Here is a 56,354-nt window from a genome sequence, read left to right as displayed (position 1 = left end):
GGAGAGCGTCACTGCGAGGTGACGGGAAAGTACCGCGAATGTGTGGCCGAGGGGCGACTTGCACACTAACCACACGCCTGCTGGAGTCGTGAGCGGCGCGGTTCGTGTGAGTACGTCCCCGTCGCGCTCACTGTCCGCTCGGAAGGTAGATATCGACCTGGTAGCCGTAGTCGCCGTGGGTCAACTCCGCTTCGCATATTGGTTGACTGTCCATCGCCTCGGCATTGACAACCAGACTCTGGTAACGGGAGCTCATCTTTGCGGTCAGTTCGCCGACTCGCTTGCCGTTGAGTCGAACCTCGATCGCATACGCTCCTTTGTGTTTGCCGCGCGAGACAGTGGACGACACGAGTTCCGCGACCAGGAGGGTTCGTGACGAATCGATCCGCTGATAGTGCGAAAGTGTGTCCTGATGGTCCTCTTCGCGCGTCACTGTGAGCCGTCGCGCCGGTTCTACAAGGTCGATATCGCCCACGAGATTTTCGAGCAGTAGCGATTCCGGTTCGGCAAGGTGGAGGTAGATCCCATAGTATCGGCCAATTCCGCCTCCGGTGATTCTCCCCGGGCAGGTTCCGATGCTGCCCTGGGTTCGAAGAGCGAGTAGTGGACGCTGGTACGCACGCGCGATGCCGCGCGGTAGGTGTCCGACAGTTTCCCCGTGCCCGCCGGTGACGACGACCACCCTCACAGCGTTGGGGTCGTGCGGGTTGTCGGGTTCCGGAACAAGCGCAGCCACGACGCGCAGGTGTTGCGCGAGGTCCGTTCCCGCGGGAGTGCCCCGTGCCGCGCGGCACAAGGCCGCCTGGTAATGCGACTCGCCCACAACGGCGACACGGCCCTGCGCCGACAGACGCCGACAGGTGAGGGATGTCCCGGCCGGGCCCACCTCCACGGGGTTCACCAGGCCGATGGAACGCGCAGCGAGGTCGGGTGGTCGGTCGAGATCGATGGAACGTGCCGGTGGAGCGTCTGTCCACGGGTGCACTTGCGGGGGAACTAACGATGTGGGACCAGCGGGGGTCGTCATCGTTGCCAGAGCTGTTTCCAACACTGAACTCGCCCGCGGGTTGGAGACGTCGAAGATCGCGCTGTACCCGCCACTACCGGTCAACATCAGGCGGCCGTACTGCACGATAGGTAGCTGTCGGTTGTTCTTGAATCGACGGTCCGGTCCACCTCGGACATTGACGTACTGCCAGGTGTGGTCGACGACTTCGGAATCAGATGGTACCGCCGAGTCTTCGATGAACCGCTGGACACCTGCCTGCACTCGAACGTTTTCGTAGTCGATATCCGCGTAGTGCCTTCCGTCGCGGATCAAGACTCGGTCTGGCAGCAGGTAGACCGATCGGTGTGGCGTGTCGAGAGAGGGCACGGCGATGTTCGACGCCAGATGCTTGGGACCGCTTAGGCTCCGGTTAACCGGTAGCCGCCTGACGAGGGCCGACGCTCCGGCGTTGACCTTGTGCTGGTGGGTGGTTGCCACTGCCCCGGCTGCGACGATATGCCATGCGCGCTGTGCCGCGCGCACGTGGTCGAACGAATCGACCAACTGTTGGAACCGCGTGGCCTCGGTTCCCTGCACGTCATAGAAGGCCACGACAGTTCGCCTAATCCGGTCTTTCCAGAAGATCCACATAGTGAGGGGCGCACCGGCGAAAAGCAACCAGGGAGACAGAGTCATCAGCGCGATGGTGGCTGCCAGGCACCACGGCCAGAACTTTGGTGACCGAGCGGCGTCATTAAGTTGGGAAACGAGTTCGCTTGAGCCGACTTCCGACATCTCGATCGTGGTTGCTCCAGAAACATTCGATAGGACGACATCATCCGGGGACGAGCGTCCGGAAATCGATCGAGCCCGGGGTGCGCCCCGGGAGGACTGTTGAACGGGTCCAGAGCGCGGGCGTGCAGTGGCGCGGTACGACGCGGCACCGCCGCCGAGCGATACGTAACTGCCGCAGGGACGGGCACCGAAGCGGAAGCCAGGAATGCCCACCGAAGCTCCGAGCCCGGACGTCGACATGTTCAAGCGAACGGGACCGACCTTGATACTCGTGCGCAGGTAGAACGACATGACCGGCCTCCGACGTTCGATCTGTCGTCCATAGTCGCCCACGAGCGATGACGCGTTACAGCGTTCGCGGCGAGCCCGATCTGCGCGGGTCGCCCCGCCCTGCCCCGCGGGTACGCACGACCGCGGCCGGCACGCTGGCGCGCAGGCTGCGCGGCGGTAGACACCGGCCCAGACCTCGGCCCCGGAGTCGATCAATAGTCGCGCGATGTGAGTGCGCAGGCCAGGATCACCGCGCCGGTACTGATGACGCCGCCGGCGCCTCTGTGCACGCTGTGCACGGCCAGCCGCCCTTGCATGCGACAGGGATGCCGGGCTGATCCTGATGGTGGTCGACGATGGCTACTCGCGCACGTGACATGTTCAGCGTGCTGCTGCCACGAGTCTGTCCACTTCGAACACAAGGCCTGTCGCGCCTGGTGTCTCGGTTCTGGAGGACAGCACCCCAGCAAGGTTCACCCGGTTGGCCGAACTGCCGGGACTCTCAGGTCTCGACATCGAACTATAGGGTCTCGCCGCGCGACCTGTCGATCCTCGCTGAGCTGCGGTTCCTCGCTGTCTCACGGCGACGTCACCCGAGATCAGTCTCCGACGCGCGTTGCATCCTCGGGCAGGCAGGCTCGCCGCAACGTCGGAGTGTGCCTCTGACCTGCGTTGGGTTAACCCGCGCACACTTCGCCGGTGAGGAAGTGCCGTCAGCCGCGAGGCCCCACCAACGGTGTAGGGTCTCACGGCTCGCGACATGTTGATGTTGCGCTATCTGACGTGACGACGCTGTCTCAGCAAGATGTCACCATGATCAGTCTCAGAACTTGTGACGCTTCCTCAACTGGTTGAACCTGGCTGGCCACGGTCCGGCGCGCATGCCGCACGCCGTCGCTGGCCACTCGGAAGCGTTTCTGCTGACGCGGCGGCGACGTACGGGCGTCATATGCCGCTGGCTATCCGCCTGCGTGGGAGGCAAGAGGCTGCGTAAGGACCTTTGTGTTGAAGGTCCTTACGCAGCTGTCCGCGATGGGGTCCTTGGTGGGCCCTGCCGGCCGACTTCGCGTCGCGCCGGACCGTCTGTGCTTTGTTTACCAGTGCACCCTGGGGTGGTACCGGATCTGCGCCGCGTTGCGTGAACGTGTGTCTTGCCTTCTCATGCGGAGCTGGGCATCGTCTTGATCACCGCTGAGCGGTCTCAGCGCGGGTTGGGAAGCTTGTCCGGATGCAGGCAGTTCCATGTGTTCAGGCCGATGGCGCCGTCCCTGGTAATCCTGCATCGTCCCTGCACGTCCTTGACGGCATAGTTGGTTTCGCTCCCGAACCTGCCGTCCACGCTGATGCCGTAGCCGTACAGGTTGATCAGGCACTGTGCGTGCTTGACTGCCGCGCCGGAGCTGCCGATCCGGAGGATCGGGTGGGACCCGCTGTAGGGGCAGGGGCTTTCCGCGGCAGGCGCGAGAACGGGAGAGGCTGTTGCCGGGGCGGTGGCGGTTGCGGAGGCAGCTGTCACGGTGAGCCCCGTAAAAGCCGCTGCCGCTGCGACGGCACATACGGCTGTCTTTCCGCGCAATCTCATGATCTTCTCCATCCGATTATTGGACGCCGGGTCCGTGTGGTGGGTCCGACGCTGGCACTCTGCTTTGACGACATTGGGGAACCTGTGTGAAACGTTAAATTGCCTACTTAAGTGGTGCTGCCTGCCGTACGGGAGCGTCGTTCCGACTGGTCTTCGGATGTGGACGCAAGGGTGGTTTTCGTTCCGGATTGCAGCAACCCCGGTGACGCAATGCCAGCTTGGCAAGACGGTGGACATGCGCCAAGCGATTCGACGCGTCCCGGACGGCTGCGTCATCTCTTGCCTGGTCAGATGGCATCTGTCCGGCCAGTCGGACAAAGGTCACCTGACTGGCTGACGTCCAGGGTCGGAGCATCCGCCACGATGGGATGGTGACTCGTAACCGCATCCAGCCGGAATCAGCGAAGGGTGTCGCGGAGTTCTGCGCCCTCCTGCGGTCACTCAAAAAGAACTCGGGGCGGACACTGCGCCAATTGGAGGAAGAGGCCGCTGAGTGCGGCTCCATCCTGCCCCGCAGCACCGTCGCCGACATGTTGCGCCGTGACGCGCTTCCCCGGCCGGAGCTGCTGGCGGTGTTCGTGCGCGCATGCGGCGACGGGCAGCATCTGGCCGAGTGGTTGAGCACGCGGGAACGCCTGGCCGTCGGCCCGCACCTCGACGTGGAGCCGACGGATCCGGCTGTGCGATCGGCGGTGGCGTCATCGGGTGTCGAAGCGTCCGCACCACCACCATCTTCCGCACCACCACTGTCGGAACGACCGAAGCGGTGGCTCGCAGCCGCGACGGCGGTGACCGTGGTGACGATCGCAGCGATCGTCACCACGGTCCTGCTCAACCGGCCCTCCGGTCCGTCGGCTCCGTCGGCATTGCCCTCCGATGGCTGGTATCTGCTCCGCCCAGGCCATACCGCCGACCGCGACCTGTGCGTGGGGGAGGGGCGCGAGCGCAACAAGCGCACAGATCGTCCGCTGGCCGTTCAGCGACCGTGCAAGGAACTGGTGCCGGACACGTATCTCGAAGCCCTCGGCCCCGGTGTGTACCTGATCAAATGGCGCCATCCGGAGCAGGGTTGGGGCTGTCTGTCCGTGGACGAGGCGTCTCTCGACGACAGCATGCTGCTGGCTCCCCGGGACTGCACCTCGGCGGCCGACCAACGGTTCTTGTTTGAGCCGGTGTCCGCGCCCGTGCCGAACGGTTTCGTACTGCGGCCAGTGCACAGCGGCAAGTGCGTGGGCCTGCTCGGTGGTCTGGCCGAGATCGATGCCGGAGCCGAGCTGGCACAGGCCACCTGTTCCGGTCGGGCCGACCAGGTATTCCTCCTGGAACCGGTCGAACGCGCATCACTCGAACCAGCCGGCTGAGGCGGCGAACCTGCCTGGGCTTCGAGGGTTCGCAATTTCGAACCCCAGTGGGTGGCATTGTCTGGTCGGATCGGTCGGTGTCACCTGACCGGCCAGCATATCCGGGAGTCTCACCGCCAAGCACTCAATATGTGACAACATGATTCCCGCCTAAAGGATCTGATCAGCATGACCCCAGCGCACGACGACACTCATGCCCATGTGTGCGACCCGCTTGACCACGATTGCAGGTCCGGGCCGGACCACCCGCGCGAGCAGGAACTCTTCGAGTTCCTCGCTTCTCTGCGCGCCCGCACCGCCTCGAACTCCGCTGCTCATCGAGTTCTGCGTGACTACCTGGCGCTGCGCTCGACGAGTGGCTACCCGCTGCGCTACCCGCTGCACTCCCCCACGAGCTGCCCGAGTGCGTGGCAGCGCACCTTCCGCGCCATCATCGACGACCACCTGAGCCAGAAAGCGGGAGCAACAACGACATAACATCCACTTGGAGCCGGAACCAATCTCGCCACCACGTCGTGTGCGACATCCGTACGACGTTGCTCGTGAGATTACGACATCGGCCGCGAGACTCTACAAACGGCCGTGCGGTGAGCCGGACGAGGTGGAACCGCGGCCGGTCGATCGTTTGCTCGGCCAGGACGTCGGCCAAGGATCCGTTCACGAATGTCGGCCAGCAACTTCGAGGTCGGCCTTCGCGACCTCGCGTGCCTTGCACCCAGCGGAGCGTTGCGGGTCCGCACGACGCCGAGGTCACGTAACTTCTGCAGAATCGCGGCGTACTGAGCTTCCCCTGTTGTCCGGACACCTTGATGTTGACCCTGTTTGCCGGACACGGAAGTGAGGAGACGTAGGGTCCGACGATCTTGTGAAGGAGATCGTCTGAGATGCCGAAGCCTTATCCGCCGGAGTTCCGGCGTCGTGCCCTTGATTTGCTGGAGGCGGGACGCTCTGTGCGCGATGTCGCCGCGTCGCTGGGCATTGCCGAGTCGTGTCTGCACCGGTGGAAGTCCCGGGATCTGCTCGACCGGGGTGTCAAGTCGCCGACTCCGGAACAGGTCGAGTCGGCAGCGCTTGCTGAGGCGCGGCGCGGATCGTGGAGTTGGAGACCGGGGTGAAGATCCTGCGGAAGGCGGCTGCCGCAGTGGAGAAGGTGGTGCCCCCAAAAGCTCGGTTCGTCCTCGTCGCTGAGCTTGCCGCTGAGGGCGTGCCGGTCAAGCAGGCTTGCCTGTCCCTGGGCGTCTCCCGGGCGGGCTTCTACGAGGCTCGGAGCCACCCGCCCTCTGCGCGGGCGACTCGGCAGGCGTGGCTGACCGATCAGATCACCGCCATCCATGAGGCGTCCCGTCAGACGTACGGGGCTCCAAGAGTCCGAGCCGAACTTGTCCTTGGGCACGGTGTGAGCGTGTCCCGCAAGACCGTCGCCGCGTTGACGCGGCGTGCGGGTTTGGCCGGGCTTCCGTTGCGGCGCAAGGCGAAACGTGTTCCGTCGGCCAAGACCATCACGGACCTGGTCAAGCGCGACTTCCACCGTGACGGACGGAATCAGCTCTGGGCGACCGACATCACCGAGCACCTCACCCGGGAAGGCAAGCTCTACTGCTGCGTCGTCCTCGACGCCTACTCCCGCCGGGGCGTCGGCTGGGCCATCGACTCCCGCCAACGAGCCGACCTGGCCACCTCCGCTCTCGGCATGGCCATTGACTCACGCGGCATCGCCGGCCAGATCCCGGGCGGGATCATCCACGGCGACCACGGCACCCAGTTCACCTCATGGACTTTCACCGAATGTGCCCGCACAGCAGGCCTACTGCCGTTCGTGCGCAACGCCGGAAGCTCGGGTGCCGGGAACATCGACGGCTGCTGCCGACGGACGGTGCGATCGACCAGGTCGGCCCGGCCCGGAAGCGTCACAGCCACGATAGGTCGGCTCATGCCACACCTCCCCGTCCACGATCACGGGGGAGGGCGTCGCGCAACCCAGCGTAGCGGATGTGACCGGTCACGCCATGACGCAACCGTACGTCACGGGCCTGTGACTGTGTGGTGTGGGAGATCTCCCATGAATGTGTGTCCGAGGGGGGACTTGAACCCCCACGCCCTTTACGGGCACTAGCACCTCAAGCTAGCGCGTCTGCCATTCCGCCACTCGGACCTGCTGGAGAACAGGTTAACGCACGGTGCCGCCCGCTCCCACGGGGGGTCCACTGTCCGGAGCGGCGCGGCGGTGGCAGGATCTCCCGGCTGGGCAGTGGTAGGAATGGCACGTGACCGAACCGAGCCTAATCGATTCAGCAGCCGACGAGGCTGTCGTCCTGACCAGCGAGCTTCTCCGCATCGACAGCACCAACACCGGTGACCCGGACACGCTGGTCGGCGAGCGCGCCGCGGCCGAGTACGTCGCCGAGAAGCTCACCGAGGTCGGCTACGAGATCACCTACGTCGAATCCGGCGGGCGGGATCGGCACAACGTGATCGCGCGGTTACCCGGCGCCGACCCGGGCCGGGGCGCGCTGCTGGTGCACGGGCACCTCGACGTGGTGCCCGCCGACCCGTCCGAATGGTCCGTTCATCCCTTCTCCGGGGCGGTGCAGGACGGCTACGTGTGGGGCCGCGGCGCCGTCGACATGAAGGACATGGTCGGCATGACGCTGGCGCTCGCGCGCCACTACAAACGGCACGGCATCGTGCCGCCACGGGACATCATCTTCGCCTTCCTGGCCGACGAGGAGGCCGGCGGCCAGTACGGCGCGCAGTGGCTGGTCGACAACCGGCCCGAGCTGTTCGAGGGCGCCACCGAGGCCATCAGCGAGGTCGGCGGGTTCAGCATCACGCTGAAGGACGACGTGCGTGCCTACCTGATCGAGACGGCCGAGAAGGGCATCCGCTGGATGAAGCTGCGCGTGCGCGGCACCGCGGGCCACGGGTCGATGATCCACCGGGACAACGCCGTCACGAAGCTGTCCGAGGCGGTCGCCCGGCTGGGCAACCACCGCTTCCCGCTCGTCCTGACCGACTCGGTGCGCGAGTTCCTCGCCGGGGTCACCGAGATCACCGGCTGGGACTTCCCGGAGGACGACATCGAGGGCGCCGTGGCCAAGCTCGGCAACATCTCCCGGATGATCGGCGCGACGCTGCGGGACACGGCGAACCCGACCATGCTCACCGCCGGCTACAAGTCCAACGTCATCCCGTCGACGGCCGAGGCCACCGTCGACTGCCGCATCCTGCCGGGACGGCTGGAGGCCTTCAACCGCGAGCTCGACGAGATCCTCGGGCCGGACATCGAGAAGGAGTGGCTGGAACTCCCGCCGGTCGAGACCACCTTCGACGGCGCCCTCGTCGACGCGATGACCGCCGCGGTGCTGGCCGAGGATCCGGGCGCCCGCACGCTGCCGTACATGCTCTCCGGCGGCACGGACGCGAAGGCGTTCCAGAAGCTCGGCATCCGCAACTTCGGCTTCGCTCCCCTGCAACTGCCCGCCGACCTGGACTTCTCCGCACTGTTCCACGGCGTGGACGAACGGGTCCCCGTCGAGGCCCTGAAGTTCGGGACCCGGGTACTGGACCGGTTCCTGCGGAACAGCTGAGAGCCACGCCGTATAGGGCGTTATACATCTCGCTTGACGTTGACACTGTGACAAGGTCTTCACTGGGCGCCGGAGGTGATCCCCGTGGACACGACACAGTTGACCGCGACGAACTCGTCGGTACGGCTTCAGGCCGCGCTGACCGCAGGCACCCGGGCCGACCCCGGACTGACCGGCGTGCTGGTGGCCCGGTGCGCTGTCGAGCCGGACTTCTTCGTGCGCGACATGCTCACCTGGGCCCTGACCCGGCTCCCGGCCGAGACGACGGTGCCCGCGCTGCTCGCCGAACTGCGCTCCGAGCGGGCCCAGGCCCGCAGCCAGGCACTGCACACCCTGTCCAAGATCGGTGACCGCAGCGTGTGGCCGGCGATCACCCGGGCACTGCTGCACGACCCCGACGACGAGGTGGCCCGCAGCGCCTGGCGGGCGGCCGTCGTCCTCGTCCCCGACGAGGAGCGGGCGACGCTGGCCGCGGACCTGGCCGCACAGCTCGGCCGCGGCGACCGGTCCGTGCGGCTGAGCCTCAGCCGGGCGCTGGTGGCACTCGGTGACGTGATCGAGCCCGCGCTGGACGCGGCCGGTCAGGACCCCGCGGTACGTGCGCACGCCGACGCGACCCGACGGCTGCTGCGCGACCCGGACGCCGGGTTCGACGAGGGCAAACGGATCGTCGCGCTGGGCGAGGACGCCGCGTGCTGATCAGCGAGGTGGCCCGCCGCTCTGGGGTCAGCACCCGGATGCTGCGGCACTACGACGCCCTCGGGCTGGTGCGGCCGACCGGCCGCACCAGCGGGGGCTACCGCGAGTACTCCCCCGAGGACATCCGCCGGATCTTCCACGTGGAGAGCCTGCGGTCCCTCGGGTTGTCGCTGCGGCAGATCGGCCGGGCGCTGGCGGACCCCGCCTTCACCCCGGCCGCCCTGGTCGGCGACCTCATCCGGCAGACCGAGGACCGGCTGAACCGGGAGCGGGAACTGCTCGACCGGCTCCGCGCGGTGGACGCCTCGGCGCCGTTCGACTGGCAGGGCGTCCTGCGCATCGTCGAGCTCCTGCGTGGCCTGCACTCCCCCAGTCCCGCCCGCCGCCAGCAGGCCGCCCTCACCCAGGACGCCCCGGTGCCCACCGAGGTCCTGGCCGAGGCCGTCCTCGCCGAATCCGATCCCAACGTCGCGGGCGCGCTGCGGTGGGCCCTCGCGCGGGCGGGCGCGGACGGGGTGGCCGGCCTGACGCCGGGCATGCGCTCGGAGCGGGCCGACGTCCGGCGGCGCGCGGTCATGGCGATCGCCGAGCTGCCCGGCGACGAGGCGACCGCCGTGCTCGCCGGCGCACTCGACGATCCCGACCCCGCCGTCCGCGGACATGCCGCGCTGGGCCTGGGCAGGCGTGGCGACGACACCGCCGTGCCCGCCCTCGTCGGCATGGTCGTCGACGGCACCAACGACGTTGAGGCGGCCGAGGTGCTGGGCACCCTGGCGCTCGACCCCGCATGCGCCGACCGGATCATGACCGCGCTGGACGGCAAGCTGGCCACCGCGGACTCCGCGGCGCGGATCCGGCTGGCTCAGGCGCTGGCCGAGCTACCCGCCGGCCTCGCCGGGGACGCCCTGCGGCGGCTGGCCCAGGACTCCGACCAGGCCGTCGCCCTCATCGCCTCCGCGCTCGCGGCTCAGTCCGCCGACGCGGCGAGCAGCTCGGCTGCGGCCCGCAGGCTGACGTAGGAGCCGCCGTGGGTGTCGATCGTGGCGACGGCACCCAGCTCCGGACCGGGCACACCGGTCTCCACGTGCACCACCTCGCGGTCCGCGGCGAGCCGGGTGACCAGCGCGGCGACGTCGGCGTGCCGGTGGGCGTCCCTGGTCACCAGGACCACCTGGCGGCCCGGTTCGACGGCGGGCTCGTCGCCGCCGGCCACCCGTACCACGGCGGTGCCCGGCACCAGCTCGGCCAGGTGGGAGCCCAGGCCCCATGGAACCGGGCCGGCGGCCATGGTCGGCGGCACCTCGACGTCGACCACCACCGGCGCGGCGGCCAGCCTGGCCTCGCCCCGGACCCGCACCGCCCGCCGTGCCGCCGCCAGGCCCAGTGCCGGGTCCACCTCGGACACCGGCGCCGGAGCGGCACCGAGTGCCGCGACCCGGGCCGACGCCTCGGCCAGGCGTTCCTCCGGCAGTGTCCCGGCCTTCACTGCCTCGCCGATGGCGTCCACCAGGCGGGCCACGACGGCCGCGTCCGCCGTCTCGCCGCCGACGCACAGCGCGTCCGCACCGGCGACCAGGGCCGCGACGGCGGCCTGGGCCAGGCCGTCCACGTCACCCAGCGACCCGGCCACCGCGGCCATCTCCAGCGCGTCGGTGATCACGGTGCCGGTGAAGCCCAGCTCGCCACGCAGCACCCCGGTGATCGCCCGCGGGTTCAGGGTGGCGGGCAGCTCGCCCCAGGACGGCACCACCAGGTGCCCCGGCATCACCGCGCGGACCCCGGCCTCGACGGCCGCGGCGAACGGCACCAGTTCGGCGGCACGCAACTCGGCGTCCTCACGCGGCAGCGCGGGCAGCGCGAAGTGGGAGTCCGTTGTGGACGCACCGTGCCCCGGGAAGTGCTTGGCACAGGCGGCTACGCCCTCCCCCTGGGTGCCGCGCACGAACGCGGCCACCTGGCCGGCGACGGCCCGCGGGTCGGAGCCGAACGACCGCACGCCGATGATCGGGTCGTCGGCGTGCAGCGTCAGGTCGGCGCTGGGCGCCAGGTTGACGGTGACCCCGCAGGCGGCGAGCCGCGCGGCGAGCTGACCGGCGACCCTCCTGGTCAGCGCCGGATCACCGACCGCGCCAAGCGCGAGCGGGCCCGGCACCCGTGAGCCGGTGGCCGCATCGAGCCGGGTGACGTCGCCGCCCTCCTCGTCGATGCCGACGACGACGCCGTCGCGCTCGCCACGCAGCCGCGCCGTCAGTGCCGCCACCTGCTCGTCGTCGGTCACGTTGCGGCCGAACAACACCACGCCGCCGAGCCCGTCGGCCACCTCACGCAGCAGCCAGTCGGGCGCCGTGGTCCCGGCGAATCCGGGCAGCAGAACGGAACGGGCCAGCCTGTCCACCATGGACTATCCCTTCACGGCGCCGGCCGTGCCGCCGGCGACCAGCTTGCGCTGCACGAGCAGGAAGAACACCAGCGCGGGAACGGAGTAGACCACCGCGCCGGCCATCGCGGCGCTCCAGTCGGTCCCGAACGCGGTCTGGAACGACTCCAGCCACACCGGCAGGGTGTACTTCGACGAGTCGCGCATGAACACGAACGCGTAGAGGAACTCGTTCCACGCGGTGATGAACGCGAACACCGAGGTGGCGACCAGGCCCGGCCCCAGCAGCGGCAGGGTCACCCTGCGGAAGGCGCCCCAGCGGCCGCAGCCGTCGACCATCGCGGCCTCCTCCAGCTCGACCGGGATGCCGTTGACGAACCCCCGCAGCGTCCACACGGTGAACGGCAGCGTCGTCGCGAAGTACACCAGCAGCAGCGACGGCAGCGTGTTCAGCAGCCCGACGTCCTTCATCAGCAGGTACATCGGGATGAACAGCGCCTCCAGCGGCGCCAGCTGCGCGATCAGCACCAGCAGCACGAACCCCTTGCGGCCGCGGAACTTCAGCCGCGCCAGCGGCACCGCGGCCAGCAGGCCGGCGACCAGCGAGCACGCCACCGCCCCCAGCGTGACGATCAGGCTGTTGGTCAGGTACGTGCCGAACCCGGGCTTGCTGAACGCCGTGACGAAGTTGTCCAGCGTCAGCGCCAGCGGGATCAGGTCGTAGGCCGGGGACAGCACGTCGGCTCTCGGCTTGAGCGCGCTGGTGATCATCCAGTAGGTCGGGAACAGGAAGAACGCCGCCACCACCAGCGCGAGGGCGCTGAGCAGGACCTTCCGTGGGGCGATGCGCATCAGTCCTGCCCTTCCCTCGTGCGCAGCAGCAGCTGCAGGTACCGCGCGGTGATCAGCACCAGCAGCAGGATCATCAGGGTCGCCACCGCCGAGGCCACGCCGAAGTGGCTGCTCGCGATGCCCTTGAGGTACAACAGGACCGGCAGCGTGGTGCTCTCCCCGTCGGGCCCGCCCTCGCGGACGGCCCACACCTGCGTGAACACCTTGAAGTCCCACAGCACCGACAGGAAGATCGTCAGCGTGAACACCGGGCGCAGCGCGGGCCAGCTCACCGAGCGGAACGACTGCAGCGCCGAAGCGCCGTCGATGCTGGCGGCCTCGTAGAGGTCCTTGGACACGCCGAGCAGGCCCGCGTAGAGCGTGAACGCCACGAACGGCACCGCCTGCCACACGATGAGCAGGCCGATCACGGTCAGCGTGCTGGCACCACTGGAGAACCAGGAGTGCCCGGCGAACGAGTCGAAGCCGATCGCCACCAGCGTCTTGTTCAGGATCCCGTACTGCTGGTCGAAGATCCACTGGAACACCGTGGTGGACGCGATGAACGGCATCGCCCAGGCCAGGACCAGGCTGACCTGCAGGGTGATCCGCACCCACGTCGGGACGTGGCGCATCAGCAGCGCGAGCAGCAGCCCGGCCGCGACGGTCGCGGCCACCAGCGACGCGGTGAACACCAGCGTCCGCAGGGTGATCGCCCAGAACTCGGGGTCGGCGAAGATCTCGGCGTAGTTGGCAAGGCCGACCCACACCACGTCACCCCGGACGACCTCGCCGAGGTCGAGCTTGCGGAAGCTGATGCCGATGACCTGCAGCGCGGGCCAGCCGAGCAGGCCCAGCAGCGCGACCACGGCGGGTGCGAGCAGCAGATACGGGAGCAGGCGCTCGCGGGTGGGGCGGCGCCTGCCCGGCGTGCGGCGCGACGATGCGCCGGACGGTGCCGGCGGGGAGTCCGCCGGCACCGTCGTGGGAATGCTTGTCGTCATCTGTGGCGCGGCGTCCCGGTCAGCCGGACAGCGCCGTGGTCAGCGCCTTGCTGGCGTCGGCCGTCGCGGCGTCGATGCTCTTCGCGCCGGTCAGCACCGCGGTCAGCATGTCCTTGAGCGGGTTCTGACCGGTCTCGATGGCCGCCCACTTCGGGCTCGCCGGCACCGCCCTGCCGTTCTTGGACGCCTCGGCCATCGCCTTGCTGATCGGGTCCTTCTCCAGCGCGGCGGTGTCCTTCGACGTGCCCGGCACCATGCCGGCCTCGGCGAGCTTGCCCTGGTACTTGGCGCTGCTGATCAGCTTCAGGTACTCCAGCGACAGGTTCTGGTTCTTGCCGGTGGCGGGGATGGCCAGGTTCGAGCCACCGAGGAACACCGGGGCGTTCTGCCCCGCGTTCTTCGACGGGATCGGGAACGCGCCGGTCTTGCCCTTGATCTCGGCGTTGCTCTTGGCCGCCGTGGCGACCTCCCACGGCAGGCCGACGAACATGGCCACCTTGTTCTGGGCGTAGACGCCCGCCTGCTCGGGCTTCTGCTCGTCGGCGTCCTTCGGCGCGGTCGTGCCGGAGGTCTCGACCAGCTTCTTGTAGAACTCGATGGCGGCCTTGCTCTGCGGCGAGTCGACGGCACCCTGGAAGCCGTTGCCCGCGGGGGTGGCGATGTCACCGCCCTCGTCCCAGAGGAACGACAGGTAGGTGTACCAGTTCTGGCCGGGCAGGTAGAGCGACTGGAACTCCGGGTCGCTGCCGAACTTGGCCTCCAGCTTGGTGATCGCGTCCAGCCACTCCTGACGCGACTTCGGCACGGCGGTGATCCCGGCCTGCTCGAACATGTCCTTGCGGTAGATCACCTCGCGGTTGGCCGCGTAGAAGGGCAGCGCGTACTGCTTGCCCTCGTAGGCACCGGACTCCTTGAGCCCGCCGAGCCACTCGGCCGAACGCAGGTCGTTCGCCGAGCCGGACAGGTCGGCCAGCACACCCTGCGACGCGAACTGCGGCGTCTGCGTGTTGCCCAGCTCGATCACGTCCGGCGGGCTGTCACCGGCCAGCGCGGTGGTCAGCTTCTCCTGGATACCGGTCCACTGCTGGACCTCGTAGTTGATCTTGACCCCGTGGGCCTTCTCGAACTCGGTGTGCAGCTCGGTCGCCAGCGCGTCGGGCAGCGACCCGTTCATCAGCCACACGGTCAGCGTCTTGCTGCCGCCCTCGGGCTGACTGCTCGCGTCGCCTCCGGAACCGGCACAGCCCGCGACGAGCGTCGCCGCGGCGGCGACCCCCACCGCCGCCCTCATCCAGCCTTTCACTGTCCACCCTCCTCGCCCGGACCACTGCCGGCGACTTGTCTAACTGGTGTAGACCAATGACTAATTGGTCACAGGGTGGTCTGGACCCTTTCCAATGTCAAGAGATCCGGAAGCTCGGCAAACCACTTTCGCGGTAGCGGGCAACCTGGAAAGCTCCCGGCCGAAGATCGATCGACGTCACTGGGGTTGTCACATCGTGCCGCGTCCACCCGCAGCCGTCCGGCGCGCGAGGCTGGCAGTGCTGGGCTTGTTCTGGCTCTGCGGGCTGATCTGCGCGTTCTGGAGCGCGTCGCTGCCCGGTATCAACGCACGCCTGCGGCTCGGCGAGACCAGGATCGGCTTCGTGCTGCTCGCCGTCGCCCTCGGCGCGATGGCGTTCATGCCGCTGGCCGGCCGCTGGTGTGACCGCTGGTCGAGCCGCCGCGTGGTCCGCATCGTCGCCCCGGCCGCCGCGCTCGCCCTGTTCGGACCGGCGCTGGCCCCGAGCTTTCCCGTCCTGCTGGCCGCCGCCGTGCTGCTCGGCGCGGGACTGGGCGGCCTCGACGTCGCGATGAACGCACACGCGGTGGAAGTGGAGGCCCGCTACGGCAGGCCGATCATGTCCACCTTCCACGGGTTCTGGAGCCTCGGCTCGGTCGGCGGCGGGCTGACCGTCACGGCCGGGCTGCACCTGGAGATACCGGGGTCCGCGCTGATGATCGGCGGGAGCCTGACCGCTGCCCTGCTCTTCCTCCTGCCCGGACCGGCCCTGCTCCCCCACATCCCGGCGGAACCGGCGGCCGGGCAGGCCGTCCGGACCGGCACCGGGCCGCCTGCCCCGGTGATCCTGCTGCTGGGCGCGGTCGGCATGTGCGGGATGATCAGCGAGGGGGCGGGCTTCAACTGGGCCGCGCTGTACACCGGCGAGGCACTCGGTGCCGGTCCCGCGACGGCGTCGCTCGCCTACACCGTCTTCAGCGTCGCGCTGACCGTCACCCGGCTCACCGCCGACCGGGTGCGTGCGCGGACCGGCCCGGTGACCGCCATGCGGCTGGCCGGGTGGATCGCGGTCGCCGGATTCGCGCTCGTCGTGGCCGCGCCGTGGCTGCCCGCCGGGAACCTGCTCTGCGGCTTCGCCGGCTGGACGGTGGTGGCGACCGGTCTCGCGACAGTCGTCCCGGCGATCTTCAGCGCGGTCGGCTCCGGCGGCGCCGTCGTCGGCCGCGCCCTGTCCTGGGTGACCACCATGGCCTACGCGGGCCAGCTCGGCGGCCCGGCGGTGATCGGCCCGCTGGCGGACCTGACGTCGCTGGGCACGGCGATGTTCGTGCCCGCGGTGCTCGCGCTGGCCGTCGCCGTCGCTGGCCCGTACGCGGTCCGGCGGGCAGGTGAGGCGTCCGGCGGTAGGATCCCTGCTGGTGGGAGAGCCTGCTGAGTCCTGGATCCTGCACGTCGACCTCGACCAGTTCGTCGCCGCGGTGGAGATCCTGCGCCGCCCCGAGCTGCGGGGCCGCCCCGTCGTGGTTGGCGGCTCGGCCGATCCGACGCGGCGGCGGGTCGTGGTGGCCACCGCCTCCTACGAGGCACGCGCGCACGGGGTCCGCTCCGGCATGCCGCTGCGCACGGCGGCGCGGCTCTGCCCGGACGCGGTGTTCCTGGAAACCGACCACGCCGCCTGCGAGGCGGCGTCGGCACGGGTGATGGACACGCTGCGGACGTTCGGCCCGGTGGAGGTCATCGGCTGGGACGAGGCGTTCCTCGGCGTCGGCGCGGACCCCGCGCGCAGGGCCGCCGAGGTCCGCGCGGCGGTGCCCGCCCGCACCGGGCTGACCTGCGCCGTCGGGATCGGCGACAACAAGCACCGCGCCAAGCTGGCGACCGGTTTCGCCAAGCAGGGCGACGGCGTCTTCCTGCTCACCGAGACCAACTGGTGGCAGGTCATGGGCGGGCGGCCGGTCACCGCGCTGTGGGGCATCGGCCCCCGGATGGCCGACAACCTCGCCGCGCTCGGCATCGAGACCGTCGACGACCTCGCCGCGGCCGACCCCGCCGTGCTGACCACCCGGTTCGGCCCCAACATGGGACCGCACTACCTCGGTCTCGGCCACGGCCACGGCGGCACGGCCCTCGTCACCGAGCCCCGCGTCGCCAAGTCCCGCGGCAGCGAGCGGACCTTTCCCGCCGACCTGACCGACCCCGCCGAGGTCGCCGCGCAGGTCCGCGCGCTGGCCCGCGAACGTGCCACGGAGGCCGCGGCCGCCGGGCGGACGGTGGCGCGGGTGGAGGTGACGCTGCGGTTCGCGCCGTATTTCACCAAGACCCGCAGCCGCACGCTGCCCGGGCCGACCACCGACGCGGGCACCGTCGAACGGGCGGCGCTGGACGTCCTCGGCCGCTTCGCCGTCGACCGGCCGGTCCGGCTGATCGGCGTCCGGGTCGTGTTCACCGATCCGTGAGCGGCCTGGTGTAGCGGACCACGTGCAGCACGATCTCGCCCATCGGCTCCGCTCGCTGCCCGCCGTCGGGTGTCCAGCCCAGCCGGGCGTAGAACTGCCTGCCCCGGATGTTGGTGTCCAGAACCCACAGCGTTGCCACGTCGAAACCCTTGCCGCGCATGGCGTCCAGCGCGGCGTCGTGCAGTGCGCGGCCGAGGCCGGTGCGCCAGCGGTCCGGCTCTACGTAGAGGGCGCGCAACTCGCCGCGGGTGCCATCGGTGCCGGTGTGGGCGAAACCCGCCACCGCACCAGCCAAGTCGGCCACCAGCGTCGCCGACCGCGGGTCCGGCGCGCGTAGCGCCTCGGTCCAGGCATCGGCGCGGTCGGCGACCGACATCGAGCCGAGGAACGCGTCCGGCAGCAAGCCCGCGTAGCCCGCTTGCCAGCCACGCACGGTCACCCCGGCGATCCCGGCCGCGTCGCCGACCGTCGCCCGCCGGATCAGCGCGTCCATCCGGCAAGGATGCCATCTGAGCGGGACGGTCAGCCGCCCGCCTGTTCCAGCAGCCGTCGCGTCTGCTCGGTGAAGCGCGGGCTGTAGTTGTGCAGGATCATGTCACCGCCGTACTGGAAACCCCCGACGACGCCGACGATCTCGCCCCGGTCGGTCAGCCACGGGCCGCCGCTGGTGCCCTCGAGGTAGCCTCGGCAGTCGAAACCCCGTTGCGTGGGGCTGAAGTCGACCGTCCAGTTGCGGCAGGTGACCGGACGCGGGGTCCACATCGGATAGCCGGGAACGTCGACGACCTGCTCCCGCCGGTCGCCGAACGCCACCCGGTTGGCACCGACGACGTCGGCGATCTGGCGGCCGTCCTTCGGTTCCACCACCAGGAACGCGACGTCGTGGTCGGGGTCGGCAGGCCAGCGCGGGCTCACCACGACCCGCTGCACCCGCCAGGTTCCGTGTGGCCGCAGGCCGTCGCGGTAGTGCGGCACGAACGCGACGTCCCGGCGCGGCGCGCCGACCTCGTTCTCGTACATGCAGTGCGCCGCGGTCAGCAGGACGTTGCGCTGCCGGCTCTCCACGACGGTCGCGGTGCAGAAGTGCGGGCCGAGCCCGCCGAACAGCAGCAGCGCGCCGACCGTGGGCCTGCCGTCGAAGGCGACGGCCGCAGGCGGCGCGGGCGGGCGCGGCGGTGTCCCACCGCCCGCCGCTCCGGCCGGCGCGGACAGCACCAGCAACACCAGCACGAGCGACAACGCGATCCTGCGCATGTGATCCTCCCACGACTCCGGTGCGAGGATAGGGCCCGCGACGGCCGCGGCGCGGACATCCGCGGCCCCCGCGATGGCAGGCCGGTGGCACGGCCGGCGGCGGTCACTCGGCGATCTTGGTCCGGCCGCACCAGGTGTACTCGGGCAGGGTCTCCGCACCGATCCGCCTGCTCCGGCCGTGGTAGGCGAAGTGCTCGTAACCGGCTCCGAAGGCCAGCTTGATCTCCTCAGCGAGATGTTCGACGTCCACGACCGGTGCGAGCGACAGGTAGCCTGGGCCGCCGGACAGGTAGATGCGCGTGCTCATCGTCGGACCTCCTCGGTGCCTGGTATGCCTCTACTGTGCGGCGGAGGGCACCGGGAAAACCCCAGAGCGGGTGAGCTGGCTCACGCGTGCCGGAACCGGGGTTCGCGTTTCTCGGTGAACGCGGCCATGCCCTCCTTCTGGTCGTGGGTGGCGAACGTCGAGTGGAACACCCGCCGCTCGAACAGCAGCCCGTCGGACAGGCCGGTCTCGAAGGCGCGGTTGACCGCCTCCTTGGCCATCATCGTGGCAGGCGCGGACATGCCCGCGATCGTCGCCGCGGCGTCCAGCGCCTCGTCCAGCAGCGTGTCCGCGGGCACGATCCGCGACACCAGCCCCGCTCGCTCGGCCTCCTGCGCGTCCATCGTCCGCCCGGTCAGGCACAGGTCCATTGCCTTGGCCTTGCCGACCGCGCGGGTCAGCCGCTGGGATCCGCCCATGCCGGGGATGACGCCCAGGGTGATCTCCGGCTGGCCGAACTTCGCGGTTTCCGCCGCGATCAGCAGGTCGCACATCATCGCAAGCTCGCAGCCGCCGCCGAGCGCGTAGCCCGCGACGGCCGCGACCAGCGGCTTGCGGACCCGGGACAGCGCGTCCCAGCCTGCGAACCAGTCGGCGGCGTGGACGTCGCTGAAACTGCGCGGCGCCATCTCCTTGATGTCGGCGCCGGCGGCGAACGCCCGCGGCGAGCCGGTGAGCACGATGGCGCCGATCTCCGGGTCGCCGTCCAGCTCGGCGGCGGCGCCGGTGATCTCCCGCATCGCCCGCAGGTTCAGCGCGTTGAGCGCCTTGGGCCGGTTCAGCGTGATCAGCGCGACGCGCTCCCTCGGGCGGTCGACGGTGATGGTCTCGGTCATGCGGTGTCCTTGTCGAGCAGGCCGTCGCGGACGGCGGTGATGATGGCGGAGAAGTCGCGTCCCGGGCCGTCGTGGCCGACGAACTCCTCGTACAGCTCGGCGGCGTGCCTGCCGAGCTGGGCGGAGACGCCCTCGGACCGGGCGGCCGCCTGGGCGAGGCGCAGATCCTTGAGCATCAGCCCGCCGGCGAACCCGCCCGCGTAGTCGCGGTTGGCCGGGCTCGACGGGACCGGCCCCGGCACCGGGCAGTTGGTGGTCAGTGCCCAGCACTGCCCGGACGCCGTCGACGCCACGTCGAACAGGGCCTGATGGCTCAGGCCCAGTTTCTCGCCCAGCACGAAGGCCTCCGCCACGGCGATCATGGACACGCCCAGGATCATGTTGTTGCAGATCTTCGCGGCCTGCCCGGCACCGGACTCGCCACAGTGGACACTGCGGGCACCCAGCTGCGACAGGTACGGTTCGGCGGCCGCGAAGGCCTTCGCCGAACCGCCGACCATGAACGTGAGTGTCGCGGCCTCTGCTCCGACGACCCCGCCGGACACCGGCGCGTCGACGGCGAGGTGCCCGGCGCTCGTGGCCAGGCCGGCGGCGGTGCGGGCGTCGGCGACGTCGATCGTCGAACAGTCCACGAACAGCGTGCCGGGCGTCGTCTCCGGGACGATCTCCCGGTAACAGTCGAGCACGTGGCTGCCGCTGGGCAGCATGGTGACGACCACGTCGGCGCCCCTGACCGCCTCCACCGCGCTCGCGGCGGTCACGACCCCCGGCGGGGCCGTGGTCACCGGGTCGTAGCCCGTCACCGGCAGCCCGGCCTTGACCAGGTTGGCGGCCATCGGGGCACCCATGTTGCCCAGTCCGAGGAAGGCGATCACCGGGTCACCCCGCTCAGGTCGCCGCCGGCGGGCGGTGCGAAGTACGAGTCGACCAGTTCCGCGCCGACCTCCGCGAGCGTCGGTGGCGACCACCGGGGCGAGCGGTCCTTGTCGACGATCTGGGCCCGGATGCCCTCGACGAACTCGGCCGAGCGCAGGGCCCGGTGCGAGATCCGGTACTCCTGGACCAGGGCGGCTTCCAGGTCCGGCAGCCGCGCGGCCTGCCGCAACGCGCGCAGCGTCACCTTCAACGCGGTGGGCGACTTCGTCTCCAGTTCCTTCGCGGCGCCGACCGCGGCGTCGCCGCCGTCACGCAGGCGGGCCAGGATGTCCTCGACGGTGTCCGCGGCGTAGCAGTCGTCGATCCAGGACCGCTCGGCGGCCAGCCCGCTGGGCGGCGGGGGTTCGGCGACCAGTTCCAGTGCGGCGTCCGGTGTCCGCGACGAGAGCGCGTCCAGCAGGTCGGGCACCCGGTCGCTGGGCACGTAGTGGTCGGCGAGCCCGCAGTGGATGGCGTCGGGACCGGACAGCTGGGCCGCGGTCAGCGCGACGTGCGTGCCCGCCTGGCCGGGTGCCCGTGACAGCAGGAAGGTGCCGCCGACGTCGGGCACGAACCCGATGCCGACCTCGGGCATGCCGACCCGGGAGCGTTCGGTCACCACCCGGTGGCTGCCGTGTGCCGAGACGCCGACGCCGCCGCCCATCACCAGCCCGTCCATCAGCGCGAGGTACGGCTTCGGGTAGCGGGCGATCATCGCGTTGAGGCGGTACTCGTCGGCCCAGAACTCCAGGGACGCGCTGCCGCCCGCGCGGGCGTCCTCGTAGATGGAGCGGATGTCGCCGCCGGCGCACAGCCCGCGCTCCCCCGCGCCGTCGACCAGCACGGCGCGTACGCCCGGGTCGGTCCGCCACCGGTCCAGGTGGACGGTGATGGCGCGGACCATGTCGTGGGTCAGCGCGTTGAGGGCACGCGGCCGGTTCAGGGTGATCCGGCCGATTCCACTGTGGACGAGGAATTCCACGTCGCTCACGAGGCCTCCCGTAGCATCCGGCGGGAGATGATGACCCGCATGATCTCGTTGGTTCCTTCCAGGATCTGGTGCACCCGCAGGTCGCGGACGATCTTCTCGAGGCCGTACTCGGCGAGGTAGCCGTAGCCGCCGTGCAGTTGCAGCGCCTGGTTGGCGACGTCGAACCCGTTGTCGGTGCACAGTCGTTTGGCCATCGCCGACAGTTCCGTGGCGGCGGCCTCGCCGTGGTCCAGTGCGTCGGCCGCCCGCCACAGCAGCTGCCGGGCGGCCTCCAGGTCGGTCCGCATGTCGGCGAGCCGGAACCGCAGGGCCTGTGCCTGCGACAGCTTCGCGCCGAACGCCGAGCGCTCGGTCAGGTGCCGGACGGCCTTGCCGAGTGCCGCCTGCGCGCCGCCGAGCGAGCAGGCGGCGATGTTGAGCCGCCCACCGTCCAATGCGGACATGGCGACCCGGAACCCGCCGCCCTCGGCGCCCAGCAGCGCCGTCGCCGGCACGCGGGCGCCGTCGAGGATGACCTGCCGGGTGGGCTGGGCGTTCCAGCCCATCTTGATCTCGTTCGGGCCGAACTCCAGCCCGGGGGTGTCCCGGTCGACGACGAACGCCGAGATGCCGTGTGCGCCCGGCCCGCCGGTGCGGGCGAGGACCACGTACACCTCCGAGGTTCCCGCTCCGGAGATGAACTGCTTGACGCCGTCGAGGACGTAGTGCCCGCCGTCGCGGCGCGCCCTGGTGGACAGCGCCGCCGCGTCGGATCCGGCGTCCGGCTCGGTGAGGCAGTAGCTGCCCAGTGCGTCCATTGTGGACATGGCGGGCAGGTACCGGTGCCGCTGGGCGTCGTCGCCGAACCGGTCGATCATGGTGGCGACCATGTTGTGGATCGAGACGTAGGCGGCGATCGACGGGCAGCCGGTGGCCAGCGCCTCGAACACCAGCACGCCGTCCAGCCTGCCCAGGCCTGCTCCGCCGACGTCCTCCGGCAGGTACAGCCCGCCGAGGCCGAGCTGCGCGGCCTTGCGCAGGACGTCGACCGGGAAATGCTTGTTCTGGTCCCATTCCACGGCGTTGGGCGCGAGGTGTTCGGCGGCGAACTCCGCCGCGGTGTCGCGCAGCGCCACCTGTTCGTCGGTGAGTCTCATCGCGGCTCAGCTCATCGTCGGGATGACGAAGCTGGCGCCTTCCTTGGCACCGGACGGCCAGCGGGAGGTGACCGTCTTGGTCTTGGTGTAGAACCGGATCGAGTCCGGCCCGTGCTGGTTGAGGTCGCCGAAGCCGGACCGCTTCCAGCCGCCGAAGGTGTGGTAGGCGATCGGTACCGGGATCGGCACGTTGACCCCGACCATGCCGGTGTTCACCCGCGCGGTGAAGTCGCGGGCGGTGTCGCCGTCCCTGGTGAAGATCGCCACGCCGTTGCCGTACTCGTGTTCGCTGGGCAGCCGCAGTGCTTCGGTGTAGTCGGCCGCGCGGGCCACGAGCAGGACCGGGCCGAAGATCTCCTCCCGGTAGATCCGCATGTCCGTGCCCACCCGGTCGAACAGGCAGCCACCGACGAAGAACCCGTTCTCGTACCCGGGAACCGTGATGTCGCGCCCGTCCACGACCAGTTCGGCTCCCTCGGCGACGCCGATGCCGACGTAGTCGCGGACGCGGCGGACCGCGTCGGCCGTGACCAGCGGGCCGAAGTCGGCCGTCTCGTCGTGGGACGCGCCGACTTTCAGCTCCCGCACCCGCTCGGCCAGTTTCGCGACGAGGGCGTCCGCGGTGGCCTCGCCGACCGGTACGGCCACCGAGATGGCCATGCACCGCTGCCCCGCCGATCCGTACCCGGCGCCGACGAGTGCGTCGACGGCCTGGTCGAGGTCGGCGTCGGGCATGACGATCATGTGGTTCTTCGCCCCGCCGAAGCACTGGGCGCGTTTGCCCCTGGCGGCCGCGGTCGCGTAGACGTACTCGGCGATGTCGGACGAGCCGACGAACCCGACGGCCTCCACCCTCGGGTCGTCCAGCAGCGCGTCGACGGCTTCCTTGTCACCGTTGACGACGGTGAACACCCCGGGCGGCAGCCCGGCTTCGGCGAACAGCTCGGCCAGCCGCAGCGGGGCGGACGGGTCGCGTTCGGACGGTTTGAGCACGAACGCGTTGCCGCAGGCGATGGCCGGGGCCGCCTTCCACAGCGGGATCATCGCCGGGAAGTTGAACGGCGTGATCCCGGCGACGACACCCAGGGGCTGGCGCATCGAGTACACGTCGATGCCGGTGCCGGCGCTGTCGCTGTACTCGCCTTTGAGCAGGTGCGGGATGCCGATGGCGAACTCGACGACCTCCAGCCCGCGCTGGATGTCCCCGCGTGCGTCGGCGATCGTCTTGCCGTGCTCGGACGACAGCAGCCGGGCGAGCTCGTCCTCCTCCGCCCGGACGAGGTCGGCGAACCGCATCAGCACGCGGGCGCGGCGCTGCGGGTTCCAGGCCGCCCATTCCCGTTGCGCCCGCGCGGCGTCGTCGACCGCGGCGGCGACCTCGGCCGCCGAGGCCAGCGGCACGCGGGCCGCGACGGTTCCGCTGCTGGGGTCGTAGACGTCGGCGAACCGGCCCGACGTTCCGGGCACGGGTTTGCCGCCGACGAAATGCCGGAGTTCCGGGGTGTCTTGCGCGCAGGCAGGATTGATCCGCATGCGTTCCGCTCCATCCTCGTGGACGAACACTGACATCCGCGGCCGGTATCCTGACTCCCGGATCGACGACGGCTCCGGCCTTCCCGGCTCGCGCCAGTGGCATTCGGGTGGAGCGCCGCTCCCCGGTCACAGTGGCGGGACCGTGCCGGATTCACACCGGCTTCCCTGACACCGCGGACCTGTGGACACCATAAAGTAGGACGTCCAACTATGTCGAGTGTGCGCTGCGCCTCACGCGAGCGCGCGAGGGCGTGCATCCGATGCCGTGAAGGGGGCACTCACGGCGTCAGCTGCGAGGGCCCCGGCAAGGTCCGGTGGCGGTCAGGTGAGGTGGCTGGTCTCGAGTGTGGAACTCGCGTGCCGGAACGTAGAACTCGCGTGCGTGAGCGCAGAACTCACGATGTGGACGCCGGTTCTCACCCGGTGCAGGTCGCCCGCGTGACCGGGCCGTTCGCGCGAGTCCTCCGTTCCCGACCCGCGAGTCGACCGTTCCGGACCCGCGAGTTGCACGTTCCCGCCTGCTTGGTCCCACCGTCCAGCACGCCGGTCCAGATCGCGGGCCGAACCCGTCCTCGGCTGGCCGAACGGGCCGCTCGCGCAGCCCTGCCGGGCAGGAACGCGAGTCTCGCCTTCCGGAACGCGAATCACGCTCCCGCACCACCACGACTTCCGACTTTGCCGGGGCCCTGACGTGAGACGTAATGAAGGTCGCCTTCACGTGCTTTGAGCCGTCAGGGCAGCGACGGCCTGGGCGGCGGCAGGGGCGCTGTGGTTGCGTCTTGCGCAAGTACGGTGCCATTGCTGGCGGCGAGGTGCCCGGGGTGTTATCTCGTTCGTGGTGGCTGGTGGGGTGGGTGTGCTGGCTGGTGCCGGTGTGACAGGTGTGCCCGCCTGACGGGTTCGCGTCAGGTACGTGAAGGCCACCTTCACCACGTCACACGTAATGAAGGTGGCCTTCACGGCAAGTCGCCGGGCCCCGCCGGGCGGCGGGTCAGCGGATCTTGGCGCCGTAGACCTTCTCGATGGTCAGCGTCATCAGCACCCGGCGGTCGGACACCATGACCGACCGGTACTCCGCCCAGTCCGGGTGCTCCCCCGCCGCCGCGCGGTAGTAGGCGACGAGGGCGTCGACCTCCTGGCCGTTCGGGTCGGTGCCCGGGCCGGTCAGCGTGACCGGGCCCTCGGCGGTGGCCCACGCCCAGCCGTCGGCACTGGTCACCTCCAGCGCGGCACGCGGATCACGGCGGAGGTTCACCACCTTGGCCGTGCCCTCCCGCATCGAGACGTGGATGACGCCGCGGTCGCGGTGGTAGGTCGGTGTCACGGGCGACAGCTGCGGCAGGCCGTTCGCCTTGATCGTCGCCAGGACGCCCAGCCGGCTGTCGGCGAGCAGGTCGTGCGGGTCGAACTCCGTGGTGGCGGTCATAACCCAAGCCAACCCGGCCCCGCCGTCCGGCATTCCCCGCGCCGCTTGCCGTGTCCCGCCCGACGGGCGTACGGTTCGTTCAGAACATTCTGAACGAGGTGACATGTCCCCGGAGGAAGCCGAACTGGTCGACCGGATCGGCCTGTTCATGGAGACCGTCGGCGGGCCGCGGACCATGGGCCGGATCTACGGCTGGCTGATGATCTGCGACCCGCCCCGCCAGTCGCTGAGCGAACTGGCCGGCGCGCTCGAGGTGAGCAAGGCGTCGGTCAGCACCATGATCCGGCCCATGCAGGAGGGTGGCCTGGTGGAACGGCTGCCGTCGGCAGGCAGGCAGCACTACTACCGGATCGCGCCCGGCGGCTTCACCCAGCTGCTCCAGGTCCAGCTCGCCCGGATGGGCGGCGGCGCCGAAGCCGCCGAGTTCGGCCTGTCGGTCATCGGCGAGGACCGGCCACAGCAACGGGAACGCCTCGCCGACCTGCGGGACTTCTGCCGCTTCGCGGCCACCGAAGCCACCGAGGACTTCCTGCGGCGGTGGGCCGACTACCGCACCCGGAACAGGAGCGACCCATGACGACCGGAAAGGTCGACCTCACCGGCGTGGAGTCGACGATGCTGGTGACGCTCTACCTGCGGGCCCTGGACAGCCGGGCAGAGCGGCCCGTCCTGGGCGACCGGTTCGCCGCCGACGCCGTGGCACGCATCGACTACGACTGGGCTACGCTGGACAAGCCCGCCATCACCCGCAACCGGTTCATGCTCGCCCTGCGGGCCAGGCAGTTCGACGACTGGACGGCCGGCTTCCTGCGGCGCCATCCGGACGCGACCGTCCTGCAGCTCGCCTGCGGACTGGACAGCCGGGTGTTCCGGCTCGACCTGCCCGAGGGCATCCGCTGGTTCGACGTCGACCTGCCCGATGTCATCGCGCTGCGCCGCAGGCTCTACGACGACGCCGAGGGCTACCGGATGCTGGCCACCTCGGTCACCGACGAGGGCTGGCTGGACGAGCTCCCGTCCGGCGGGCCGGTGCTGGTCATCGCCGAGGGACTGCTGATGTACCTGCACGAACCCGAGGTGGCGCGGCTGCTGCGGCGGCTCACCGACCGGTTCGGCAGCGGCGAGCTGCTCTTCGACGGCGTGGCACCGTGGGTGGCCAGGACGACCCAGCTGGCCAAGAAGTACCTGGGCCGCTGGTACCACTACCCGGCGTACTGGACGGCCACCCGCGGCCCGGCCGACATCGTGCGCTGGAACCCGCGGCTGCGCCACCGCGACGACGTCGCGGTCCTCGCGGAGTACGACCGGATTCCCGACCCGGCACTGCGCCGCTTCTACCGGTTCGGCAACCGCTTCGCCTGGTTCGCGAACTACCTGCGGGTGTTCCGCGCCGAGTTCTGAGAACCCGCTCAGGTGCGGCAGGTCGCGCCGCGGATGGCCCGGGGCGTGCTCTCCACGGTCCGCTGCCCGTCGGTGGCCTGGACCTGGAAGCAGTAGGTCCGGCCCGGCTCGACCGGCAGGCGCGTGGACCGGGCGCGGGACACCAGGTGGACCTTGGTCGGCTGGTGCTCGGCCGCCACGATCACGGCGACGTCGAAGCCGTCCGGCGCCTGCCAGCGCAGGTCGACGTGCGCGCCCCCGTCGACGGGTTCGGCCAGGTCGACCGCGACCGGCTGGACCGGTGCCGGGGACGACTCGGCCGCCACCGCGGTCACCTTCGGCCCGAACGGGTCGGCCAGCTGCAGCACCGCCACCACACCGGCGGCGACGACCACCGCGCCCCCGGCCGCGAGGGCGATCGTGCGGCCGCGGCCGCGCCGCGCGGGTTCCGGCTCGGGCTCCGGTTCCACCTCGGGTTCGGGCTCGGGTTCGGTTTCCGCCGGAAGGTTCTCCAGATGCTGCGCGACCGCCGCCGCGCTGGCCGGGCGGTCGGCCGGGTGGTGGGCGAGCAGCCGGGTCACCAGCCGCTCCAGGCTCGCCGGGACGTCGTCGCGGTCCGGCGCAGGCATCGTCGTGTGCGGCTCCGGTGCCGGGGGCGGGCCGCCGGTGAGCGCGGCGTACAGCACGGCGCCGAGGCTGTACAGGTCGGAGCATTCGTTGACGATGCCGTCGAGCACGGTCTCCGGTGCGGCGTAGGCCGAGGGCGGTTGCCCGGCGGCCTCGCGCAGCACCGTTCCGAAGTCGGCGACCACCGGTGAGCCCGACGCGCCGAACAGCACGTTGTGCGGCGTGAGCCCGCCGTGCAGGACACCGGCTCCGTGTGCCGCCGCCAGCGCCCCGGCCATCGCGCGGCCGACGGTGACGACCTCGTCGACCGGCAGCCCGCCGTGCTCGTCGAGCACGGCGGCCAGCGACGGCGAGCACAGCTCGCTCTGCACGGCCAGCCGCCCGTCAGGAAGGTCCAGCACCTCGTCGACGGGCAGGATCGGCGCGCCGCGCAGCAGCGCGAGCCGTCCCATCTCCTCGGTGAACTCCTCCCGGACCTCGTCCGGCACCGGCTCCGGGTACACCTTCAGCGCCAGGTAGAGCCCGGCGTACACCGTCGCGACCGGCCCGGCGCCGATCGGCTCGAACTCCTCGGTGGTCTCCGTCATCGCGGCTCACGTCCTCAGCCTGCGTCGGTGCCGTGCTTGCGGTCGTGGATCTCCTCGGCGAGGCAGCCGCACATCAGGCCGCCGAACGCGCCCGCGGCGACCCCGGCGACGAGACCTCCCGGCATACCAGCGATCAGGCCTGCCGCGATGCCGCAGACCGCGGAGCCCACCGCGCCGGCGATCATCGCCGACGCGGTGCGGCTCATCGGCCGCCGCGGCTCTCGGTCGTCATCGTCCTCGTCGTCATCGTCGTCAGGGACGTCGTCGAACTCGTCGTCCGGCTCGTAGTAGGCGGTGTCGCGGTCACGGGCGGCCCGGTCGGCGTCGGGCTCGTTCGGCCAGACCTCGTCCGGGATCACCACGCGCATCGAGTCGTCGTCGACCTCTATCCGGGCGGCCGACACGGTCAGCTCTCCACCGACAGCACGAGCACCTTGCCGTCCTTCTCGGTCTTGACCTGCGCGCTGCTCTTCGCGCTGGGCCCGGAGTCCTTCTTCGCGGACTCCTTCTTCACGACGATCTTCTTCACCTTGGACTGGTTCTTCTTGACCCGCTCGACTTCCTTGCCGGCCTTCTCCGCCTCGTTCTTGGCCTGCTTGAGCGTCTCCTTCGCCTTGCCGAGCGCCTTCTCCGCCTCGGTCACCGCCTTCTCCGACGTGGTGACCTTGGTCTTGGCGGCCTTGAGCTTCTCCTCGGCGGCGGCGACGGTCTTGTCGACGACCTGCTTGGCACCGGAGCTGGACCGGACGACGATCTTGCCGGGCCCGGTGAGCACGACCTTCTTGGTGTCCGACACGGCCGCGACCGGCTTGACGGTGGTCTTGGTCTTCGTGACCACCCGCTTGACCGCCGGGGCGGCCTCGGTCTTGGCCGTGGGCGCGGACTTCGACCGCACGACGACCGTCTTCTTCTGCTCGGGCGCCGGTGCCTGCTTCTGCTCGGCGGCCGGGGCGGGAGCGGCTTGTTTCGGTGCCGCCGGCGGCGTCACCTGCAGCCGCGGCGTCGGGGCCGTGGCCGGGGGCGGCGCCACCGGCGTGGCCTGCTTGGGCGCCACGGCCGGGGCCGGGGCGGGCGCGGGGGTCTGCGCCTGTGCGGACGGCGCCGCCTGCGCGGAACCGTCGCCGTCGTCGATCAGCGCCGACACCGCCGACGCGCCGATGGCCGCCGTCACGAGGCCGGCGGCCCCGAACACGGCTGCCCGCTTGATGTTGTTCTGCTTCGTCACCACGACACTGCCTCCCCAGGTTTGATCAGGAGGCTTCCGACGCTAGTCCGGCCGACCGGACCAGCCCGGACACTGACCGGTTCCTGCCACCCCACTGGTGCGGCGCTCGGTGGGTGGGGAGTGGGTCGGGCCGGTCACCCCGCCGGCCTCTCGGCCGCGCGGGATGCCGCCCCTCCCCCCTCGGTGACACCCTCCCACCGCACCTTTCTATGCGGCCGGAGGTTGTCCAGCGAGGTTGCGCCGATGCTGGTCAATCAACACTCTGGACACAGGACAACACCATCCACACACTGACGGTGACCACGACGAGAGGACGGCGGTGCCCAGACCAGAGCGGACCCTGGAAACCGCCCCACCCGTACTGGCCGAGTTCGCCGCGGGCTTGCGCGCGCTCCGCGCCGCCGCCGGCAACCCGCCCTACCGCGAACTCGCTGGCCACGCCCACTACTCGGCGACGGCGTTGTCCGAGGCCGCGGGCGGGCGCAGGCTGCCCACCCTCCCGGTCACGCTGGCCTTCGTCGCGGCCTGCGGCGGCGACCAGGACGAGTGGCGGCAGCGCTGGTCGGAGGCCTCCCTGGCGCTGGCCGACACCGAGCCCGCGGACGACCGGAATGCGCCCTACGTCGGCCTCGCCCCGTTCGGCGCCGACGACGCCCGGTGGTTCTTCGGCCGCGACCGGGTGGTCGACGACCTGGCGAGCAGGCTGGAGCGGACCCGGTTCGTGGCCGTGTTCGGCGCGTCGGGGTCCGGGAAGTCGTCGGTGCTGCGGGCCGGGCTCCTGCCCCGGCTGACCGGGGACGGCGCGACGGTCGTGACGTTCACGCCCAGCCGGCGCCCCTTCGCGGAGTACACCCGGCACGCCGACGCCGCGGGCGAGGACCTGGTGCTCGTCGTGGACCAGTTCGAGGAACTGTTCACGCTGTGCGCGGACGAGGACGAGCGGCGGCGGTTCCTGGCCGCCCTGTGTGCCGCGGACAGCGGGTTCCGGGTCGTCATCGGCGTCCGGGCCGACTTCTACCAGCGGTGCACGGCCTATCCCGAACTGGTCGACGCGCTGCGCGAGGGCCAGGTCACCGTCGGCGCGATGACCGCCGACGAACTGCGGCAGGCCATCGTCCGCCCGGCCGTCGCGGCGGGCTGCTCGGTCGAGGGGGCGCTGGTCACCGAACTCGTCGTGGCCGCCACCGGAAGGCCCGGGGTGCTGCCGCTGCTCTCGCACGTCCTGCTGCAGTGCTGGCACCGGCGGCGGGGCAACGCGCTCACGCTGTCCGGATACCACGCGTCCGGGGGCCTGCACGGCGCACTCGCGCAGACGGCGGAGGACTGCTGGGAGCCGCTCGGCGAGCGGCAGCGCAGGCTGGCGAAGGAACTCCTGCTGCGGATGACCGCGCTCGGCGAGGTCGCCGACACGAAACGGCGGATCACCTGGTCGGAGGTCAACGAGTCCGATCCCGACGTACGGGTGGTGCTGGCGGCACTGGCCAAGGCCCGGCTGGTCACCGTGGACACCGACTCGCTCGAACTCGCCCACGAGGCGCTGATCGAGGCGTGGCCCCGGCTGCGTGGCTGGCTGAGCGAGGACAGGGAAACGCTGCGGGTCCACCGCCGGCTGACCGACGACGCGGCGGCGTGGGCGGCCCTGGACCGCGACTCCGGCGGGCTCTACCGGGGCGCCCGGCTGGCGCTGGCCAGGCCGCTGCTGACGGAGAGCCGGGTGGACCTCACCGCGCTCGAACGCGAGTTCCTCGCCGCGGCCGTCGCCGCCGAGGAACGGGACCAGGCCGTCGCCCGGCGCCGGGTCCGCAGGCAACGGCGGCTGATCGCGCTGCTCGCGGTCCTGCTGGTGCTGGTCGGCCTCACCGCCGTCGTCGTGGTCGACACCCGGCGGACGGCCGTCGACCAGCGCGACGCCGCGCTCGCCGACAGTGCCGCGCACCATGCGGAGTCGCTGCGTGCCACCGACCCGGCCCTGGCCACCCAGCTCGGGCTCGCCGCCTACCGGCTCAGTCCCACCCCTCGGGCCCGCGGCAGCCTGCTCAGCGCCGCCGCGACCCCGGCGCCGACGCTGCTGCGTGGCCACGCCGACGGCATCACCTCGGCCGCGTTCCACCCGGCGGGAAGGCTGGTCGCCACCTCCGGCTACGACACGACCGCGCGGCTGTGGGAGGTCAGCACGCCCGACCGGCCGCCGAGGGCCGTGGCGATCCTGCACGGGCACGAGGAGGTGGTCAGCTCCGTCGCCTTCCGTGCCGGTGGCGACGTGGTCGCCACCGCGAGCATGGACGGAACCGCGCGGCTGTGGAACATCAGCGACCCGGAGCACCCGTCGCTGCTGAGCGCCGTCGACCACGGCGCACCGGCCGAGTCGGTGAGCTTCGGCCCGGACGGGACCACGATGGTCACCACCGGGCACGATCCTGTCGTCCGACTGTGGAACGCCGCCGATCCCCGCAACCCGGTCCGGATCGCCGCTCTCGAAGGGCACCGGGACGCCGTCTACTCGGCGAGGTTCGCCCCGGCGGGCAGGATCCTGGCCACCGCGTCACGCGATCACACGGCCCGGCTCTGGGACCTCGCCGATCCGGCCGGGCCACGCCCGCTGGCCACGCTGACCGGCCACACGGCCGCGGTCAGCTCGGCGAGCTTCGGTGGCCGCACCCTGGTCACCGCCGGTACGGACCGCGTCGTCCGGCTGTGGGATCTCACCGTTCCCGGTGCGCCCGCCGCCCTGGCGGCGATCCCGCTGCCGACGGCCGCGACCTCGGCCGCCCTCTCCCCCGACGGCAACACCCTCGCGGCGACCGGCGAGGACGGCGTCCTGCGGCTGTGGGACAGCACCGACCCGCGGCGGCCCCAGCCGCGCCCCAGCCTGCCCGGCCCGGGCAGCGGGATGTCGGTGACGTTCGACGCGGGCGGCGGCCGGCTCGCGGTCACCGGGTCACGGCACGAGGCGCAGCTGTGGGACATCGACGAGACCGGCCAGGTGCGGTCCAACCACACCGAGCTGCCCGAGACACCCGGTGCGGTGATGTCCGGCCCCGGCAGCACCACCGTGTTCGCCATCGCCGGCCAGACCGCGTCGACCCTGACCGCCTGGAACACGGGCTGGCCCCGCCGGAGACCGGCCACCGTGCCGATTCCGCCGCCGAGCGTCCCGTTCGGCATCACCCCCTCGCCCGACGGTCGCCGCGTCGCCACCTACCGCGACGGCGCGGTGGTCCTCTGGGACGTCACCGACCCGGCGGTTCCCCGGCGGCTGACGGCCATCCCGGAAGCCGGCCAGGTCTCCACCGCGTTCGATTCCACCGGAGGCCTGCTCGCCGTCGTCGGCGGGAACCAGCCGGTCCGGCTGTGGGACGTGACCGACCCCGGCAGGCCCACGCTGCTCAGCGACACGATCGCCACGGCAGCCGGGGCGAACTTCGCCGTCGGCAGGCCCCTGCTGGCGACCGTCACCGCGGACAACACCGTCGTGCTGTGGGACGTCAGCGATCCACGCCGCCCGCGGCGCACCGCCGATCCGCTGCCGGACGCCCGGAGCGTCGCCTGGGCGCCGGGCGGCCGGCTGCTCGCCACGATCGGCGACTACACCGTGTCCCTCTGGGACACCGCTGACCCCGCCCGGCCGCGCCACCTCGCCACCCTGACCGGCCACACCGGCCCGGTCAGCGCGTTCGCGTTCAGCCCCGACGGGCGCACGCTGGCCACGGCGAGCCGGGACCACACCGCGCGACTGTGGGACGTCAGCACGCCGGACCGGCCGGGTGAGGTGGCCACCCTCACCGGGCACACGGCGCCGGTCAACGACCTGAGCTGGCGCCCCGACGGGCACACGCTGGCGACCGCGGGCGCGGACCGCACCATCCGGCTCTGGGAGACTCGCGTCGAGCACGTCGCCGGCTACGCCTGCCAGGACGCCTCGGCGATCTCCGAGGCGGAGTGGAACCGCTATCTGCCCGGCCTTCCCTACCGGTCGCCCTGCCACTGACCGTCCGGCACCGTTGCCGCGGGCGTCCTGTGCCCGTGAACGGTCCATTCGCGCGAGTCGTACGTTCTGGGGCGCGAGTTGTCCGTTCCCGACCCGCGAGTCCTCCGTTCCGATGCCGTGAAGGGGGCACTCACGGCGTCTCATGCCGTGAAGGCCCCTTTCACGGCATGCCTGCCACGGACACGTGGGCGGATAGCCCGTCGTCCGGCGTGAAGGCCGAGTTTGTGTCGTCTCATGTGATGAAGGTGGCCTTCACGACCTTCGCCGGTGGTCGCGGCCTCACCAGTCACACCCCGCCCAGCAGACCCAGCCGTCACCACGAAAGAGACCCAGCAACCTCCCCCAATGTGGCATTGGGGAACTTGAACTCCCCCAATGCCACATTGGGGGCACACAGCACCCCGACTTCGCCGGGCCCCTGGCGTCTCATGCCGTGAGGGCCCCCTTCACGGCACTGGCGGGCGCCAGCCGTGGGCGAGCAGGTCGAAGATCTCCTCCACCGCGGCACGCGGGTCCGGGTGACCCCGGGTGAGCGCGGGGACGTCCAGGACGAACCGGGCCAGCGCCCGGCAGGAGACGTCGTCGCGGTCCACGCCGAGGTCGTCGGCGATGGCGACGCCCAGCGCCTCGGTGTGCCGGGCCCACATGCGTTCGGCGTAGGCCTGCAACGCCGGCGTGGAGTTCACCACCGCGACGAACTCGGCCCGGCGCGGATGGTTCACCACCGCGAGCCAGACCGTGCGGGCGTGCTCGCGCAGCGCGTCGACGATGCTCTGGCCGGCGGGCCGGTCGCGGACCGCCGCCACCAGCGCCGCCTCCTTGTCCTCGTCCTCGTCGAAGACCAGCGCCTCCTTGCCGGGGAAGTGCTTGAACAGCGTCGTGGTCGCCACGTCCGCGGCGTCGGCGATCTCCCTGATGCTCACCTGGTCGAAGCCCCGCTCCGCGAACAGTCGCAGTGCGGCGTCGGCGATCGCCTGCCGCGTGGCGGCCTTCTTGCGTTCCCGGCGTCCGACGGTGGGGGCCTGGTCCATGGCAACACCCTACCCGAAAGATGAAGACAGTCAATTAGTGAACTCGTTGCACTTTTCAAGTCGTTCTGCTTTTCTGGAGACATGACCTCACCAGCACCCGCCGCCGCGCGGATCAGCGTCATCGGCGCGGGCCCCGGCGGCCTCACCTGCGCCCGCATCCTGCAGCGGCACGGCATCCCGGTCACCGTCTACGACCGCGACCCGCATCCGGCCGCCCGCGACCAGGGCGGCAGCCTCGACCTGCACGCCGACGACGGACAGCTCGCACTGCGCGAGGCCGGCCTGCTCGACGACTTCCTCGCGCTGGCCCGGCCGGAGGGCCAGGAGATGCGCCTGCTCGCCCCGTCCGGCAGGCTGCTCGACCACCACCTGCCCGCCGAGGGCGAGCTGTTCAAACCGGAGATCGACCGCGGCGGGCTGCGCGAGCTGCTGCTCGGCTCCCTGGAGCCGGGGACCGTCCGGTGGGGGCACGCGCTCGACGGGATCGCCGGGCCGGACGACGGCCCCCGGCAGCTGCGCTTCGCCGGCGGCACCACCGTCGAGACCGACCTCGTCATCGGCGCCGACGGCGCCTTCTCCCGGGTGCGCCCGGCGGTGTCGCCCGCCGTCCCGCACTACACCGGGGCCGGGTTCGTCGAGGCCCGGTTCGACGACGTCGACGCCGCGCACCCCGAACTCGCGGCACTCGTCGGCCAGGGCGGCGCCACCGCGGCCGACGGCGACCGCGCCCTGTTCGCCCAGCGCAACAGCGGCGACCACATCCGGGTCTACATCGTGCAGCGGCGGCCCCTCGACTGGATCGCCGCGGCCGGCCTGGACATCGGCGACACCGCCGCGATCCGCGCCAGCCTGCTCGACGCCTACGCCGGCTGGTCACCGTCGCTGCTGCGGATGATCACCGACAACGACGGACCCTACGTCGACCGCCCGCTGTTCGCCCTGCCCGTTCCGCACACCTGGACCCGGTCGGCCACCGTCACCCTGCTCGGCGACGCCGCCCATCTCATGCCGCCGCTCGGCGTCGGCGTCAACCTGGCCATGCTCGACGCGTGCGAGCTCGCCCTCGCACTGGCCGGCTCCGCCACGGTCGCCGACGCGATCGGCACCTACGAGAAGACCATGCTCCCGCGGTCGGCGGACACCGCCCGGCGCCTCGAACACGGCGTCGAGGCGCTACTGGAGGAACACACCGAGGGCGAGCTCTAGCCGCGGGCGAACGCCAGGAGCTGCTCGCGGGTGCCGTTGAAGTGGTCGCCCGCGGCGTCCTGCCAGAACACGTAGCTCGTCCAGCCGTGCGGCAGCGTGGTGAGCGAACCCGTTGCCCACAACGGATTCCTGCCGAACTGCCCGAGCGTTCCGGTGCACCTGTTCCACCAGCCTGCCGGCGTGTAGATGACCGGCAGGCGACCGGTGCGGGCGGCGTAGGTTTCGCTGAAGTCGGCGACCCAGGCGACCAGCCGCTCGGGGGTGAGCCCGTAGCAGGCCTGGCCGTACGGATTGGTCTCGAGGTCGACGGCGCCGGGCAGCGTCCGGCCGTCGGGGGTCCACCCGCCACCGTTGTCGACGAAGTGGTGGGCCTGCGCCGCGCCGCTGCCCCGGTCCGGCAGGGCGAAGTGGAATCCACCGACCAGCAGGCCCCTGGCGAGCGCGTCGTCGCGCTGCCTGGCGAAGTCCGGGTTGGTGTAGCCCGTCCCCTCGCTCACCTTGACATAGGCGAAGCCGTCCGTCGCCGCGGCGGACGCCACCCCGGCGGGAACACCCAACAGAAACACCACGACCGCAACCACAATCCGCCTCATGGACAGGATTATGGGCGCGATTCACCGACCACGGCGGCATCCCGTCATTCAGTACCGGATTGGACGCACCGGTCACCAGCCCGCGGGCATCCGGAAGTAGATCATCGGGTTGCGGACGCCCGTGCGGACCGGCTCGGCGAGTCCGAGTTCCCGCCGCAGCGCGGCGATCCGCTCGTAGGCGAGACTCGCCCGAGCGGGTGCCACGGTGAAGTAGCCGATCGACCGCCCGGCCAGCGCCCGCAGCACCTCCGCGCCCTCGGACAGCGGCCACGGCCGCGCGCGGCGGAACACGTCGTGCACGCTCACCGCGATCCCCGGCCGCAGTGACGGGAACACCGTCGTCAGGTACCACCGGGCGAACCGCTGCCGGTGATCGGCGTCGACGAACAGGTAGTCGGTGGCCGTAATCCAGTCCGCGGGCAGGGCACGCACGTCGCCCTTGCGGAACTCCCAGCGCCGGCCTGCCACCTCCGGTGGCACGGTCATCAGCGCGCTCGCGTCCAGGTCCATGGTGAGCAGGCGGCCGGCACCGTTGTCCGCGAGCGCACGCAGGATCCAGGTGGTCGACCAGCCGCCCCGCGAGCCGATCTCGGTCACCAGGTCCGGTCGCTCGTGCCGCAGCAGCAGGTAGGTGATCTCGGCTTCGACGTCGTCGAGCTGCGGGCGCATCGCCTTGGCCGCCAGCAGCGCGCGCTGCTCGTCGCGGACGGCCCGCAAGGCGTCCGCGTACTCCCGGTAGAGCTCACTCACCAGATCGGCGTCGATCGCGGCGCCTGCTCGCTGTTTGATCACGCATCCGACGCTATGCCGCTGCCTCGCCGGGCACGATCCGGTCAGCCCCCGACTCCCGCCCGGGTTTTCCCGACCGTTGACGCACCGGACGGGGTCTGTAATTCTTGGACTGCTCTACGAAAGATTCCGACATCGATCTGGAATTCTCGGCGTCCTCAATGGAGAGGCCATGCGAAGGAAGAACCCGTCCCCACGCGCGACGGCCGCCGCCATAGCGGCCCTGCTCGCCGCCCTGCCCACCGTGACCGTCCCCGCCATGGCGTCCGGCGCCGAACCCGGTGACACCGCCGCCCCCACCGCGCCGTCCGGCCTGACCCTCACCGAACCGGGCACCGGGCAGGTCCGGCTCGCCTGGAGACCCGCGAGCGACTCCGTCGGCGTCACCGGCTACGACATCTACGCCAACGGGCTGCTGCGCACGACGGTCGGCGCGGACGTCCGCGAACACACCGATCCACTGCCGGCCGGGCCCGGCGTCACCTATGCCGTGCGCGCCAGGGACGCGGCGGGCAACGTGTCCGCGGACAGCAACAGCGTCACCCGCGCCGGAACGGCGGCGGCCACGAACCTCGCCCAGGGCAAGACGGTCACCGCGTCGTCGCACGTCTACCACTTCGTCGCGGCCAACGCGAACGACGGCAACATCGGCACCTACTGGGAGGGCGCGGGAGGCAGTTACCCGAACCTGCTCGGCGTCGCCCTCGGGGCCGACGCCGAACTCGAGTCCGTCGTGGTCAAGCTCAACCCCGATCCGATCTGGGGCCCGCGCACGCAGACCATCGCCGTCGAGGGCCGCCCGCAGGGCGGCACCGAGTTCGCCACGCTCAAGCCCGCCGCCGAGTACCGGTTCGACCCGGCCACCGGCAACACGGTGACCATCCCGGTGTCCGGCAGGGCCTCCGACGTCCGGCTGCGGTACCTGGCCAACACCGGCGCACCCGCCGGGCAGGCCGCCGAGTTCCAGATCCTCGGCACCCCGGCACCCAACCCGGACCTCCAGGTCAGCGGCCTGTCCTGGACTCCGTCGACACCGGTGGAGACCGACCGGGTCACGCTGTCGGCCACCGTGCGCAACGCGGGCACGGCACCCTCGGCGGCGACCGACGTCGGGCTGTACCTCGGCGACACCAAGGTCGGCACCGCCCCGGTCGGCGAGCTGGCCGGTGGCGCCAGCGCGACCGTGTCGGCGGACATCGGCACCCGCGACGCGGGCGAGCACCCGGTCAGCGCCAAGGTCGACGAGGCCGGGAAGGTGTCCGAGCAGAACGAGGCCAACAACGCCTACAGCAGCCCGGAACCGCTGGTCGTCACCCCCGTGCCCAGCTCGGACCTGGTCGCCGCACCGGTCGGCTGGACGCCGGGCAACCCGGCGGGCGGTGCCCCGGTGAACTTCTCCGTGGCGATCCGCAACCAGGGCACGGTCGCCTCGGCCGACGGCCCGCACGGCATCACGCTCACCATCACCGACCAGACCACCGGCGCCGTCGTCAAGACGCTGACCGGCAGCCACAGCGGCGCCATCGCGGCCGGGGCCACCACCGCACCGGTCAGCCTCGGCTCGTGGACGGCGGCCAACGGCAAGTACACCGTGCGCACCGTCATCACCAGCGACGACAACGAACTGCCGGTGAAGCAGCCGAACAACACCACCACCCAGCCGCTGTTCGTCGGCAGGGGCGCCAACATGCCCTACGAGTTCGTCGAGGCCGAGGACGGAACGCTGTCCGGCGGCGCCGCGCTGGTCGGCCCCAACCGCACCATCGGCGACCTCGCCGGTGAGGCGTCCGGCCGCAGGGCGGTGACGCTCAACTCGGCGGGCAGCGCGGTCGAGTTCACCACCAAGGGCGAGACCAACACGCTGGTCACCCGGTTTTCCATCCCGGACTCCCCCGGTGGCGGCGGGATCACCGCGACGCTGAACGTCTACGTCAACGGCACCTTCCACAAGCCGATCACGCTGACGTCCAAGCACGCCTGGCTCTACGGCGCGGAAGCCTCGCCCGGCAACAGCCCAGGCGCGGGCGCCCCTCGGCACATCTACGACGAGGCCAGCGTGCTGCTGGACACCACGGTTCCGGCAGGCAGCAAGATCAAGCTGCAGAAGGATCCCGCCAACACCACCAGCTACGCGATCGACTTCGTCAACTTCGAGAAGGCGGCGCCGAAGGCCAACCCCGACCCCGCGCGCTACACGACACCGGCCGGGTTCACCCACCAGGACGTCCAGAACGCGCTGGACCGCGTGCGGATGGACACCACCGGCAAGCTCGCCGGGGTCTACCTGCCCGCCGGTGACTACCAGACCTCGAACAAGTTCCAGGTCTACGGCAAGCCGGTCGAGGTGATCGGCGCGGGCGTCTGGTACAGCCGCTTCGTCGCGCCTGCCAACCAGGAGAACACCGACATCGGGTTCCGTGCCGAGGCGTCGGCCAACGGCTCGACGTTCTCCGGTTTCGCCGTCTTCGGCAACTACACGGCCAGGATCGACGGGCCGGGCAAGGTGTTCGACTTCATGAACGTGTCGAACATGACGATCCGCGACATCTGGGTCGAGCACCAGATGTGCCTGCTGTGGGGCGCGAACACCGACAACACCAAGGTGTACGACAACCGGATCCGCGACATGTTCGCCGACGGCCTGAACTACACCAACGGCAGCACCGGCAACCACGTCAACAACAACGAGGCCCGCTCCACCGGTGACGACAGCTTCGCGTTGTTCGCCGCCACCGACAACAACTCCGGCAACCAGTTCGACAACGTCTACGAGAACCTGACGGCGATCCTGCCGTGGCGTGCGGCGGGCCTGGCCGTGTACGGCGGCTACAACAACACCTTCCGCAACCTCTACATCGCCGACACGCTGACCTACTCGGGCATCACGATCTCCTCGCTGGACTTCGGCTATCCGATGCACGGGTTCGGCCCGCAGCCGACGACGTTCTCCAACATCTCGCTGGTACGCGACGGTGGCCACTTCTGGGGCAACCAGACGTTCGGCGCGATCTGGGTGTTCTCGGCGTCGAAGAAGTTCACCGGGATCCGGGTGTCCGATGTCGACATCGTCGACCCGACCTACAGCGGCATCATGTTCCAGACCAAGTACACCGGCAGCCAGCCGGAGAACCCGGTCGAGGACACGGTGTTCACGAACGTGAGCATCAGCGGTGCCCGCCGCAGCGGTGACGCGTTCGACGCCAAGTCCGGCTTCGGCATCTGGGTCAACGAGATGCCGGAACCGGGTCAGGGTCCGGCGGTGGGCTCGGCGACGTTCGAGAACCTGACGTTGCGGGACAACCATCAGGACATCAAGAACACGACGTCCACGTTCACGATCGTGCGCAAGCCCTGACCGGTCCTCCCCGGCGCACCGGCTGGTAGCCTCCGCCGGTGCGTCGGGGAGACATGGTGCGCTGGCTGGGATTCGCCGGGTCGCTGCTGCTCACGGTGGTGACCGCGGCGGGCCCGGCCGGCCTGCCGCGGTGGCTGGCCGCCGTTCCCGCGGTCGTGCTGGCCGCGGCCGTGGCCGGCATGGGGATCGTGGTGCTGGCCTGGGCACTGCTCGGCAGGCTCGTCGTCAGCGGCGCGGAGAGCGCGCCCGGCCCGCGGTCGCTGAAGCTGACCCTGCTGCTGTGGGCCGCTCCCCTGCTGTTCGCGCGGCCGTTGTTCAGCGGTGACGTGCACAGTTACCGGGCGCAGGGGGAGATCGCGGCACGCGGCCTCGACCCGTACACCGTCGGCCCGAACGAGGGCCTGGGCGCAACGTCGGCACTGACCCAGGACGTCAGCGGGTACTGGCGGGACGCCCCGTCGCCGTACGGGCCGCTGTTCACGTTGCTCCAGCGGGTCATCGCGCAAGTGACCGGCGAGAACCAGGTCGCCGGGGTGCTGGCGTACCGGCTGGTGGCCGTCGCCGGGGTCGCGCTGATCGTCTGGGCGGTGCCGCGGCTGGCGGCCCGGGCCGGGGTGCCGGCCGGTGTCGCGCTGTGGCTCGGTGCGCTCAATCCCCTGCTGCTCTGGCATTTCGTCGCCGGGGTGCACAACGACGCGCTGATGGCCGGCCTGATGGTGGCCGGGACGGCGCTCGCGCTGGCGGCGATCGGCGAGACGATCTCCTGGGGGCGGCTGTCGGCCGGGATCGTGGTGATCTCGCTCGGCGCGGACGTCAAGCTGCCCGCCGTGGTGGCGCTGGCCGTCGTCGGCACGGTGCTGGCGCGGCGGTTCGGCGGCAGGCTGTGGCACCTGGTCGTGGCCGGGGCGGCGATGATCGCGTCGGTCGCGCTGGTGTCGGCGGCCGTGTCGCTGGTGTCGGGCGTCGGGTTCGGGTGGCTGGGGACGCTGGACACCTCCGGCCAGCTGAACAGCTGGATGGCACCGACCAACTGGGCGGGCTTCGTCGCCGGCCAGACGGTGATCCAGGTGGGCCGGATGGCCGGGTACGTGCTGATCGTGTGTGGTGTCGGCGTGGTGGTCTACCGGCAGTTGCGGGGCAGGATCGCCGAGTTGCCCGCGCTGGGCGCCCTGCTCGCCGTGGTCGTCGTGTTCGGGCCGGTGGTGCAGCCGTGGTACCTGCTGTGGGCGGTGATCCCGCTGGCCGTGTGCCTGCCCGCCGGGCGCGTGCGGACGGTCGTGGCCACGCTCAGTGCGGTGTTCGCCGTCGTGCTGCCCCCGCTGGGCGGCAACTTCAGCGGCAAGGTGGGCGAGCTGGTCCTCGGTTACGCGGGCGCGATCGTGGTTCTGGCGCTGGTCGCGTTCCTCACCCGCGAGTCGCGTCCCAAGGTGACGAGTTGACTCTCCCGTCGCTGGAGACTTTACCGTCACCGGCATGACGATCACGGTTCTGGACACCTACCCAGCGATGCGGGAGATCCTGCGGGCACCGCGGGAGGAACGGGACGGCCTGCTCGCGGCCATGGTGGAACCCGCCGCGGGGATGTACCGGTACTTTCCCGGCGAGGTCGACCTCGTCGCCCTGCACCGGATGGCGTCGGGCTTCCCGCTCGACCGCGACGAGGAACGCTGCCTGGACGCGCTGGAGGCACTGCGTGACGCGGACGCCTGGACACGCATCGGGCGGGCGCTGGAGGCGGCCGTCGCCACCCAGCTCGCCGCGACCCCGGACATCACGGTGCCGGACCTCACCGTCCTGCTCGTCCTGGGTGATCCGGCCGACGAGCTGTTCATGGGCCCGGCCATGGGGCTGACCGCCAACGGCAGCGTCACCGGGTACCTGTACCTGAACCTGTGGCCGTACCCGGAGAACCTGGAGCGGCTGGAGGCGACCGCCGTCCACGAGCTCAACCACAACCTCCGCTACAGCCCGGGCGGGGTGGTGTGGGACCCGGCGACGGTCACCGTCGGCGAGCACGTCGTGTCCGAGGGGCTGGCCGACGCCTTCGCCCGCCAGCTCTACGGCGACCTCGGCTACAGCAGGCTGTCCACGCCGCACCTGCACGACGACGCGGTGTTCGAGAAAGTCGTGTCCGGGCTGGACGTGACCGGCATGCAGAACTTCGCGGCGTGGGTCCTCGGCGACGCCATCGCCGGGCGGTACGGCGCGACGACCGTCGGGCTGCCCACCGGCGCCGGGTACGCGGCGGGGAACCGGCTCGTCGACGCCTACCTGGCGGCGACCGGCCGCACCGCCGCCGAGGCGCTGCACGTGCCCAGCCGGGAGGTCATCGACACCGTGCTCTAGACGGCGGTTCAGCCGGGGCACGAGGTCGGTGACACTGGACAGTCATGCGCAACCGGCAACACAGGCTCGCGAACCGTGCCCGTTTCACGACCGGATGGCGGGCACGGCGGGCGACCGCGAGCCTCGTCCGCATGCTGGGGTCGACGGGAGAATCCGCCGAGACACTGGTCAGCCTCGCGTGTTCGGCCCGCGACACCCGGGTGTCCGGGATGGCGCGAGCCGCGATCGAGGCCGCGTGGGCCGAGGGCGGGCAGTCCCGGGACCGGGTCTGGCGCGCGGTGTGGGCGCTGCTGGAGTCGGCCCGCCTCGGCTGGCCGAACCATCAGGACGACGACCGGGTCCGGCCGCTGCTGTTGTTTCTCCTGGCGCCGGACCCGGCCGCCCGGTACGAGCCACGCGTCCGGTTGCACACCTGCCTGCCCGACTCCGGCGGGCCTGAGGTGGGTGTGCTCGTGGACATCGCGGTGTCCGGCGAGGACGCCGCGGTGCGCGAGCCGCTGGCCGACCTGCTGCGCACCACCGGCCACCCCCGGCTGCTCGCCGAACTGGCCGAGGCACTGCGCCGCCGCCGGGCCGGGACGCAGCTGCTCACCGACGACGGTTACGTTCCCGCGGCGATCACGTACGGCGCGTGGAACGCCGACGGCGAGCCGGGACCGCTGCTGCGGATCCTGCTGGACAACCCGCACCTGGAGCGGCCGTCACGGGTGCCGGACATGGCGCTGGTCCTGATCCTGCGCGACCGGTTCGACCTTCTGCGTGCCTTCGCCCAGGCTCCGCTCGCGCGGATCCTGCTCGGTTTCCTGGCCACCGCCCGCGAACCGATCGTCGAGACGATGCCGGAGCAGGTGCTCGACGGCAGCCGCCGGGCCCTGCGGGAGATCTCCCCCGGCGCGGGCCAGGATCTGGTGTGCCGGCGGGCGATCGCCGGTGACGTCGAAGCGGCCGCCGCCGTGCGGGACGCGGGACTGCGGCCCGCCGACCCGTTGCTCACGCCGCTGCTGCTGTACCTGACCGGACAGTGGGACTCGCTCGACGGCGACCTGCTGTTCGCCGCACTTCCGTTGCTGACGGTGGACGAGGCGATCGACGCGCTCACCCGCCTGCTCGAGATGCGTGACGTTCCCGCGGAGGCGGCCGGGCACCTGCGCGCGGCGCTGCGCGCCATCCCGCGCCCCAGCGGGTCCGGCGACCTCGACTATCTGTGGGAGGAGGTGACCGACACGATCTGCGCCCTCGCCGTGCGGGGGAATCCGGAGGCGAGGTCGGCCGTCCTCGACGCCGGTTACCGGCCGACGACCGAGGAAGGGCATCCCGCCTTCCTCTTCCTGACCGAGCAGTGGGAAGCCTATGACCGGCTTGATCCCGACGGGACCCTGCTGACGGCGCTCTTTGACAGGCCGTACCTGCTGGGCGCCCCGCCCGAGACGTTCCGCGAGATCGCCGAGCGCGCCGGCAGGCCGGACCCGGTTCCGCCGCCGCGGCCGGACGGGTCGCGCCGGCGGGCCGGCCACGGCGGCACGCACCACAGCGACTACACCGGCTTCGACGGCGGCGGCTACGACGGCGGAGGCGGCTACTCCGGTGGCGGATTCTGACTGGGAACGGCTTTGCCGTGAAGGGCCCTCACGACGTCTGATGCCAGGGCCCTGGCAAAGTCCGGCATGCGGCAGGACCAGGCAGGTGGTCCCGAGCGTAGAACTCGCGTGCCGGAGTGCAGAACTCGCGTGCGTGAGCGCAGAACTCACCATGTGGACCGGGTTCTCACCTGGTGCCGGTCGCCCGCGTGAACGGCCCGTTCGCGCGAGTCCTCCGTTCCCGCCCCCCGAGTCGACCGTTCCGGACCCGCGAGTTGCACGTTCCCGCCTGCCTGGTCCCACCGTCCGGCACGCCGGTTCCAGATCGCGGGACGAACCCGTCCTCGCCTGGCCGAACGGGCCGCTCACGCGGCCCTGCCGGGCCGGAACGCGAGGTTCGCGTTCCTGAACACGTCATTCGCGTTCCCGAACACGACACTCACCATCCGGCCCCCCGAGTCCCACCGTCGTGCACGCGAGTCCCACGCTCCGGCACGCGAACTCCACGCTCCTGCGCCCGAGCTTTGCCGGGGCCCTGGCGCGGATGACGCCGGTCAGTCCGCGCGCCAGAGGGACGGGGCCGACGGCGGTTCCCAGCCCGGCTGGGCCGTGTGGCTCTGCAGGCACACGTAACCACGGCCGTCGTAGGTCACCCGGACGCCGGCCGCGTAACTGGCCCCCGCGGCCCACGTCGTCCCGCCCGGCGGCGGGGTCGTCGTCGGGGACGGGTTCTGCGGCACGTTGAGCACGAAGTCGAACGCCGCCTCCTTCCCCGGCGGTGCGTCGCGGACGTTCATCAGCAGGCGCGCGTCGAAGATCGGGTCGGTGTTGTTGCGTGGCTCGTTCGGGAAGTACAGCTGCGTAGTCAGGATCGGCCTGCCGGGCGCCTGCACCTTGACGTGGATGTGCCGCGTGCGGCCCGGGTACAGGCCGGGCACGATGGTGCTCAGCCGGAACGCCCCGTTGGCGTCGGTGAACTGGTGGCCGCGGAAGTTGTAGCCGACGTTGTCGTACGCGCCGTTGACGTCGGCCTGCCAGAAGTCCAGCAGCGCCCGCGCGACCGGCAGGCACGCCAGCCCGAAGACGTAGCCGCTGACGGTGAGCCGGGTGCCGGGGGTGCCGGGACCGACGAGCGAGGTCCGCTGCGGGGAGTTCGGCTTGAAGTAGGGGCCTTCCATCTGTGGCGGCGTGGGTTCGTCGCCTTCCTCGCAGGACGGGGTCAGCTCCGGCGGCTTTCCGGTCTGGGTCGCGTCGCGGGCCAGCGCCGGGCCGGCGACGAGTGCCGCGGGCACCGCCACGCCTGCCGCCAGCGCGGCCCGCAGCACCGCCTTGCGGCTGATCTTGTTGTCGTCGTCCATGTCAGCTCCCTCGTGAGGTTCCCTCGACGGTAGGAACTTCCCGGGCCGGCGGCGATGGACTCATCCCGTCAGTCGTGGTGAATCCCTCGGCGGAAGTCGCCCGGGCTGAGGCCGGTCTCCCTGCGGAAGAACCGGCAGAAGTACGCCGGATCGGTGAACCCCACCCGGTTGGCCACCTGGCGCACCGTCAGACCGGTGTGCAGCAGGAAGCGCTTCGCCTCCCGCGTCCGCGCCTCGCGCAGCAGCTGCGCGGCGGTCCGGCCGGTCGCCGCCTTCACCGCCTCGGTCAGATGTCCCGGTGTCACGCCGAGAAGTTCGGCGTGCTCGCGTACCGACCACGGGCCGGGGTCCGGCCGGGCCATCCGGCGCGCGAACTCCGCCGCCACCGCCTGGACCCGGGCGGGCTTCCGGGAACCGGACGCTCCCGGCAGCCTGCCCGCCCGCACGATCAGCACGTGCAGCAACGCCCGCAGCACCGACTCCGCGCCCGGCCCGCCGTGCCGGAACTCCTCGTCCAGCTCGGCGATCAGCCGTGACATCCGGTCGTGCGCCCGCTCGTCGAGCGGGCGGCAGGGCTGCTCGCTCAGCCCGCGCAGGATGTCGCGGTCGGCGGGGTCGAGCAGGAAGTCGTCGGTGAACACCACCACGACCCCGGTCAGCCTGCGGACGTCCCAGTGGTGGACCTGGCCCGGCTCGACGACACCGAGCAGCGGCGGCCGCAGTTCCCACCGGGTGAAGTCGACGACGTGCGCGCCGGTGCCACCGGTGACGTGGACGATCTCGTGGAACGTGTGCCGGTGCGGGAACGGCGCGTGCGACAGCGGGCCGATGGCGTCGAACGTGCCGACGACGAACGGCGGCGCCTGCGGTCCGGCCACCTCCAGCCGGTGCAGCGGCAGCTCGCCGGGCTTGGGTTCCAGGCAGGGCGTTCCCGGCAACACCGTCGTCCCGCGCATGACCTAAAAGTCTAGACCATTTCGGGCCCGATCAGCCTGGCCAGAACAGCGCGCACGGCGAGCACGTCCGCCTCGGTCGCGGCCGCGTTCTCCACGCCCCACTCGTCCATCGTCCGCAGGACGGCGAACACGAGCCGCGCCTGCAGCGGCGCCGGCAGGTCGTCGCGGACCGCTCCCGTGGCCCTGCCGACCGCCAGCACGCCGGCCAGCCACTCCCCGATCGCCGCCATCGCCCCGGCGACCGGATCGCCGGGAGCGCCGGAGAGGTAGAACATCCGGCCGAGCAGCCGGAAGTCCTCGTCGTCCGCGGCGAGCGACCCAAGCCGGGCCAGCAACGCGTCGACGGCGGGCCAGAAGCGTTCACGGGCGAAGTCGCCGGGCGCCGGGATCTCGACGCGATCGAGTACCGACCGGGACAGCTCACGCACGACCAGTTCGAACAGCTCGCGTTTCGACGAAAGCACGTAGTAGAACGAACTCTTGCTCATTCCGCATTCGGCAAGGACACGGTTCAGCGAGGCCGCGTCGTAGCCCGCCGACGCGAACTCGCGCGCCGCGTTCACCACCAGGGATCGACGACGGGAGGCCGGAAGCCGGTCGAGTTTGTCGCTGGGCACAACGCACGTTAACATTGTGTGGACCACCCGGTCCACACAGGAAGCGCAAGCCATTGCTGGAACCCACGGAATTCGCCGACCAGTACGCGCGGGCCTGCCGCGACGACCTCCGGATCCTCGTCGTCGGAGCCGGGATCGCCGGTATCACCGCGGCCCAGCTGCTCCGCCGCGACGGCCGGAACCCGGTACTCGTCGAGCGCAGCCGTGACGGCGGCCATCCCGGCTACATGCTCGCCCTCATGCCGATGGTCGACCCGGTGCTCGACGACCTCGGCATCCGCGCGGACTACCGGGCCCGCAGCACCCCACTGGCCCGCTACGGCCTGCACGGCCACACCGGCAGGCTCATCCGCGTCGACTCGATGACGCGCATCCTCGACCGGTACGGCGACTACCGCGGCATCAGCCGCGGCGAGCTGATCGAGGCCCTCACCCCGGACGGCGGCGCGGTCACCTACGACACCACGGTCACCGCCGTCGACTCGCCCACCGTCACGCTCCGGACCGGCGGTACCAGCCACGACGCCGAGTTCGACCTCGTCGTCATCGCCGACGGCATCCACTCGGCGACCCGCGACCTCGTCGGCCGCCCCGCGGCGACCCTCGACACCGGGTGGGGTGGCTGGGTGGTCTGGTCCCCCGGCGACGCCGACCCCGATCTCGGCGAGGAACTCTGGGGTGCCGGGTTCTTCCTCGGCGTCTACCCGGTCCTCGGCGAACTCGGTGTCTTCCTCGGCGGCCCGGGCGCCGACACCGCGGCCGGTCCCGCAGCCTTCGTGCGGCGGGTACGCGAGCGGCTGACCACCACCGGCCCGCGCGTCGACGCCGTGCTCGACGCCGTCGCCACGGCGGAGGACCCGTACTTCTGGGCACTCACCGACTGCCGCGCCCCGGCGTGGACCGGCGACGGCACCGTGCTGCTGGGCGACGCGGCCGCCGGTTTCCTGCCCACCGCGGGGATCGGCGCCGGGATGGCGATGGAGTCGGCCTGGGTGCTGGCCCGGACCCTGCGCACGGCACGGCGGGACACCCTGCCCGCGCTGCTGCGTGCCTACGAGCGCGAACAGCGGCCGCGCGTGGAGGCCGCGCAGGACACCTCGCGGCGGCTGGCCAGGCTGATGTTCCACCGCAGCAGGGCGCTGGCCGTGCTGCGGGACCTCACCACGCGGTTCGTGAGCGTCGACGTGGCGCTCAAACCGATCCAGCGGCTGCTCGCCGAGCGTCCCGAACCCGGCCGCGTCCGGGCGTGATCAGGCCCCGTCGACCAGCGGCAGGTACTCGGGGTGCTTGCGGATCCAGCCCGCCATGTACTCGCACTCCGGCGTGACCGCCAGCCCGCGGTCGCGGGCCGAGTCCAGCGCGACCCTGGCGAGCCTGCCTGCCAGGCCCCGCCCGGCGAACCGCTCGCCGACCTCGGTGTGGGTGAGCACCATCCGGCCCGGCAGGAGCCGGTAGTCGGCCCGTCCGGCCAGCTCGCCGCCCGCGTGGACCTCGAAGCACGACCGGGCCGGGTTGTCTGCGACCTGGACCTCGTCAGCGGATTCGGTCACGGCTTCCTCTCGTCGGCGGCCCCCGCACCTCATGGTCGAGATGTGCCCGCAGCGAGTCAAGGCGATCACCCCGGTCCCCGGGCGATACGGTTGACGATCATGAGCGAGACCGACTGGCTTCCCCGCAACCGGGAGAACTGGGACGACCGGGTCCGGGTCCACGCCGCCAGCGAGTTCTACGACCTGCCCGGCTTCCTCGCCGGCGCGAGCACGCTGCTGGCCGACCGGGCCAGCTTCGCCACTGCGGACGTCTACGACGCACCGGAAGTCCTGGCGGGACAACGGTTCGACATCGTCTACACCGGAATCGGGGCGCTGGTCTGGCTGCCCGACCTGACTCGCTGGGCGCGGGTGGTCACCGACCTGCTCGCCGACGGCGGGTTCGTCTACCTCGCCGAGCTGCACCCGGTGACCGACGTCCTCGACGACGACGGCACCACGGTGACCCACGACTACTTCCGCGACGGCGGCGAGACCTACGACGACGCCCACACCTACACCGACGGCCCACCGCTGACCAGCACCGCCTCCACCCAGTGGCAGCACCCGCTCGGCGAGGTGGTGACCGCGCTGGCCCGAGCCGGGCTGCGCATCGAGTTCCTCCACGAGCACCCGTTCTCGCTGTTCGAACGCTTCCCGGGGCTGGAGCGCGGGGAGTCCGGCGAGTACCGCTTCCCCGCCGGCCGTCCGCGGGTGCCGCTGCTGTACTCGATCCGGGCGAGCGCGTGACGACCGCGCTCGCGGCCGACGGCACCCGCCTGGCCTGCCAGGTACGTGGCTCCGGCCGCCCGCTGGTGCTGCTGGCCGGGCAGGCCAACAACCACACCTGGTGGGACCCGGTCCGCGAGGACTTCCACGGCAGCCACACCACGATCACGTTCGACTACCGCGGCACCGGCGACAGCGACAAGCCCGAGGGCGGCTACTCCACCGCGGGATTCGCCGGGGACGTCGTCGCGGTCCTCGACCACCTCGGGGTCGCCGAGGCCGACGTCTACGGCACCTCCATGGGCGGCCGGGTCGCGCAGTGGCTGGCCGCCTGCCATCCCGGCCGGGTGCGGCGCCTGGTCCTCGGCTGCACCTCGCCGGGCGGGGCCCACGGCGTCGAGCGGAGCAACGAGGTGCGCCGGTCGCTCGCCCGGCGCGACGCCAGGGCACGCGAGGTGCTGGCGGACCTGATGTACACCCCGGCCTGGCGGGCCACGCACCCCGGCCCGTACACCACGCTCGGCGATCCGGACATGCCCGCGCACGCCGTCCGCGGGCACCTCGTCGCCAGCAACGGCCACGACGCCTGGGACGCCCTGCCGCGGATCACCGCGCCCACGCTCGTCCTGCACGGCGACGACGACGAGCTGGCCCCGGTGGCCAACGCCGACCTGCTCACCTCGCGCATCCCGGACGCCCGGTCGCACATCTTCCCCGGCGCGCGGCACGCCTACTTCGAGGAGTGCCGCCCGGCAGCGAGCCAGATCGTGCGCGACTTCCTGAACCTTCCGCTCAGCGGAAGGCCTGTCGAACCCCCGGCCCCGAGCCCGTAGCGTCCCCGCGGTGACTGGACGCACCACGACGCACACCGCGGTGGGAATCGTCGGCGGTGGTCCCGCCGGCCTCATGCTCTCCCACCTGCTCTCCCGCGCCGGGATCGACTCGGTCGTGATCGACAACCGGACCAGGACCGAGATCGAGAACACCGTGCGGGCCGGCATCCTCGAAGCCGGCAGCGTGCGGCTGCTCGTCGACACCGGCGTCTCCGACCGGGTGCACCGCGACGGCGACGCCCACGAGGGAATCGCGCTGCGCTTCGGCGGCGCCAGCCACCGGATCGACTTCGCCGAGCTGGCCGGCGCGTCGGTGTGGCTCTACCCGCAGACCGACGTGTTCACCGACCTCGCCGACGCCAGGGAACGCGACGGCGGCGACGTGCGCTTCGGCGTCCGCGACACCCAGGTGCTCGACGTGGCCACGGACCGGCCGGGCATCCGGTACACCGACGCCGGCGGCGCCGGGCACGAGGTGCGCTGCCGCTACCTCGTCGGCGCGGACGGCTCGCGGTCGATCTGCCGCCTGGAGGTACCCGAACGGCTGCGGGCGCACTACGTCCGCGAGTACCCGTTCGCCTGGTTCGGCATCCTCGCGGAGGCGCCGAAGAGCGCGCCGGAACTGGTCTACACGCACTCCCCGCGCGGCTTCGCGCTGATCAGCCAGCGCACCGAAACCGTGCAGCGCATGTACTTCCAGTGTCCCCCCGACACCGACCCGGACACCTGGTCCGACGCGGCCATCTGGGACGAACTGCAGGCCAGGGTCGCCGGGCCGGACGGCTTCACGCTCACCGAGGGCCCGATCACCGCCCGTACCGTGCTGCGGTTCCGCAGCTTCGTCGCCGAGCCAATGCGGCACGGCAACCTGCTGCTCGCCGGCGACGCCGCGCACACCGTGCCGCCGACCGGGGCGAAGGGGCTGAATCTCGCGCTGGCCGACGTCCGCGTCCTCGCCGAGGCGCTCGAACAGGTCCTGCGCACCGGCGACGACGCCGCGCTCGACGGCTACAGCACGCGCGCGCTGTCCCGCGTGTGGAAGGCGCAGCACTTCTCGTACTGGATGACCACGATGCTGCACACCCTGCCCGGCGGCACCGACTTCGACCTGCGCCGCCAGCTCGGCGAGCTGGAGTCGGTGGTCGGGTCCCGCGCCGGGTCGGCCTACCTCGCCGAGGGCTACACCGGCTGGCCCGCCTGATCGACGGCCAGCGTGACGTCCCGGCCGAGGAACGCCCCGATGTCGGCGGCCTCGGCCGCGATGCCGTCGCGGACGGCGCCGGACAGCGGCGCGAACGGTTCGACGGTGAGCTCGGCCCGCGCGGCGCGGCGCAGCCGCCAGGTTCCGGCCACCCGGCCGTCGACCAGCAACGCCGGCCGGATGATGCCGCCACCGGGGTGCACCCGGCGCCGGTGCGCCTCGGCGACGGCATGGTCCCGGGTACGCCAGCCGAGCAGGTACTCGTCGAACGCGGGAACCAGCCGCACGCCACCGGGACCGCCTGCCGGCTCACCGGCACCGGGCCAGATCCGCTCGAACTCGCCACGCGGCAGGCCCGACCACGCGGCGAGATCGTCCGGTCCGGCCGGGCCGTGGGCGGCGAGGTAGCGCGCCACCAGCGTGCGCGTCGCCGCCTCCCGGTCGGTGCCCTCGACCGGAAGCGGGGCGCCGAGCCAGTCGCCCGCGTGGACGTAGGTGGGCTTGCCGGCGCGTTCCGGGCCGAGCACGACCTGCCCGCGTCCCGCGGCGAGCCCGGCGAGGTGCACGATGGCCTGCCCCTCGGCGGGAATGCCCGCCCGCGCCAGCCGTTCGCCCAGTTCCGGCTTGGTGAGCGGTCCCTGACCGGCGAGCGCTTTCGCCGTCGCCTCGGCCGCCGCGTCGGCATCGGTGTCCACGCCGAGTTGCCGCAGTCGCCGTAACGAAGCCGCCGGAGCGGGTTTGACCAGCGGGTAGAGCCACGGCAGGTCGTCCGCGGCGATCAGGTGCAGGGTGCCCCGCGGTCCCCAGCACCGCACCAGCGCCGCGCCGCGCACCGCCTCGGTCAGCCGGGCCGCGGTCAGTCCGGGCACCCGTGCCCGCAGGGCCAGCGGGTAGGCGGCCGGGTCCTGCGCCTGGACCGCGAGCAGGTGCCGCACGGCGCCGACCACGTCGTGGCCGCGCGGACCGTACAGCAGCTGCGCGCGGGCACGGGCGAGTGTCGTCATGCGCGTCATTCTTCCCGGCCCCGATATTTACAATACAGAGCTGTCCTGTATTGTTATTGCCATGGAGCGCACCCCCGGTCGGCCGCGGAGCACCGAGGCCGACGCGGCCATCCTGGAAGCCGCGCTGGACCTGCTGATCGAACGCGGCATCGAGGCCACCAGCATCGAGCAGGTGGCGCGCCGCGCCGGGGTCACCCGGGCCACGGTGTACCGCCGTTTCCCGGACAAGACCCGGCTTCTCGTCGCCACCGTCGAGGCCGCCTACGGCAACCCGCCGCGCTCGCCGGAGATCCGCGACATCGAGCAGCTGATCAGCGGCTGGGCACGGGCGCTGGCAGCCCCGCGCCAGCGGCGGCTGCTGCGCCGCCTCTACGGCGCCGTCGACGACGCCCCGGAGGTGGCACGGGCCTACCAGGACCTGTTCGGCCACGACCGCGACGCGGCCCGGCGCGAGGTGTTCGAGCTGGCCCGCACCCGCGGCCGGCTGCCCGCGGACACCGATCCGGACGTCCTGCTGGACCTGCTCACCGGCGCGGTCTGGCAGCACCTGGCCACCCGCCCGGACACCGAGGGCCAGGACGAGGCCGAACGGTACCTGCGGGCGGTGCTCCACCAGGCCGGTTACCAGCGAGGAGAAGAGAAATGACCACCGCCACCGTCGAGGCCCAGCAACGCACCCGCCTGTTCGCCAGGGTCATCGGCCCCTACGTCGCCACGTTCACCACCGTCTACGCGATCCGCCTGGACGAGGCCCAGACCTTCCTCGGCGACCTGTTCGCCCAGCCGGCACTCGTCCTGCTGCTCGGGGCGCTGATGCTCGGCGCCGGGCTGGTGATCGTCGGCGGCCATCGCAGCTGGCGCGGCCCGCTCGCCGTCACCGTGTCGCTGTTCGGCTGGTTCGTCGCCATCCGGGGATTCCTGCTCGTCGTCACACCCGCGACGATCGAGTCCGGTGTGGACGCCACGATGCTCTCCCCCACCGCGACCACCGTCGCCCGGATCTTCTTCGGCGCCCTCGCGGTGCTGGGGTTCGTGCTGACCTACGCGGGCTGGTTCACCAAGCCCAAGGTTCACTGACCGGTCGCGTCGAGCAGGATGCGCACGGCCTTCGGCCCGACACCGTGCAGGGCCCGCAGGCGCGCCTCCCCCACCTCGGCGACCTGCCGCAGTGACGTGATCCCGGCGTTGACCAGTGCCCGCGTGGCCGGGCGCCCGATGGCCTTCGGCAGGTCGCCCACCTCGCCGGGCACCGCGGCGTCGGCCGCCGCGGCCTGCCGCGCCAGCCGTTCCGGTGCCCGCGCGACCCAGGCCCGCCGCACCCAGTGGTTGAGCTGCTGGCCGTCGAGGTCGGCCAGCGGTATCCGGACCCCGTCCGGGACGCGCTCCGCGGTCGGGTGCGCGGCCAGCAGCTCACCGGCGTCGGCCTCGGACAGGCGCAGCACCGCGCGGCCGTCGGCACCGGCGGCGGCGAACGGCGCGCCCGCCACGGCGAACTCCCCCGCCGCCTCGACGGCCTCCGGCAGTGACAGTGCGGTCTTGCGCAGCTGAGTTCTCGTCGTCACGGACCCGACAATAGGGTTGCGGCCGTGTCCTCCACACCACAGCTCGCGCGGCGGCTCGGACTCGGCGGCGCGGTGACGATCGGGCTCGGCTCGATGCTGGGCGCCGGCGTCTTCGCCGCCTTCGCCCCGGCCGCCCGGGCGGCGGGCGCCGGGTTGCTGATCGGTCTGGCCGTCGCCGCCCTCGTGGCCTACTGCAACGCGACGTCGTCGGCGCGGCTGGCGGCCCGCTACCCCGAGTCGGGCGGCACCTACGTGTACGGGCGGGAGCGACTGGGGCCGTTCTGGGGCTACCTGGCCGGCTGGGGTTTCGTGGTCGGCAAGACAGCGTCCTGCGCGGCCATGGCGCTCACCGTCGCCGCCTACACCCTGCCCGACGCCGGCCGCCCGCTGCGCACGGCGCTCGCGGTGGCCGTGGTCGCCGCCCTCACCGCGCTCAACTACCGCGGTGTGCGCAAATCGCTGTGGCTGACCCGGCTGATCGTGACGGTCACGCTGCTCGTGCTCACGCTCGCCGTCGTCGCGGGCCTGACCGGCCCGGCGGCGAGCACCGCCAACCTGCTGCCGTTCCCCGGCGGCGACGCCGGCGGGATCCTCGAATCGGCAGGGCTGCTGTTCTTCGCCTTCGCCGGCTACGCCCGGGTCGCCACGCTCGGCGAGGAGGTCCGCGCCCCGGAGCGCACCATTCCCCGCGCCATCCCGATCGCGCTGGGCAGCACGCTGACCGTCTACGTCGCGGTGGCGCTCGCCGTGTTGATCGCGCTCGGTCCGGCCAGGCTCGCCGCGGCCGCCGACCCGCTGGCGGAGGCCGCCGGTTCGTGGCCGTGGCTGGAACCGGTCGTGCGGGCCGGGGCGGCCGTCGCGGCGCTGGGCTCGCTGCTGGCGCTGGTGCTCGGCGTGTCCCGCACGACGCTGGCCATGGCCCGCGACGGGCACCTTCCCCGCGCGCTGGCCGCGGTCCACCCGCGGTTCCAGGTGCCGCACCACGCGGAGCTGGCCGTCGGCGTCGTCGTCGCCGTGCTCATCGCGGCGGTCGACCTGCGCGGGGCGATCGGCTTCTCGTCGTTCGCCGTGCTGGCCTACTACGCCATCGCCAACGCCTCCGCGTGGACGCTGACCCGCCACGAGGGCCGTCCGCCGCGGATCGTGCCCGCGGTCGGCCTGCTCGGCTGTGTCGTGCTGGCGTTCAGCCTGCCCGGCGGCTCGGTGCTGGCCGGCAGTGCGGTGCTGGCCCTCGGAGCGGGCGTGTGGATCGTCCGGAGGCGGGTTCACCGGGAGCCGACACCGCGCCGGTAGGCTTCGTGACCGTGGGAGACCGATCGGGCGCGGTGCGTGCGGGCGTGCTGACACTCGTCGCAGCGCTGCTGCTCTGCCTGGTCGCACACACGTTGCCCTGTGCGGACGAGCACGCCCTCGCGGGCCCGGTGCAGACCGTCCACGACGCCGGGCACTGCCACGACGGCGGTGAGCGGCACGAGTCGGCCCACCCGCACAACCTCGTCACCCCGCGCGTCCCGGACGGCGGAGGCCCCGGCACGCCGTCGCTGCCCGCCGCCGACCCTGTCGTGGCCGACGGCGTGGCGTACCGCCCGGTGGGTGTCGTCCGCGACCCTGCCCCGGCAGGCGGTCAGGACATCCTGCGTTCCCTCTGTGTGCTGCGGCGGTGATCGGGCGCCTGTTCCCGCGCCCTCATTCACCGTGTCACAGAACGGAAATCCGGCATGCCCTCAACCGAACTCGCCGACGTACCCGCCCAGATCCGGCCGCAGGCCACCCTCGCAGCCAGCCACACCGCCCGCGCCGTCGGGAACACCCCGGTGGTGTGGATCGACGCGCCGTTCACCAAGGACGGCAAGGGTTTCTGGGCGAAACTGGAGGGACACAACCCCGGCGGGATGAAGGACCGCCCGGCACTGCACATGGTCACCCGCGCCAGGGAACGCGGTGACCTGCTGCCCGGCGGGCTGATCGTCGAATCGACCAGCGGCACGCTCGGCCTCGGGCTCGCCTTGGCCGGCATCGTCCACGGTCATCCGGTCGCGCTCGTGGCCGATCCCGGGATGGAACCCATCGTGCACCGGCTGCTGCTCGCCTACGGGACGCGGGTGGAGATCGTCGGCCGGCCGCATCCCACCGGCGGCTGGCAGGAGGCCCGCAGGCGCAAGGTCGCCGAGCTGCTCGCCGCCAACCCCGGTTCCTTCTGCCCGGACCAATAC

Annotated in this window: 53 protein-coding genes, 1 tRNA gene and 1 riboswitch (1 of these 55 cut by a window edge); of the genes, 26 read left to right on the top strand and 28 right to left on the bottom strand. The window is 71.5% G+C overall.

The annotated features are described in order from the left end of the window. Positions 1-127: 127 nt before the first annotated feature. Complete coding sequence (locus EWH70_RS02120) at positions 128-2,074, bottom strand: DUF4236 domain-containing protein (RefSeq protein ID WP_130473462.1); 1,947 nt, start codon at positions 2,072-2,074, stop codon at positions 128-130. Between the two features lie 1,180 nt (positions 2,075-3,254). Next, positions 3,255-3,647 carry a peptidoglycan-binding domain-containing protein gene (locus tag EWH70_RS35370; protein ID WP_165436116.1) on the bottom strand — a complete coding sequence of 131 codons (393 nt, stop codon included), beginning with the start codon at positions 3,645-3,647 and terminating at the stop codon, positions 3,255-3,257. A gap of 359 nt (positions 3,648-4,006) precedes the next feature. On the opposite strand from EWH70_RS35370, the gene EWH70_RS02110 reads away from it, so the two are divergent. The 4 genes from EWH70_RS02110 (at position 4,007) to EWH70_RS36680 (ending at position 7,109) form a co-directional block, all read left to right on the top strand. Then, positions 4,007-4,996, top strand: a complete 990-nt coding sequence (locus EWH70_RS02110; RefSeq protein ID WP_130473460.1) for an RICIN domain-containing protein — start codon at positions 4,007-4,009, stop codon at positions 4,994-4,996. A gap of 168 nt (positions 4,997-5,164) precedes the next feature. Then, the gene (locus EWH70_RS02105) at positions 5,165-5,473 is read left to right on the top strand and encodes a hypothetical protein (RefSeq protein WP_130473459.1); all 309 of its coding nucleotides are present in this window, start codon (positions 5,165-5,167) and stop codon (positions 5,471-5,473) included. Positions 5,474-5,880: 407 nt separating this feature from the next. Further along, positions 5,881-6,111 carry a transposase gene (locus EWH70_RS36685; RefSeq protein WP_130473458.1) on the top strand — a complete coding sequence of 77 codons (231 nt, stop codon included), beginning with the start codon at positions 5,881-5,883 and terminating at the stop codon, positions 6,109-6,111. Beyond that, entirely contained in the window at positions 6,090-7,109 is a 1,020-nt protein-coding gene (locus EWH70_RS36680) for an IS3 family transposase (protein ID WP_420809029.1), read from the top strand. The genes EWH70_RS36685 and EWH70_RS36680 overlap by 22 nt, the downstream gene beginning before the upstream one ends. Here EWH70_RS36680 and EWH70_RS02090 read toward each other — a convergent pair. Next, positions 7,065-7,148, bottom strand: a tRNA-Leu gene (locus EWH70_RS02090). The genes EWH70_RS36680 and EWH70_RS02090 overlap by 45 nt on opposite strands. A 112-nt stretch (positions 7,149-7,260) precedes the next feature. On the opposite strand from EWH70_RS02090, the gene EWH70_RS02085 reads away from it, so the two are divergent. The 3 genes from EWH70_RS02085 to EWH70_RS02075 all read left to right on the top strand — a co-directional run bounded on the left by EWH70_RS02085 (position 7,261) and on the right by EWH70_RS02075 (position 10,301). Continuing rightward, a complete protein-coding gene (locus tag EWH70_RS02085; RefSeq protein WP_130473457.1) occupies positions 7,261-8,583 on the top strand; it encodes a M20/M25/M40 family metallo-hydrolase in 1,323 nt (440 codons plus the stop codon). A 75-nt stretch (positions 8,584-8,658) separates the two neighbouring features. After that, the gene (locus EWH70_RS02080; protein ID WP_130473456.1) at positions 8,659-9,282 is read left to right on the top strand and encodes a HEAT repeat domain-containing protein; all 624 of its coding nucleotides are present in this window, start codon (positions 8,659-8,661) and stop codon (positions 9,280-9,282) included. Next, positions 9,276-10,301, top strand: a complete 1,026-nt coding sequence (locus EWH70_RS02075) for a MerR family transcriptional regulator (protein WP_130473455.1) — start codon at positions 9,276-9,278, stop codon at positions 10,299-10,301. The genes EWH70_RS02080 and EWH70_RS02075 overlap by 7 nt, the downstream gene beginning before the upstream one ends. Here EWH70_RS02075 and EWH70_RS02070 read toward each other — a convergent pair. Genes EWH70_RS02070 through EWH70_RS02055 form a run of 4 tightly spaced genes read right to left on the bottom strand, consistent with a single transcriptional unit; the run spans position 10,250 to position 14,797 of the window. After that, positions 10,250-11,680 carry a glycoside hydrolase family 3 N-terminal domain-containing protein gene (locus EWH70_RS02070; protein ID WP_130473454.1) on the bottom strand — a complete coding sequence of 477 codons (1,431 nt, stop codon included), beginning with the start codon at positions 11,678-11,680 and terminating at the stop codon, positions 10,250-10,252. The two genes, EWH70_RS02075 and EWH70_RS02070, sit on opposite strands and share 52 nt — an antisense overlap. Positions 11,681-11,683: 3 nt before the next feature. Next, positions 11,684-12,511 carry a carbohydrate ABC transporter permease gene (locus tag EWH70_RS02065; RefSeq protein WP_130473453.1) on the bottom strand — a complete coding sequence of 276 codons (828 nt, stop codon included), beginning with the start codon at positions 12,509-12,511 and terminating at the stop codon, positions 11,684-11,686. After that, entirely contained in the window at positions 12,511-13,494 is a 984-nt protein-coding gene (locus EWH70_RS02060; protein WP_130473452.1) for a carbohydrate ABC transporter permease, read from the bottom strand. The genes EWH70_RS02065 and EWH70_RS02060 overlap by 1 nt, the downstream gene beginning before the upstream one ends. 19 nt (positions 13,495-13,513) lie before the next feature. After that, complete coding sequence (locus tag EWH70_RS02055) at positions 13,514-14,797, bottom strand: sugar ABC transporter substrate-binding protein (protein ID WP_130473451.1); 1,284 nt, start codon at positions 14,795-14,797, stop codon at positions 13,514-13,516. Positions 14,798-14,993: 196 nt separating this feature from the next. Here EWH70_RS02055 and EWH70_RS02050 point away from each other — a divergent pair, with 196 nt between their 5' ends. Continuing rightward, positions 14,994-16,211: an MFS transporter gene (locus tag EWH70_RS02050; RefSeq protein ID WP_165436115.1), complete on the top strand. Its 1,218-nt coding sequence runs from the start codon at positions 14,994-14,996 to the stop codon at positions 16,209-16,211. Continuing rightward, the gene (locus EWH70_RS02045) at positions 16,195-17,232 is read left to right on the top strand and encodes a DNA polymerase IV (RefSeq protein WP_130473449.1); all 1,038 of its coding nucleotides are present in this window, start codon (positions 16,195-16,197) and stop codon (positions 17,230-17,232) included. The genes EWH70_RS02050 and EWH70_RS02045 overlap by 17 nt, the downstream gene beginning before the upstream one ends. Here the strand turns inward: EWH70_RS02045 and EWH70_RS02040 are convergent. The 9 genes from EWH70_RS02040 to EWH70_RS02000 form a co-directional block, all read right to left on the bottom strand. Then, positions 17,219-17,725 (bottom strand): GNAT family N-acetyltransferase, encoded by a 507-nt coding sequence (locus tag EWH70_RS02040; RefSeq protein ID WP_130473448.1) that lies wholly within the window; start codon positions 17,723-17,725, stop codon positions 17,219-17,221. The two genes, EWH70_RS02045 and EWH70_RS02040, sit on opposite strands and share 14 nt — an antisense overlap. A 29-nt stretch (positions 17,726-17,754) precedes the next feature. After that, complete coding sequence (locus EWH70_RS02035; RefSeq protein WP_130473447.1) at positions 17,755-18,486, bottom strand: trypsin-like serine peptidase; 732 nt, start codon at positions 18,484-18,486, stop codon at positions 17,755-17,757. Between the two features lie 103 nt (positions 18,487-18,589). Then, the gene (locus EWH70_RS02030; RefSeq protein ID WP_130473446.1) at positions 18,590-18,793 is read right to left on the bottom strand and encodes a DUF5988 family protein; all 204 of its coding nucleotides are present in this window, start codon (positions 18,791-18,793) and stop codon (positions 18,590-18,592) included. A gap of 80 nt (positions 18,794-18,873) precedes the next feature. Next, positions 18,874-19,647, bottom strand: coding sequence for an enoyl-CoA hydratase (locus EWH70_RS02025; RefSeq protein WP_130473445.1), 774 nt, complete (start codon positions 19,645-19,647; stop codon positions 18,874-18,876). Then, the gene (mmsB, locus tag EWH70_RS02020) at positions 19,644-20,522 is read right to left on the bottom strand and encodes a 3-hydroxyisobutyrate dehydrogenase (protein ID WP_276320524.1); all 879 of its coding nucleotides are present in this window, start codon (positions 20,520-20,522) and stop codon (positions 19,644-19,646) included. The genes EWH70_RS02025 and mmsB overlap by 4 nt, the downstream gene beginning before the upstream one ends. Continuing rightward, complete coding sequence (locus tag EWH70_RS02015) at positions 20,519-21,553, bottom strand: enoyl-CoA hydratase/isomerase family protein (RefSeq protein WP_130473444.1); 1,035 nt, start codon at positions 21,551-21,553, stop codon at positions 20,519-20,521. Before EWH70_RS02015 ends, mmsB begins: the two co-directional genes overlap by 4 nt. Further along, the gene (locus tag EWH70_RS02010; RefSeq protein WP_130473443.1) at positions 21,550-22,689 is read right to left on the bottom strand and encodes an acyl-CoA dehydrogenase family protein; all 1,140 of its coding nucleotides are present in this window, start codon (positions 22,687-22,689) and stop codon (positions 21,550-21,552) included. Before EWH70_RS02010 ends, EWH70_RS02015 begins: the two co-directional genes overlap by 4 nt. Positions 22,690-22,695: 6 nt before the next feature. Continuing rightward, positions 22,696-24,222, bottom strand: a complete 1,527-nt coding sequence (locus EWH70_RS02005; RefSeq protein WP_130473442.1) for a CoA-acylating methylmalonate-semialdehyde dehydrogenase — start codon at positions 24,220-24,222, stop codon at positions 22,696-22,698. A gap of 23 nt (positions 24,223-24,245) precedes the next feature. Continuing rightward, positions 24,246-24,421: riboswitch (cobalamin riboswitch) on the bottom strand. A gap of 792 nt (positions 24,422-25,213) precedes the next feature. Continuing rightward, positions 25,214-25,648, bottom strand: coding sequence for a PPOX class F420-dependent oxidoreductase (locus tag EWH70_RS02000; protein ID WP_130473441.1), 435 nt, complete (start codon positions 25,646-25,648; stop codon positions 25,214-25,216). 103 nt (positions 25,649-25,751) lie between these two features. On the opposite strand from EWH70_RS02000, the gene EWH70_RS01995 reads away from it, so the two are divergent. Continuing rightward, positions 25,752-26,225 carry a GbsR/MarR family transcriptional regulator gene (locus EWH70_RS01995; protein WP_130473440.1) on the top strand — a complete coding sequence of 158 codons (474 nt, stop codon included), beginning with the start codon at positions 25,752-25,754 and terminating at the stop codon, positions 26,223-26,225. Then, positions 26,222-27,049, top strand: a complete 828-nt coding sequence (locus EWH70_RS01990) for a class I SAM-dependent methyltransferase (RefSeq protein ID WP_130473439.1) — start codon at positions 26,222-26,224, stop codon at positions 27,047-27,049. Before EWH70_RS01995 ends, EWH70_RS01990 begins: the two co-directional genes overlap by 4 nt. A gap of 8 nt (positions 27,050-27,057) precedes the next feature. Here the strand turns inward: EWH70_RS01990 and EWH70_RS01985 are convergent, their stop codons facing one another. Genes EWH70_RS01985 through EWH70_RS01975 form a run of 3 tightly spaced genes read right to left on the bottom strand, consistent with a single transcriptional unit; the run spans position 27,058 to position 29,470 of the window. After that, positions 27,058-28,242 (bottom strand): protein kinase domain-containing protein, encoded by a 1,185-nt coding sequence (locus EWH70_RS01985; protein WP_130473438.1) that lies wholly within the window; start codon positions 28,240-28,242, stop codon positions 27,058-27,060. Positions 28,243-28,256: 14 nt separating this feature from the next. Beyond that, positions 28,257-28,646: a hypothetical protein gene (locus EWH70_RS01980; RefSeq protein ID WP_130473437.1), complete on the bottom strand. Its 390-nt coding sequence runs from the start codon at positions 28,644-28,646 to the stop codon at positions 28,257-28,259. Positions 28,647-28,648: 2 nt separating this feature from the next. Then, positions 28,649-29,470 carry a hypothetical protein gene (locus EWH70_RS01975; RefSeq protein ID WP_130473436.1) on the bottom strand — a complete coding sequence of 274 codons (822 nt, stop codon included), beginning with the start codon at positions 29,468-29,470 and terminating at the stop codon, positions 28,649-28,651. A 316-nt stretch (positions 29,471-29,786) separates the two neighbouring features. Here EWH70_RS01975 and EWH70_RS01970 point away from each other — a divergent pair, with 316 nt between their 5' ends. After that, positions 29,787-33,455: an nSTAND1 domain-containing NTPase gene (locus tag EWH70_RS01970; RefSeq protein WP_130473435.1), complete on the top strand. Its 3,669-nt coding sequence runs from the start codon at positions 29,787-29,789 to the stop codon at positions 33,453-33,455. 446 nt (positions 33,456-33,901) lie between these two features. Here EWH70_RS01970 and EWH70_RS01965 read toward each other — a convergent pair whose 3' ends face one another. After that, positions 33,902-34,486 carry a TetR/AcrR family transcriptional regulator gene (locus tag EWH70_RS01965; protein WP_130473434.1) on the bottom strand — a complete coding sequence of 195 codons (585 nt, stop codon included), beginning with the start codon at positions 34,484-34,486 and terminating at the stop codon, positions 33,902-33,904. 81 nt (positions 34,487-34,567) lie between these two features. On the opposite strand from EWH70_RS01965, the gene EWH70_RS01960 reads away from it, so the two are divergent. Further along, on the top strand, positions 34,568-35,692 hold the full coding sequence (locus tag EWH70_RS01960) for an FAD-dependent oxidoreductase (RefSeq protein ID WP_130473433.1): 1,125 nt from the start codon (positions 34,568-34,570) through the stop codon (positions 35,690-35,692). On the opposite strand, the gene EWH70_RS01955 is transcribed toward EWH70_RS01960, so the two are convergent. Next, the gene (locus EWH70_RS01955) at positions 35,689-36,261 is read right to left on the bottom strand and encodes a GH25 family lysozyme (RefSeq protein WP_240686742.1); all 573 of its coding nucleotides are present in this window, start codon (positions 36,259-36,261) and stop codon (positions 35,689-35,691) included. The two genes, EWH70_RS01960 and EWH70_RS01955, sit on opposite strands and share 4 nt — an antisense overlap. Before the next feature lie 96 nt (positions 36,262-36,357). Next, on the bottom strand, positions 36,358-37,077 hold the full coding sequence (locus tag EWH70_RS01950; protein WP_240686741.1) for a class I SAM-dependent methyltransferase: 720 nt from the start codon (positions 37,075-37,077) through the stop codon (positions 36,358-36,360). A gap of 169 nt (positions 37,078-37,246) precedes the next feature. Here EWH70_RS01950 and EWH70_RS01945 point away from each other — a divergent pair, with 169 nt between their 5' ends. The 4 genes from EWH70_RS01945 (at position 37,247) to EWH70_RS01930 (ending at position 44,373) form a co-directional block, all read left to right on the top strand. Continuing rightward, positions 37,247-40,429, top strand: coding sequence for a CARDB domain-containing protein (locus EWH70_RS01945; RefSeq protein ID WP_130473431.1), 3,183 nt, complete (start codon positions 37,247-37,249; stop codon positions 40,427-40,429). Positions 40,430-40,467: 38 nt separating this feature from the next. After that, the gene (gene mptB / locus EWH70_RS01940) at positions 40,468-41,868 is read left to right on the top strand and encodes a polyprenol phosphomannose-dependent alpha 1,6 mannosyltransferase MptB (RefSeq protein ID WP_130473430.1); all 1,401 of its coding nucleotides are present in this window, start codon (positions 40,468-40,470) and stop codon (positions 41,866-41,868) included. Between the two features lie 34 nt (positions 41,869-41,902). Next, complete coding sequence (locus tag EWH70_RS01935; RefSeq protein WP_130473429.1) at positions 41,903-42,775, top strand: DUF2268 domain-containing putative Zn-dependent protease; 873 nt, start codon at positions 41,903-41,905, stop codon at positions 42,773-42,775. Between the two features lie 131 nt (positions 42,776-42,906). Further along, the gene (locus tag EWH70_RS01930; RefSeq protein ID WP_130473428.1) at positions 42,907-44,373 is read left to right on the top strand and encodes a hypothetical protein; all 1,467 of its coding nucleotides are present in this window, start codon (positions 42,907-42,909) and stop codon (positions 44,371-44,373) included. A gap of 533 nt (positions 44,374-44,906) precedes the next feature. Here EWH70_RS01930 and EWH70_RS01925 read toward each other — a convergent pair. The 3 genes from EWH70_RS01925 to EWH70_RS01915 all read right to left on the bottom strand — a co-directional run bounded on the left by EWH70_RS01925 (position 44,907) and on the right by EWH70_RS01915 (position 47,283). Then, entirely contained in the window at positions 44,907-45,710 is an 804-nt protein-coding gene (locus EWH70_RS01925) for a dioxygenase family protein (RefSeq protein WP_130473427.1), read from the bottom strand. Between the two features lie 68 nt (positions 45,711-45,778). After that, positions 45,779-46,666: a helix-turn-helix transcriptional regulator gene (locus EWH70_RS01920; RefSeq protein WP_165436114.1), complete on the bottom strand. Its 888-nt coding sequence runs from the start codon at positions 46,664-46,666 to the stop codon at positions 45,779-45,781. An 11-nt stretch (positions 46,667-46,677) separates the two neighbouring features. After that, a complete protein-coding gene (locus EWH70_RS01915; protein WP_165436113.1) occupies positions 46,678-47,283 on the bottom strand; it encodes a TetR/AcrR family transcriptional regulator in 606 nt (201 codons plus the stop codon). 53 nt (positions 47,284-47,336) lie between these two features. Between EWH70_RS01915 and EWH70_RS01910 the strand changes: the two genes are divergently transcribed. After that, positions 47,337-48,533 (top strand): FAD-dependent oxidoreductase, encoded by a 1,197-nt coding sequence (locus EWH70_RS01910; protein WP_130473425.1) that lies wholly within the window; start codon positions 47,337-47,339, stop codon positions 48,531-48,533. Here EWH70_RS01910 and EWH70_RS01905 read toward each other — a convergent pair whose 3' ends face one another. Further along, positions 48,534-48,833, bottom strand: a complete 300-nt coding sequence (locus EWH70_RS01905) for a GNAT family N-acetyltransferase (RefSeq protein ID WP_240686740.1) — start codon at positions 48,831-48,833, stop codon at positions 48,534-48,536. It abuts the gene before it with no gap. 99 nt (positions 48,834-48,932) lie between these two features. Between EWH70_RS01905 and EWH70_RS01900 the strand changes: the two genes are divergently transcribed. Genes EWH70_RS01900 through EWH70_RS01890 form a run of 3 tightly spaced genes read left to right on the top strand, consistent with a single transcriptional unit; the run spans position 48,933 to position 51,575 of the window. Next, on the top strand, positions 48,933-49,562 hold the full coding sequence (locus EWH70_RS01900; RefSeq protein ID WP_130473423.1) for a class I SAM-dependent methyltransferase: 630 nt from the start codon (positions 48,933-48,935) through the stop codon (positions 49,560-49,562). Continuing rightward, on the top strand, positions 49,559-50,374 hold the full coding sequence (locus EWH70_RS01895) for an alpha/beta fold hydrolase (RefSeq protein ID WP_130473422.1): 816 nt from the start codon (positions 49,559-49,561) through the stop codon (positions 50,372-50,374). Before EWH70_RS01900 ends, EWH70_RS01895 begins: the two co-directional genes overlap by 4 nt. Before the next feature lie 10 nt (positions 50,375-50,384). Further along, positions 50,385-51,575 carry a 4-hydroxybenzoate 3-monooxygenase gene (locus EWH70_RS01890; protein ID WP_130473421.1) on the top strand — a complete coding sequence of 397 codons (1,191 nt, stop codon included), beginning with the start codon at positions 50,385-50,387 and terminating at the stop codon, positions 51,573-51,575. Here the strand turns inward: EWH70_RS01890 and EWH70_RS01885 are convergent. Beyond that, a complete protein-coding gene (locus tag EWH70_RS01885) occupies positions 51,554-52,579 on the bottom strand; it encodes a winged helix DNA-binding domain-containing protein (RefSeq protein ID WP_165436112.1) in 1,026 nt (341 codons plus the stop codon). The genes EWH70_RS01890 and EWH70_RS01885 overlap by 22 nt on opposite strands. A gap of 61 nt (positions 52,580-52,640) precedes the next feature. Between EWH70_RS01885 and EWH70_RS01880 the strand changes: the two genes are divergently transcribed. Beyond that, positions 52,641-53,225 carry a TetR/AcrR family transcriptional regulator gene (locus tag EWH70_RS01880; protein WP_130473419.1) on the top strand — a complete coding sequence of 195 codons (585 nt, stop codon included), beginning with the start codon at positions 52,641-52,643 and terminating at the stop codon, positions 53,223-53,225. Then, complete coding sequence (locus EWH70_RS35365; protein ID WP_165436111.1) at positions 53,222-53,656, top strand: hypothetical protein; 435 nt, start codon at positions 53,222-53,224, stop codon at positions 53,654-53,656. The genes EWH70_RS01880 and EWH70_RS35365 overlap by 4 nt, the downstream gene beginning before the upstream one ends. Here EWH70_RS35365 and EWH70_RS01865 read toward each other — a convergent pair. Continuing rightward, the gene (locus EWH70_RS01865; protein WP_130473417.1) at positions 53,650-54,141 is read right to left on the bottom strand and encodes a helix-hairpin-helix domain-containing protein; all 492 of its coding nucleotides are present in this window, start codon (positions 54,139-54,141) and stop codon (positions 53,650-53,652) included. The two genes, EWH70_RS35365 and EWH70_RS01865, sit on opposite strands and share 7 nt — an antisense overlap. Positions 54,142-54,165: 24 nt before the next feature. On the opposite strand from EWH70_RS01865, the gene EWH70_RS01860 reads away from it, so the two are divergent. The 3 genes in view from EWH70_RS01860 to EWH70_RS01850 are tightly spaced (at most 54 nt apart) and all read left to right on the top strand, a layout consistent with a single transcriptional unit that may run on beyond the window. Then, positions 54,166-55,434 (top strand): APC family permease, encoded by a 1,269-nt coding sequence (locus EWH70_RS01860; protein WP_276320523.1) that lies wholly within the window; start codon positions 54,166-54,168, stop codon positions 55,432-55,434. A gap of 11 nt (positions 55,435-55,445) precedes the next feature. Further along, the gene (locus tag EWH70_RS01855; protein ID WP_130473416.1) at positions 55,446-55,805 is read left to right on the top strand and encodes a hypothetical protein; all 360 of its coding nucleotides are present in this window, start codon (positions 55,446-55,448) and stop codon (positions 55,803-55,805) included. A gap of 54 nt (positions 55,806-55,859) precedes the next feature. Beyond that, on the top strand, positions 55,860-56,354 hold the start of the coding sequence (locus tag EWH70_RS01850; protein ID WP_130473415.1) for a PLP-dependent cysteine synthase family protein. It continues 609 nt past the right edge of the window; only the first 495 of its 1,104 coding nucleotides appear in the window; its start codon is at positions 55,860-55,862; its stop codon lies off the right edge, out of view.

Source organism: Amycolatopsis suaedae, assembly GCF_004214935.1.
In the GTDB taxonomy this organism is placed as follows: domain Bacteria; phylum Actinomycetota; class Actinomycetes; order Mycobacteriales; family Pseudonocardiaceae; genus Amycolatopsis; species Amycolatopsis suaedae.
This window is presented reverse-complemented; position numbering and strand designations above follow the sequence as displayed.

What these genes read in the sequence shown, in the direction of transcription:
- EWH70_RS02005 (WP_130473442.1), bottom strand. Translation starts at nt 24,222, where the DNA reads ATGCGGATCAATCCTGCCTGCGCGCAAGACACCCCGGAACTCCGGCAT.
- EWH70_RS01960 (WP_130473433.1), top strand. Translation starts at nt 34,568, where the DNA reads ATGACCTCACCAGCACCCGCCGCCGCGCGGATCAGCGTCATCGGCGCG.
- EWH70_RS01945 (WP_130473431.1), top strand. Translation starts at nt 37,247, where the DNA reads ATGCGAAGGAAGAACCCGTCCCCACGCGCGACGGCCGCCGCCATAGCG.
- EWH70_RS02035 (WP_130473447.1), bottom strand. Translation starts at nt 18,486, where the DNA reads ATGCGCAGGATCGCGTTGTCGCTCGTGCTGGTGTTGCTGGTGCTGTCC.
- EWH70_RS35365 (WP_165436111.1), top strand. Translation starts at nt 53,222, where the DNA reads ATGACCACCGCCACCGTCGAGGCCCAGCAACGCACCCGCCTGTTCGCC.
- EWH70_RS02040 (WP_130473448.1), bottom strand. Translation starts at nt 17,725, where the DNA reads ATGGACGCGCTGATCCGGCGGGCGACGGTCGGCGACGCGGCCGGGATC.
- EWH70_RS01985 (WP_130473438.1), bottom strand. Translation starts at nt 28,242, where the DNA reads ATGACGGAGACCACCGAGGAGTTCGAGCCGATCGGCGCCGGGCCGGTC.
- EWH70_RS02000 (WP_130473441.1), bottom strand. Translation starts at nt 25,648, where the DNA reads ATGACCGCCACCACGGAGTTCGACCCGCACGACCTGCTCGCCGACAGC.
- EWH70_RS02030 (WP_130473446.1), bottom strand. Translation starts at nt 18,793, where the DNA reads ATGAGCACGCGCATCTACCTGTCCGGCGGCCCAGGCTACCTGTCGCTC.
- EWH70_RS01965 (WP_130473434.1), bottom strand. Translation starts at nt 34,486, where the DNA reads ATGGACCAGGCCCCCACCGTCGGACGCCGGGAACGCAAGAAGGCCGCC.
- EWH70_RS01930 (WP_130473428.1), top strand. Translation starts at nt 42,907, where the DNA reads ATGCTGGGGTCGACGGGAGAATCCGCCGAGACACTGGTCAGCCTCGCG.
- EWH70_RS35370 (WP_165436116.1), bottom strand. Translation starts at nt 3,647, where the DNA reads ATGGAGAAGATCATGAGATTGCGCGGAAAGACAGCCGTATGTGCCGTC.
- EWH70_RS01990 (WP_130473439.1), top strand. Translation starts at nt 26,222, where the DNA reads ATGACGACCGGAAAGGTCGACCTCACCGGCGTGGAGTCGACGATGCTG.
- EWH70_RS01935 (WP_130473429.1), top strand. Translation starts at nt 41,903, where the DNA reads ATGACGATCACGGTTCTGGACACCTACCCAGCGATGCGGGAGATCCTG.
- EWH70_RS02025 (WP_130473445.1), bottom strand. Translation starts at nt 19,647, where the DNA reads ATGACCGAGACCATCACCGTCGACCGCCCGAGGGAGCGCGTCGCGCTG.
- EWH70_RS01900 (WP_130473423.1), top strand. Translation starts at nt 48,933, where the DNA reads ATGAGCGAGACCGACTGGCTTCCCCGCAACCGGGAGAACTGGGACGAC.
- EWH70_RS02010 (WP_130473443.1), bottom strand. Translation starts at nt 22,689, where the DNA reads ATGAGACTCACCGACGAACAGGTGGCGCTGCGCGACACCGCGGCGGAG.
- EWH70_RS02070 (WP_130473454.1), bottom strand. Translation starts at nt 11,680, where the DNA reads ATGGTGGACAGGCTGGCCCGTTCCGTTCTGCTGCCCGGATTCGCCGGG.
- EWH70_RS01880 (WP_130473419.1), top strand. Translation starts at nt 52,641, where the DNA reads ATGGAGCGCACCCCCGGTCGGCCGCGGAGCACCGAGGCCGACGCGGCC.
- EWH70_RS01995 (WP_130473440.1), top strand. Translation starts at nt 25,752, where the DNA reads ATGTCCCCGGAGGAAGCCGAACTGGTCGACCGGATCGGCCTGTTCATG.
- EWH70_RS02105 (WP_130473459.1), top strand. Translation starts at nt 5,165, where the DNA reads ATGACCCCAGCGCACGACGACACTCATGCCCATGTGTGCGACCCGCTT.
- EWH70_RS02065 (WP_130473453.1), bottom strand. Translation starts at nt 12,511, where the DNA reads ATGCGCATCGCCCCACGGAAGGTCCTGCTCAGCGCCCTCGCGCTGGTG.
- EWH70_RS02060 (WP_130473452.1), bottom strand. Translation starts at nt 13,494, where the DNA reads ATGACGACAAGCATTCCCACGACGGTGCCGGCGGACTCCCCGCCGGCA.
- EWH70_RS36685 (WP_130473458.1), top strand. Translation starts at nt 5,881, where the DNA reads ATGCCGAAGCCTTATCCGCCGGAGTTCCGGCGTCGTGCCCTTGATTTG.
- EWH70_RS01925 (WP_130473427.1), bottom strand. Translation starts at nt 45,710, where the DNA reads ATGGACGACGACAACAAGATCAGCCGCAAGGCGGTGCTGCGGGCCGCG.
- EWH70_RS01885 (WP_165436112.1), bottom strand. Translation starts at nt 52,579, where the DNA reads ATGACGACACTCGCCCGTGCCCGCGCGCAGCTGCTGTACGGTCCGCGC.
- EWH70_RS01920 (WP_165436114.1), bottom strand. Translation starts at nt 46,666, where the DNA reads ATGCGCGGGACGACGGTGTTGCCGGGAACGCCCTGCCTGGAACCCAAG.
- EWH70_RS02120 (WP_130473462.1), bottom strand. Translation starts at nt 2,074, where the DNA reads ATGTCGTTCTACCTGCGCACGAGTATCAAGGTCGGTCCCGTTCGCTTG.